52 protein-coding genes and 7 pseudogenes (1 of these 59 running past the window's edge) are annotated in these 56768 nt (G+C 68.3%); 27 read left to right on the forward strand and 32 right to left on the reverse strand.

What is annotated here, in order from left to right:
* Positions 1-195: pseudogene (locus ACIPWY_RS37415) on the forward strand (aldehyde dehydrogenase); the annotation flags it as partial.
* 221 nt (positions 196-416) lie between these two features.
* On the opposite strand, the gene ACIPWY_RS37420 reads toward ACIPWY_RS37415, so the two are convergent.
* Both ACIPWY_RS37420 and ACIPWY_RS37425 read right to left on the reverse strand, forming a co-directional pair.
* Positions 417-737 carry a hypothetical protein gene (locus tag ACIPWY_RS37420; protein WP_362909579.1) on the reverse strand — a complete coding sequence of 107 codons (321 nt, stop codon included), beginning with the start codon at positions 735-737 and terminating at the stop codon, positions 417-419.
* Positions 738-804: 67 nt separating this feature from the next.
* The gene (locus ACIPWY_RS37425) at positions 805-1938 is read right to left on the reverse strand and encodes a hypothetical protein (protein WP_393706169.1); all 1134 of its coding nucleotides are present in this window, start codon (positions 1936-1938) and stop codon (positions 805-807) included.
* 798 nt (positions 1939-2736) lie between these two features.
* On the opposite strand from ACIPWY_RS37425, the gene uvrA reads away from it, so the two are divergent.
* Positions 2737-5205 (forward strand): excinuclease ABC subunit UvrA, encoded by a 2469-nt coding sequence (gene uvrA / locus ACIPWY_RS37430; RefSeq protein ID WP_393706168.1) that lies wholly within the window; start codon positions 2737-2739, stop codon positions 5203-5205.
* A gap of 27 nt (positions 5206-5232) precedes the next feature.
* Here uvrA and ACIPWY_RS37435 read toward each other — a convergent pair whose 3' ends face one another.
* Positions 5233-5499, reverse strand: a complete 267-nt coding sequence (locus ACIPWY_RS37435; RefSeq protein WP_362909584.1) for an ANTAR domain-containing protein — start codon at positions 5497-5499, stop codon at positions 5233-5235.
* A gap of 100 nt (positions 5500-5599) precedes the next feature.
* On the opposite strand from ACIPWY_RS37435, the gene ACIPWY_RS37440 reads away from it, so the two are divergent.
* Positions 5600-5758, forward strand: coding sequence for a hypothetical protein (locus ACIPWY_RS37440; RefSeq protein WP_362909586.1), 159 nt, complete (start codon positions 5600-5602; stop codon positions 5756-5758).
* A gap of 43 nt (positions 5759-5801) precedes the next feature.
* Here the strand turns inward: ACIPWY_RS37440 and ACIPWY_RS37445 are convergent, their stop codons facing one another.
* The 3 genes from ACIPWY_RS37445 to ACIPWY_RS37455 form a co-directional block, all read right to left on the reverse strand.
* Positions 5802-7193 carry an MFS transporter gene (locus tag ACIPWY_RS37445; RefSeq protein WP_393706167.1) on the reverse strand — a complete coding sequence of 464 codons (1392 nt, stop codon included), beginning with the start codon at positions 7191-7193 and terminating at the stop codon, positions 5802-5804.
* Positions 7194-7395: 202 nt separating this feature from the next.
* Positions 7396-7851, reverse strand: a complete 456-nt coding sequence (locus tag ACIPWY_RS37450) for an RpiB/LacA/LacB family sugar-phosphate isomerase (RefSeq protein ID WP_393706166.1) — start codon at positions 7849-7851, stop codon at positions 7396-7398.
* Between the two features lie 286 nt (positions 7852-8137).
* Positions 8138-9133 carry a LacI family DNA-binding transcriptional regulator gene (locus tag ACIPWY_RS37455; protein ID WP_362909592.1) on the reverse strand — a complete coding sequence of 332 codons (996 nt, stop codon included), beginning with the start codon at positions 9131-9133 and terminating at the stop codon, positions 8138-8140.
* A 468-nt stretch (positions 9134-9601) separates the two neighbouring features.
* Between ACIPWY_RS37455 and ACIPWY_RS37460 the strand changes: the two are divergent.
* The 3 genes and pseudogenes from ACIPWY_RS37460 to ACIPWY_RS37470 all read left to right on the forward strand — a co-directional run.
* Positions 9602-9848: pseudogene (locus ACIPWY_RS37460) on the forward strand (IS1380 family transposase); the annotation flags it as partial.
* A gap of 237 nt (positions 9849-10085) precedes the next feature.
* Positions 10086-11660 carry a VCBS repeat-containing protein gene (locus ACIPWY_RS37465; RefSeq protein WP_393706165.1) on the forward strand — a complete coding sequence of 525 codons (1575 nt, stop codon included), beginning with the start codon at positions 10086-10088 and terminating at the stop codon, positions 11658-11660.
* 220 nt (positions 11661-11880) lie between these two features.
* A complete protein-coding gene (locus tag ACIPWY_RS37470; protein ID WP_401536792.1) occupies positions 11881-12519 on the forward strand; it encodes an SMI1/KNR4 family protein in 639 nt (212 codons plus the stop codon).
* A gap of 339 nt (positions 12520-12858) precedes the next feature.
* Here ACIPWY_RS37470 and ACIPWY_RS37475 read toward each other — a convergent pair whose 3' ends face one another.
* Positions 12859-13098 carry a transposase gene (locus ACIPWY_RS37475; RefSeq protein ID WP_401536794.1) on the reverse strand — a complete coding sequence of 80 codons (240 nt, stop codon included), beginning with the start codon at positions 13096-13098 and terminating at the stop codon, positions 12859-12861.
* Positions 13099-13220: 122 nt separating this feature from the next.
* On the opposite strand from ACIPWY_RS37475, the gene ACIPWY_RS37480 reads away from it, so the two are divergent.
* The 6 genes from ACIPWY_RS37480 to ACIPWY_RS37505 all read left to right on the forward strand — a co-directional run bounded on the left by ACIPWY_RS37480 (position 13221) and on the right by ACIPWY_RS37505 (position 19593).
* Positions 13221-14024 carry a FadR/GntR family transcriptional regulator gene (locus ACIPWY_RS37480; protein WP_393706163.1) on the forward strand — a complete coding sequence of 268 codons (804 nt, stop codon included), beginning with the start codon at positions 13221-13223 and terminating at the stop codon, positions 14022-14024.
* A 235-nt stretch (positions 14025-14259) separates the two neighbouring features.
* Positions 14260-15585, forward strand: a complete 1326-nt coding sequence (locus tag ACIPWY_RS37485) for an ABC transporter substrate-binding protein (RefSeq protein ID WP_401536796.1) — start codon at positions 14260-14262, stop codon at positions 15583-15585.
* Positions 15585-16547 (forward strand): carbohydrate ABC transporter permease, encoded by a 963-nt coding sequence (locus ACIPWY_RS37490; protein ID WP_401536798.1) that lies wholly within the window; start codon positions 15585-15587, stop codon positions 16545-16547. The genes ACIPWY_RS37485 and ACIPWY_RS37490 overlap by 1 nt, the downstream gene beginning before the upstream one ends.
* A complete protein-coding gene (locus ACIPWY_RS37495) occupies positions 16544-17404 on the forward strand; it encodes a carbohydrate ABC transporter permease (RefSeq protein ID WP_362909603.1) in 861 nt (286 codons plus the stop codon). Before ACIPWY_RS37490 ends, ACIPWY_RS37495 begins: the two co-directional genes overlap by 4 nt.
* A 35-nt stretch (positions 17405-17439) precedes the next feature.
* A complete protein-coding gene (manD, locus tag ACIPWY_RS37500) occupies positions 17440-18654 on the forward strand; it encodes a D-mannonate dehydratase ManD (RefSeq protein WP_393706160.1) in 1215 nt (404 codons plus the stop codon).
* A 558-nt stretch (positions 18655-19212) separates the two neighbouring features.
* Positions 19213-19593 (forward strand): HNH endonuclease family protein, encoded by a 381-nt coding sequence (locus ACIPWY_RS37505; RefSeq protein WP_401536801.1) that lies wholly within the window; start codon positions 19213-19215, stop codon positions 19591-19593.
* Between the two features lie 180 nt (positions 19594-19773).
* Here ACIPWY_RS37505 and ACIPWY_RS37510 read toward each other — a convergent pair whose 3' ends face one another.
* Positions 19774-20436: a hypothetical protein gene (locus tag ACIPWY_RS37510; RefSeq protein WP_401536803.1), complete on the reverse strand. Its 663-nt coding sequence runs from the start codon at positions 20434-20436 to the stop codon at positions 19774-19776.
* A 196-nt stretch (positions 20437-20632) separates the two neighbouring features.
* Here ACIPWY_RS37510 and ACIPWY_RS37515 point away from each other — a divergent pair.
* Positions 20633-20830 (forward strand): annotated as a pseudogene (locus ACIPWY_RS37515) (transcriptional regulator); the annotation flags it as partial.
* Positions 20831-21073: 243 nt separating this feature from the next.
* Positions 21074-21268, forward strand: a complete 195-nt coding sequence (locus tag ACIPWY_RS37520) for a DUF6417 family protein (RefSeq protein WP_393706157.1) — start codon at positions 21074-21076, stop codon at positions 21266-21268.
* Between the two features lie 659 nt (positions 21269-21927).
* On the opposite strand, the gene ACIPWY_RS37525 is transcribed toward ACIPWY_RS37520, so the two are convergent.
* The 8 genes and pseudogenes from ACIPWY_RS37525 to ACIPWY_RS37560 form a co-directional block, all read right to left on the reverse strand.
* Entirely contained in the window at positions 21928-22371 is a 444-nt protein-coding gene (locus tag ACIPWY_RS37525; protein WP_362909612.1) for a PaaI family thioesterase, read from the reverse strand.
* Entirely contained in the window at positions 22368-23060 is a 693-nt protein-coding gene (locus ACIPWY_RS37530) for a hypothetical protein (protein ID WP_393706156.1), read from the reverse strand. Before ACIPWY_RS37530 ends, ACIPWY_RS37525 begins: the two co-directional genes overlap by 4 nt.
* A gap of 96 nt (positions 23061-23156) precedes the next feature.
* Positions 23157-23828 (reverse strand): enoyl-CoA hydratase-related protein, encoded by a 672-nt coding sequence (locus tag ACIPWY_RS37535; protein WP_393706155.1) that lies wholly within the window; start codon positions 23826-23828, stop codon positions 23157-23159.
* Between the two features lie 47 nt (positions 23829-23875).
* Positions 23876-24454, reverse strand: coding sequence for a TetR/AcrR family transcriptional regulator (locus ACIPWY_RS37540; RefSeq protein WP_362909626.1), 579 nt, complete (start codon positions 24452-24454; stop codon positions 23876-23878).
* 91 nt (positions 24455-24545) lie between these two features.
* Positions 24546-25472, reverse strand: a pseudogene (locus ACIPWY_RS37545) (MFS transporter); the annotation flags it as partial.
* A 7-nt stretch (positions 25473-25479) separates the two neighbouring features.
* Positions 25480-26288 (reverse strand): annotated as a pseudogene (locus ACIPWY_RS37550) (IS5 family transposase).
* A gap of 55 nt (positions 26289-26343) precedes the next feature.
* Positions 26344-26790: a hypothetical protein gene (locus tag ACIPWY_RS37555; protein ID WP_401536806.1), complete on the reverse strand. Its 447-nt coding sequence runs from the start codon at positions 26788-26790 to the stop codon at positions 26344-26346.
* A 121-nt stretch (positions 26791-26911) separates the two neighbouring features.
* The gene (locus tag ACIPWY_RS37560; RefSeq protein WP_100595233.1) at positions 26912-27091 is read right to left on the reverse strand and encodes a hypothetical protein; all 180 of its coding nucleotides are present in this window, start codon (positions 27089-27091) and stop codon (positions 26912-26914) included.
* An 892-nt stretch (positions 27092-27983) separates the two neighbouring features.
* Here ACIPWY_RS37560 and ACIPWY_RS37565 point away from each other — a divergent pair.
* Entirely contained in the window at positions 27984-28694 is a 711-nt protein-coding gene (locus ACIPWY_RS37565; RefSeq protein ID WP_401536808.1) for a VanZ family protein, read from the forward strand.
* Positions 28695-28949: 255 nt separating this feature from the next.
* Here ACIPWY_RS37565 and ACIPWY_RS37570 read toward each other — a convergent pair whose 3' ends face one another.
* Positions 28950-29345, reverse strand: a complete 396-nt coding sequence (locus ACIPWY_RS37570; RefSeq protein ID WP_401536810.1) for a hypothetical protein — start codon at positions 29343-29345, stop codon at positions 28950-28952.
* A 114-nt stretch (positions 29346-29459) separates the two neighbouring features.
* Here ACIPWY_RS37570 and ACIPWY_RS37575 point away from each other — a divergent pair.
* A pseudogene (locus ACIPWY_RS37575) lies at positions 29460-30225 on the forward strand (transposase).
* Positions 30226-30553: 328 nt separating this feature from the next.
* On the opposite strand, the gene ACIPWY_RS37580 reads toward ACIPWY_RS37575, so the two are convergent.
* Entirely contained in the window at positions 30554-30727 is a 174-nt protein-coding gene (locus ACIPWY_RS37580) for a CsbD family protein (RefSeq protein ID WP_362909875.1), read from the reverse strand.
* Between the two features lie 684 nt (positions 30728-31411).
* On the opposite strand from ACIPWY_RS37580, the gene ACIPWY_RS37585 reads away from it, so the two are divergent.
* Both ACIPWY_RS37585 and ACIPWY_RS37590 read left to right on the forward strand, forming a co-directional pair.
* Positions 31412-31798 (forward strand): ATP-binding protein, encoded by a 387-nt coding sequence (locus ACIPWY_RS37585; RefSeq protein ID WP_362909873.1) that lies wholly within the window; start codon positions 31412-31414, stop codon positions 31796-31798.
* 134 nt (positions 31799-31932) lie between these two features.
* Positions 31933-32796 (forward strand): SigB/SigF/SigG family RNA polymerase sigma factor, encoded by an 864-nt coding sequence (locus ACIPWY_RS37590; protein WP_362909871.1) that lies wholly within the window; start codon positions 31933-31935, stop codon positions 32794-32796.
* 390 nt (positions 32797-33186) lie between these two features.
* On the opposite strand, the gene ACIPWY_RS37595 is transcribed toward ACIPWY_RS37590, so the two are convergent.
* Positions 33187-34524, reverse strand: coding sequence for a PLP-dependent aminotransferase family protein (locus tag ACIPWY_RS37595; RefSeq protein ID WP_362909869.1), 1338 nt, complete (start codon positions 34522-34524; stop codon positions 33187-33189).
* A gap of 189 nt (positions 34525-34713) precedes the next feature.
* Between ACIPWY_RS37595 and ACIPWY_RS37600 the strand changes: the two genes are divergently transcribed.
* The 5 genes from ACIPWY_RS37600 to ACIPWY_RS37620 all read left to right on the forward strand — a co-directional run bounded on the left by ACIPWY_RS37600 (position 34714) and on the right by ACIPWY_RS37620 (position 38278).
* Positions 34714-35337: a DJ-1/PfpI family protein gene (locus ACIPWY_RS37600; protein ID WP_401536813.1), complete on the forward strand. Its 624-nt coding sequence runs from the start codon at positions 34714-34716 to the stop codon at positions 35335-35337.
* A 265-nt stretch (positions 35338-35602) separates the two neighbouring features.
* Entirely contained in the window at positions 35603-35851 is a 249-nt protein-coding gene (locus tag ACIPWY_RS37605) for a hypothetical protein (protein ID WP_362909865.1), read from the forward strand.
* A gap of 329 nt (positions 35852-36180) precedes the next feature.
* Positions 36181-36639: a hypothetical protein gene (locus ACIPWY_RS37610; RefSeq protein WP_362909863.1), complete on the forward strand. Its 459-nt coding sequence runs from the start codon at positions 36181-36183 to the stop codon at positions 36637-36639.
* A gap of 2 nt (positions 36640-36641) precedes the next feature.
* A complete protein-coding gene (locus tag ACIPWY_RS37615) occupies positions 36642-37904 on the forward strand; it encodes an amidase domain-containing protein (protein ID WP_393705691.1) in 1263 nt (420 codons plus the stop codon).
* A gap of 8 nt (positions 37905-37912) precedes the next feature.
* Positions 37913-38278 (forward strand): hypothetical protein, encoded by a 366-nt coding sequence (locus ACIPWY_RS37620; protein WP_362909859.1) that lies wholly within the window; start codon positions 37913-37915, stop codon positions 38276-38278.
* A 382-nt stretch (positions 38279-38660) separates the two neighbouring features.
* On the opposite strand, the gene ACIPWY_RS37625 is transcribed toward ACIPWY_RS37620, so the two are convergent.
* The 10 genes from ACIPWY_RS37625 to ACIPWY_RS37670 form a co-directional block, all read right to left on the reverse strand.
* Positions 38661-40805, reverse strand: coding sequence for an alpha-galactosidase (locus ACIPWY_RS37625; protein WP_401536816.1), 2145 nt, complete (start codon positions 40803-40805; stop codon positions 38661-38663).
* A complete protein-coding gene (locus ACIPWY_RS37630; RefSeq protein ID WP_393705689.1) occupies positions 40802-41644 on the reverse strand; it encodes a carbohydrate ABC transporter permease in 843 nt (280 codons plus the stop codon). The genes ACIPWY_RS37625 and ACIPWY_RS37630 overlap by 4 nt, the downstream gene beginning before the upstream one ends.
* Complete coding sequence (locus tag ACIPWY_RS37635; RefSeq protein ID WP_393705688.1) at positions 41644-42588, reverse strand: carbohydrate ABC transporter permease; 945 nt, start codon at positions 42586-42588, stop codon at positions 41644-41646. Before ACIPWY_RS37635 ends, ACIPWY_RS37630 begins: the two co-directional genes overlap by 1 nt.
* Before the next feature lies 1 nt (position 42589).
* Positions 42590-43888, reverse strand: coding sequence for an ABC transporter substrate-binding protein (locus tag ACIPWY_RS37640; RefSeq protein WP_393705687.1), 1299 nt, complete (start codon positions 43886-43888; stop codon positions 42590-42592).
* A gap of 80 nt (positions 43889-43968) precedes the next feature.
* The gene (locus ACIPWY_RS37645) at positions 43969-46068 is read right to left on the reverse strand and encodes a glycoside hydrolase family 27 protein (RefSeq protein ID WP_393705686.1); all 2100 of its coding nucleotides are present in this window, start codon (positions 46066-46068) and stop codon (positions 43969-43971) included.
* Between the two features lie 278 nt (positions 46069-46346).
* Positions 46347-47204: an SMP-30/gluconolactonase/LRE family protein gene (locus ACIPWY_RS37650; protein ID WP_393705685.1), complete on the reverse strand. Its 858-nt coding sequence runs from the start codon at positions 47202-47204 to the stop codon at positions 46347-46349.
* Positions 47205-47215: 11 nt separating this feature from the next.
* Positions 47216-48361 carry a galactonate dehydratase gene (gene dgoD, locus ACIPWY_RS37655; protein WP_393705684.1) on the reverse strand — a complete coding sequence of 382 codons (1146 nt, stop codon included), beginning with the start codon at positions 48359-48361 and terminating at the stop codon, positions 47216-47218.
* A 57-nt stretch (positions 48362-48418) separates the two neighbouring features.
* Positions 48419-49177, reverse strand: coding sequence for an SDR family NAD(P)-dependent oxidoreductase (locus tag ACIPWY_RS37660; RefSeq protein ID WP_389550535.1), 759 nt, complete (start codon positions 49175-49177; stop codon positions 48419-48421).
* A complete protein-coding gene (locus tag ACIPWY_RS37665) occupies positions 49174-50589 on the reverse strand; it encodes a sugar porter family MFS transporter (RefSeq protein WP_393705683.1) in 1416 nt (471 codons plus the stop codon). The genes ACIPWY_RS37660 and ACIPWY_RS37665 overlap by 4 nt, the downstream gene beginning before the upstream one ends.
* A gap of 93 nt (positions 50590-50682) precedes the next feature.
* Positions 50683-51597, reverse strand: coding sequence for an aldose 1-epimerase family protein (locus tag ACIPWY_RS37670; protein WP_393705682.1), 915 nt, complete (start codon positions 51595-51597; stop codon positions 50683-50685).
* 204 nt (positions 51598-51801) lie between these two features.
* Between ACIPWY_RS37670 and ACIPWY_RS37675 the strand changes: the two genes are divergently transcribed.
* Positions 51802-52530 carry an FCD domain-containing protein gene (locus tag ACIPWY_RS37675; RefSeq protein WP_362909840.1) on the forward strand — a complete coding sequence of 243 codons (729 nt, stop codon included), beginning with the start codon at positions 51802-51804 and terminating at the stop codon, positions 52528-52530.
* A 613-nt stretch (positions 52531-53143) separates the two neighbouring features.
* Positions 53144-53548: a nuclear transport factor 2 family protein gene (locus tag ACIPWY_RS37680; RefSeq protein ID WP_362909837.1), complete on the forward strand. Its 405-nt coding sequence runs from the start codon at positions 53144-53146 to the stop codon at positions 53546-53548.
* 344 nt (positions 53549-53892) lie between these two features.
* On the opposite strand, the gene ACIPWY_RS37685 is transcribed toward ACIPWY_RS37680, so the two are convergent.
* Positions 53893-54237: a DUF6415 family natural product biosynthesis protein gene (locus tag ACIPWY_RS37685; protein ID WP_393705681.1), complete on the reverse strand. Its 345-nt coding sequence runs from the start codon at positions 54235-54237 to the stop codon at positions 53893-53895.
* Between the two features lie 192 nt (positions 54238-54429).
* On the opposite strand from ACIPWY_RS37685, the pseudogene ACIPWY_RS37690 reads away from it, so the two are divergent.
* Positions 54430-55059 (forward strand): annotated as a pseudogene (locus ACIPWY_RS37690) (DUF5753 domain-containing protein); the annotation flags it as partial.
* Positions 55060-55433: 374 nt separating this feature from the next.
* Here the strand turns inward: ACIPWY_RS37690 and ACIPWY_RS37695 are convergent.
* Positions 55434-55739 (reverse strand): hypothetical protein, encoded by a 306-nt coding sequence (locus ACIPWY_RS37695; protein WP_393705680.1) that lies wholly within the window; start codon positions 55737-55739, stop codon positions 55434-55436.
* 483 nt (positions 55740-56222) lie between these two features.
* Here ACIPWY_RS37695 and ACIPWY_RS37700 point away from each other — a divergent pair, with 483 nt between their 5' ends.
* Positions 56223-56756: a CbrC family protein gene (locus ACIPWY_RS37700; protein ID WP_393705679.1), complete on the forward strand. Its 534-nt coding sequence runs from the start codon at positions 56223-56225 to the stop codon at positions 56754-56756.
* Here the strand turns inward: ACIPWY_RS37700 and ACIPWY_RS37705 are convergent.
* The gene (locus ACIPWY_RS37705) for an IS5 family transposase (RefSeq protein WP_393705696.1) occupies positions 56738-56768 on the reverse strand; it runs 796 nt beyond the window's last position. Within the gene, positions 56738-56768 belong to an annotated coding region that runs on past the window's edge; the region does not span the whole gene. The two genes, ACIPWY_RS37700 and ACIPWY_RS37705, sit on opposite strands and share 19 nt — an antisense overlap.

Below are 56768 nucleotides of genomic sequence, written 5' to 3' on the forward strand. Positions count from 1 at the left end.
ATGGGGACTGGCCAGGCCAACGTCAAGGCATACAACCGACAGCTGTGCGCCCTGATAGAGCAGGGCAAGGCCAAGCCCTCATGGATCGTCTCCCACGAGCTGCCGCTGGACCAGGCCCCCGCCGGCTACCAGCACTTCGACGCCCGTGACGACGGCTGGACCAAGGTCGTCCTCCACCCCAACGGCTCTGGCTGACCGACGGGCGATCCCTGGCCAAGGCTCGCCCCAATGACACCGGGAACCTGGCTTTCGCGCGTTGGCCTTGTTCACTGGAACCAGAACCGACAGTGCCTGGACACGAGATTGAGCAGCACCCGAAGTGCTGCAGAAATCGAACAGTTCATGACTTCGGACAGCGCGGGAGTCGCGTACCTCGCTACGCCGCGGTACGTGAGCCGTCGATTCGCGGCGGACCTTTACAGCTGCGGCGGCTCAACGTGGGGTAGCGCGGGGACGGTACGGACCACCGCATTCAGCGCGAAGCCTTGGTCGCTGCTCAGGCAGTGCTGACGGCTCTCTGCACCGACAGTGACGGCGTGGCTGCTGACGAGCGTCTTCCGCGAGCCCTGTTGAATGACCACCAGGACGGCGAGGGGCGTGAACTGCCTCATGGTGGAGGGGCACGGCGCGTGATCCTCGAGTCCGCAGGCGATCTTGTCGAGGTGCTGGAGGACCTGGTCAGGGGCGAGGTCGAGGTCGGCGAAGGCGCAGGCTGGGCCCCCACGCTTAACGACCACGCACCGATCATTCAGCAGAATCTTCGGACCCGGACGACCTTAGCCAGCGACGCATCTCCGGCTCAGGTCACTGGGCTGAATAGTCGCCGTGGTCGTCCTGGAGCATGTGGCGACGTTCCTGTTCGCGCTTGGAGTAGGCGGCTGCCCGGATCGCCTCGTCGCTCTCCAAGCCCGATCCCAGTGCGCCGCCGACCGTTGCGACCGAAGCGACGAACCATGACAACGTCCAGTAGCCCGTTGCGTGCAGCGGGGTTCGTGTCATGGAAGCGAACACTTGGTCGTTGAGGATAAACAGCGCCCACACCAAGTTGATGACCATCAAGCCCACGTAGCAGACGAGCACCCCGATACCCACGGTCACGACCGTCGAGGCGTTGTAGAGTCTCGCCCTCTGCCTCGCCTCCAGCGAGCCCTCTGCTGAGCGATGCCATAGCTCCGCGTCTACGATCAGCCAGCCGATCATGACCCCGACGGACCCGACCATGGCGATCACGAGGCGCGGCGCGCTCAGGGCCTCGGACAGGCTCCAGACAGTGGAGTTCACGGTGGCGACTGCTCCCGTGGCAAGTGCGGCCGCCAGGGCTTTCGACAGACCCGGCACCAACCGCCACGGTCGGTTGGCGCGGACCATACCGACGAGCACCCGCAGGTATCCGCGCGGCCCGCTGACGACGTACCGAAGATCGGCGGTCTCCTCCCCACCGACCGGGACCGGGTGGATGGGTGCGAGTCGACCGGCAAAGGGCCCCAGTAGCTGCTGACTCTGCGGAGGTCCTTCAGCCCCAATGGCCTTCGGGCCTGCCAAGCCCAGCACGGCTTCTTCCACGGCCCGCCGAGCCCTCGTATACAGCCGAAAGCCCCCCAGAGAGGGAAGGGACAACAGTGCCAAGCCGTGTTCGTGACTCAGATTCACAACGAGCTTGCGCCCGTGCGTGTGCAGCGGAAGGTCGGTGAGGGCCACGACAATGTCCCAGTTCTCAGCTCTTCCGCGGTGCATGATCCGGCGCATCAAGGTGGACAAGTCCTCGGTCCCTGCGGTGAAGGGCTCACTGACCACCTCGACGTCGAACCGTCGCCCTTGGCCCGACTTGTCGGCGAGCCGAGCAGTAAGTGTCCGGGCCATGCGCTGCGCGATCTCCGTCGGCGCATCCGGATCCGCCAGGAGAGCCACGACCGTAACGCCCTGGGACGACACCCGCATGACTGGACCCTTCTCGTCGGCTGCCCCCCGACCGCCCGTGCCCACAGGATGCCCGCGAGGTATCGCCGACGCCGCGTGACACGCTGGCCCCTGCCAGCAGGTGCAGGCGGTACGGTCAGATCTCCTCGTCCCCCCCGTGCAGGGCCTGCCCCACCACCGGGCCACGGTTGCGTGCGCCACCGCGAACACCCGCTCCGCGCCACCCCGGGCACCGCGACGAGATCGATGGGCAGCAGGCCCGCCTCCTGTTCAACCTCGTCACCGTGATCACCTTGTTCATGGGCATCACTGCCTCTACGCCGCGCGTCCCCTGCTCGTCCATGTCACTGCGGCGTTCCTGCTCACACCGCAGTCGTTGCGTCCCCTTGTCCTACACCAGCACGATGCCGAGTGCCTCTCTACGGCCCGCCACCGGCCGGGGCCATCGAGGCCCGCGGTGCGGACCAGGTTGCCCGTCTTTTCCCGGTGCTCGTGCACGAGGCGGATAGCCATGGCACCCTCACCGGCCGCCGACGCCACCCGTTTGAAAGCGTGTTGCAGAAGGCTTTGGGCTGCCGGCAGCGCGGCGACAGTCTCCACCACGCTGTACAGGCCATCGCCCGCATGCACAACCTCGCCCTCACGGCATGACCAGCAAGGCCCCGAACCGCAGCTCAACCTGCCTACCCACACCCTTGTGCAACACGCTTTTAGGCCGTGTATCGAAAATGGGTCCGGGATACCCCGGACCCTCGTGTGAGCGGGGCCCATGGCGGCGCCTGTCGCGCGGTTCCCGGTGCGATCAGGTAATCAGGAACGGTGGACAAGGACGCGACCGACCCCTTCGTGCATGTCCGGGGCGCCAGTGAGAACAACCTGCGGAACGTCGATGTCGACGTTCCGCGGGACGCGATGGTCGCCTTCACCGGCGTCTCCGGTTCGGGCAAGTCCTCGCTCGCGTTCGGCACGCTCTACGCGGAGGCCCAACGGCGCTACTTCGAGTCCGTGGCACCGTACGCCCGAAGGCTGTTGCAGCAGGTCGGCGCACCACACGTGCAGGAAATCACCGGACTGCCACCCGCCGTGGCCCTGCAGCAGCGGCGCGGGTCGCCCAGCTCGCGCTCGACGGTCGGCACCATCACCACGCTGTCCAATCTGCTGCGCATTCTGTACTCCCGCGCCGGCACCTATCCGCCCCGGGCCGCACGGCTGGAGGCCGAGTCGTTCTCACCCAACACCGCGGCCGGCGCCTGCCCGGAGTGCCACGGACTGGGCGTCGTGCACGACGTCGCCGAGGACCTGCTCGTCCCGGACCCCTCGCTGAGCATCCGCGAGGGGGCGATCGCCGCCTGGCCGGGCGCCTGGCAGGGCGCCAACCTGCGCAGTGTCGTGAGCGGCCTGGGGATCGACATCGACCGACCGTGGCGCAGGCTCAGGAAGAAGGACCGGGACTGGCTGCTGTACACGGACGAGCAGCCCTCCGTGTACATCGAGCCGGAGGAGGACCGCGTCGACTACGGCTACCAGGGCAAGTTCTGGAGCGCCCGCAAGCACGTCATGCACGTCCTCGCCGACTCCAAGAGCGAGAAGATGCGCGAACGGGCGCTCCGGTTCGTCAGGAGTGTGCCCTGCCCCGAGTGTCACGGCAGCGGACTGCGGCCCGAGGCTCTCGCCGTGACCTTCGCCGGACGTTCCATCGCCGAGATCAACGCGATGCCGCTCACCGAGGTCGTGGCGCTGCTGCGGCCCGTCGCGGCGCGGTCCGAGGCCGAGGCCACCACGTCGACCGCCCGATCCGGGGAGACGACCGAGGTCGCGGTCCGGATCTGCGGCGATCTGGTCGCGCGGGTCGACGTACTGCTCGACCTGGGCCTCGGATATCTCAGCCTCGGACGCCGCTCGACGACCCTGTCGCCCGGCGAGGCGCAGCGCCTGCGGATCGCCACCCAGCTGCGCTCGGGGCTGTTCGGCGTCGTCTACGTCCTCGACGAACCCTCCGCGGGGCTGCACCCGGCTGACGCGGAACCGCTGCTGGACGTGCTGGACCGCCTCAAGGCGGCGGGCAACTCACTGTTCGTCGTGGAGCACGACATGGACGTCGTACGGCGGGCGGACTGGGTGGTCGACATCGGCCCCGGCGCGGGTGAGGGCGGCGGGCGCGTGCTGTACAGCGGCCCGGTCGCCGGTCTTGAGCGGGTCGGGGAGTCGGCCACGAGCCAGTACCTGTTCGGGCGTGCCCAGCCGCTCGATCACCGCCCGCGCACACCGCACGGCTGGCTGCACCTGAGCGGCGTCTCCCGCCACAATCTGCACGACGTGTCCGTCGACGTACCGCTCTGTGTACTGACGGCGGTGACGGGTGTCTCCGGTTCCGGAAAGTCGACGCTGGTGACGCAGGTGCTCGCCGAGGTCGTCCGCGGCCACCTCGGACTCGTACCCGAGGAGCCCGACGAGGCGCAGCTGGAGGTCGACGTCCAGGACGCGTCGGGGGTCGAGTCGTTCGACCGGCTGGTCCGGGTCGACCAACGGCCCATCGGCCGAACTCCCCGGTCCAACCTGGCCACGTACACGGGGATGTTCGACGCGGTGCGCAAGCTGTACGCGGCGACGGACGAGGCCAGGGCGCGCGGCTACTCGGCCGGGCGGTTCTCCTTCAACGTGCCCGAAGGGCGGTGCGAGACCTGCCAGGGCGAAGGATTCGTCGCGGTGGAACTGCTGTTCCTGCCCGGCACCTACGCGCCGTGCCCGGCCTGCCAGGGCGCCCGGTACAACGCCGAAACGCTGGAAGTCACCTATCGCGGCAAGAACATCGCTGAAGTGCTGGCGCTGTCCGTCGACGCCGCCGCCAAGTTCCTGTCCGCCGTCCCGGCCGCCTCCCGCAGTCTGGAGACGTTGCGCGAGGTGGGACTGGGGTACCTGCGGCTGGGCCAGCCCGCGACGGAACTCAGCGGCGGTGAGGCGCAACGCATCAAACTGGCCACCGAACTGCAGCGAGCCCGCCGCGGGCACGCGCTGTACCTGCTCGACGAGCCGACGGCGGGGCTGCACCCCTCGGACATCGCGCTGCTGCTGCGACAGCTGCACCGGCTCGTCGACGCCGGGAACACGGTCGTCCTCGTCGAGCACGACCTGGACACGATCGCCACCGCCGACTGGGTCATCGACCTCGGGCCGGGCGGCGGCGACGCGGGCGGGCGGGTGGTCGCGGCGGGCCCGCCGGCCAAGGTGGCGAGGGCCCGCCGCAGCGCCACCGCGCCCTATCTCGCGGCCCGGCTAGCGCGCTCCTGACGACGGCGCGAGAGGGCTGAGCACCAGTCAGCCGGGTTCGGGGCGCAGGGGCGCGCGTGTCGCCATGCTGCGTTCCAGCTTGTGGCGGACCTCGCTCGCAAGGTGTCCCGCCTGGGCCCACGGCACGATGGGTTCGGAGACGTGGCGCATCTTGATGTCGGTGTGCTGGGAGATCTCCCGTAGGACGTCCCGGCTGTCCTCCGCGCGCAGGCCGGCCAGCGTGACGATGATGCCGATCGCCCTGCAGATCGCCCTGATTGCGGGGCCCGGCCGCATGCTGGTGTGCGCGGGCATGTCCAGTACCTCAGCGTCCGTGCAGCCAACCACATGCACCCCACGGTGGCGGCAGTTGAATACGAACGTACCCGTGCAGCGGCTCCCTGGGACCCAGAAGATGGGTCGAAGCCGTCGGCGTGTGCTGCGGATCTACCCGCAGCTGAACCAGGCCACCGCGATCCAGTTCCTCGACTACGTCATCCAACGCCTGCCGTTCCAGGTCGAGGTGATCCAGACCGACAACGGCGCCGAGCTCCAGTCCGCGCAGGGTGGGTGAGCGCAGGGGATCACACCACGATGCAGCGTGAGGGCGACCAAGTTCACCGAAACTCTGACGACGACGGCAAGTCGGCATTCGCCGACACGCCAGATACGGTCTGGCCATGGCCATGGCCTTGTTCCGCGACGAGGCGGAGCACGCGCTCCCGCTCATGGCGGCCCCAGGTTTCCTTGGTTGCGAGGATGCCGACGAGCCCGATCACGGCCGCGCCGAGGTAGAGCAGGGCCGCGCCTGGCCAGCCGAAGGCCCCTACCAGGGCGGCCGCGAGCAGTGGGGCGAAGCCGCCGATGGCCGCGGCGATCTGGTAGCCGAGCGAGGCTCCCGAGGTACGGGTCGCGGTGCGGAACTGCTCGGTGAGTAGAGAGCCCTGGGTTCCTGTAAGTGATGCGTGGATGAGGCCGATTCCGATGATGAATACCGTTGCTACGAGGGCGGGTTGGGCAGAGTTGGTGAGCAGATACATCGGGAAGGCGAAGAGGATCGCCGCGACGCAGGCAGCGATATATATCGGGCGGCGTCCGATGCGGTCCGTGAGTGCGCCGGCGAGAAAGGTGACTGCAATGGCGAGAAGGCTGGCGACGGTGATGGAGCCCAGGGCGACGGGCCTGAGACCGGGGTGGCGTTCGGTGATGTAGTTGAGAAGGTAGGTGGCGGTCGAGTAGTAGGCAAAGGATTCGACGACGCGCAAGGCTATGACGCGCAGGATGCCCTGCCAGTCGTCAGTCAGGGTGGCTCGGAGCGGGTTCTTCCTGGTCTCGCCGCTGGCCTGGGCTTCCTGGAACTCAGGGGATTCGGAGAGCCGGGAGCGAACGATCAGTGCGACGATCACGAGGATGGCGCTGAGCAGGAAGGGGGTCCTCCACTGCCAGTTGCCGTCGAGGGTGTCGCTCCACGCGAACACACCGCTGGCCAGGGCTATGCCCAGCGGGTTGCCTGACTGGGGTATCGCGGCAAACATGCCCCGGCGGTGCCACGGTGCGTGTTCGTAAGCCATGGTGATCGCTCCGCCCCATTCGGCTCCGAACGCGAGGCCCTGGATCATGCGGATGGCCACGAGCAGGATCGGCGCGAGCACACCGACTTGTTCGTAGGTGGGCAGGGCGCCGATGAGGAACGTTGCCGCGCCCATGACGGTCATCGCTGCGACGAGGACGGGTTTGCGGCCGAACTTGTCGGCGAAGTATCCGCCGATGGCGCCTCCCAGCGGGCGCATGACGAAGCCGACAGCGAGAGTCGCGAAGGAGAGAAGAGTGCCGACGAACCGGTCGCTCCCGGGGAAGAAGACCGCTCCGAAATAGAGAGCGGAGGCCGTGCCGTACGCGATGAAGTCGTAGTTCTCGACGCTGGTGCCGAAGGCAGCAGCGATCGCTGTCTTGAAGCGGTCCTTGGAACCCAGCGCGCTTTGCCGTCCGGCGGGGGTACTGGTGGACATGAGGTTCTCCTTGATCGGTCGCCGGATCGTTGCCGGCGTCTACGCAGCGAGGAGGATGGGGCCGCACGAGGGCAGGCCGGTCCATTGAGTGAGTGTTTTCGGGCATGCCGAGGAGCCGCCCGGCGTAGTCGTCTGTGGGTAGGGCGAGTTCGGTGTCAGCGAAAGAGCGGGTGCACTCGCTTTGGGGGGTGTGGGCGGTCGGTCAGGGAGCCGACGTGAGGGCGTCGAGCGCGTTGAGTTTTGCGACGCGACGGCGGGTGTCTTCGTCGTCGTCGAAGACGGCCCCGAGGAACTCACGGATGATGTCGGGCACGAGTGCGTGCGGGACGAGCCAGGCCCCCATCGCGATGGTGTTGGCGTCGTCGTGCTCGACTGCCTGGTGGGCGGAGTAGGGCTCGTGGGCGAGGCCACAGCGGATGCCGGGAAGTTTGTTGGCGGCCATGACGGCGCCCTGGCCGGTGCCGCATACGAGCACGGCCCGATCGGCGGAACCGGAGAGCACAACTTGGCAGGTGGTGCGGGTGATGTCCGGGAAGTCGACGGGGTCGCAGCTGTGGGTGCCGCAGTCGATCACTTCGTGGCCGAGAGCCTCAATGGCTTCGTGGACGGCGGCCTTGAGCGCATATCCGGCGTGGTCTGCGCCGAGGGCGACCTGCATCGTTGGTCCTTTCAAGATGGGTGCACTGCCTCCCGCCTGATGGGTGACGGGCGTTGCAGTGCTGGGGCGTGTGTACCGGCGATAAGCACAGTCGACTGTCATGCGGGGCATTGCCTGCTCGGCCGCGGGCGCCATCAGGGTGCGCACCCATTCGCTTGGGTGGGGTGCTCTCCGATCGGCCGACTGCGTGTCGGCCGATCGGGTTGCGACACGTTGGCTGGGACGAGGCGAGGGGTTGAGGTGGTCACTGTCTTCGTGACGGCGGTGCCGAGGGTGCTTCGGATCCTCATCGGATGTCCTGCACGGACCGGTCGACGAAGGTGGTGGGAATTCGTTGTCCGGGTGCGGTGCGGTCTGCGATGAGGTCGACGAGCCCGCGTACACCGAGCCGGCCGATCGACGAGGCGTCGTTGCGGACCGCGCTGATGGGCGGCGAGGTGAACTCGAACCAGTCCAGGTCGTCGAAGGAGACGACCTCGATACGGGCTGCCTGCTCTGCGCCGAGCCGCTCGCGTAGCGCGCGCACGGCTCCCAAGGTCGTCTGGCCGTTTGCGCCGAACACGGCGGTGAACGTGACCCCGCGGTCGAGGATGCGGCACATGGCCTCTGCCGCACCGCCGGCCAGGAAGTCACCGGCGTCGAGCAACCTGTCGTCGGTACTGATGCCGTGCGCCTGGCGCCCGGCGAGGTAGGCGGCGCGGCGCTCGGCTCCAGTCGAGAGCGTGTCCGGGCCGCCGATGAACGCGACGTCGTGATGGCCCCGTCGCTGCAGCCAGATGAGTACCTGCTGGACGCCTTGAGCGTTGTCGGTGCCGTACAGCGGGGCGTCGACGCCTTCGATCGTGCGATTGAGGAACACGAGTGGCAGCCCGGAGGCGAGCGTGGCCGCGACCTGCGGCGAGACGGTGCCCTGCGGCGAGAAGAGCAGGCCGTCGATGCGTTGGGCGGCGAAGGTCCGAAGGTAGGCGTCGGCCTGCTCCGCGTCCTCGTTCGCGTTGGCCAGCAGCACGGTGTAGCCGTGGTGGCGTGCCTCCTGTTCGGCGGCGTGGGCCAGTTCGGAGAAGAACGGGTTGCGGATGTCCGAGACGAGCAGTCCCAGTACGTCGGTTCGGGCCCGCCGCAGGGAACGGGCGGGTCCGTTGGCGATGTATCCGAGCTCAGCTGCGGCCGCGAGCACGCGGGACCGTGAGTCGGCCGAGGTCTGGCTGCTGCCGCTGAGTACCCGGGATGCGGTACCGAGTGCGACCCCGGCCCGTGCGGCGACGTCCTTGATCGTGGCCACCCGCCCCACCTCCTTGTGGAAACGTTTCCATGAACGGAACAAACCTAAGATCGCACATCGACCGTGAGATGAGCAAGGTTCCAAGAGGAAACGCAGGAGCGCAGGACCGACGCCGAAATGCCAGACGGCCGGGCCTACTTCGCCGCTACGTGCAGGCTCCGTGGCAGAGGATGGGCGCCTCGCCGTCCGTGCGGTGCCCGGCTCGGCGAGGCCCAATTCCCGCTGCCTCGCTGGGACACCGGCATGCTGCTCGCCCAGGTCGAGGCAGTGGCCCGACGGGCCGGGCGCGCCGCGGTGCTGGACGCATGGGGTGAGGACTTGGACCTGATGCGACCGCAGTAGGAGCGCACCGTGGGAGCTCCCGCACGGCCACTTTGGCGGTCTGAGGCTCTCGCAACAGGCCCTAGTCCTGGCCGGGATGAGCCCGCCGGCAGCGCAGTTGCCGTCTCAGCCGAAGAACAGCGGGGCGCCGAGCCCACCGGCAACCTCCTGAACGACCCGCCCAAGCATGCAACTGATCGTCCAAAGGGAACAGCCCCATCCCGGAGCCCAGTTGAGGATCACGGACGTGTACGGCATGCACGTCACGTGCCTCGCGACCGACCTCCCTGACCGGCCGATCGGCGAGCTCGAGCTCCGTCACCGGCTGCGGGCCAGGGCCGAGGACCGGATCCTCGCCGCCCTGGCCACCGGCCTGCGCATCCTGCCCCTCCACGGTCAGAGGCGTCGTTGTGAGTGAAGTGCGGTGCTGTCGGGTCGGGCCGCCCCAGGGGTCGTATGGCGGCCCGGTTCACCCGGGACGGCGTGCAGCAGCACCTCCTGAACCCCGCCACATGGGATGCCGACGTGGTCCGCGACGACGTGCGGGCGCGGGCTACGGTGCTGAAGTCGGTGATCCGTCCGCAACCGGGCGTCCGGAACCGCTGGGTACCGGCGGGACGTGCTTGATCACATGGACGTCGAAGATGAAGAGCAGGCGGCCGTGCAGAAGCGTGGCGGCAAACGCCGGTGGGTGATCGCGGGCGGTGCGGCTGTCATCGGGGTCGTTGTCGCGGTCGGAGGGGTTCTGGCTCAGTCCGGGCCCCAGGGCATCGCCGGACCCCGCACCTGCCACACCGTGGTTCACGGCACCGCGCCCTCCGGCGCTCCGGCGAATGGCGCCCAGGCGCCGGCTGGTCACGCGCCCGCCGCGGACTTCGACGGTGACGGTCACCCCGACCTGGCCATTGGGGCACTGGGCGACGTGGAGAACGGCAGTGGCGGCGGCAGCATCGCGCTGGCGTACGGATCGGGCAACGGGACCGGTCTCGCACGCTGCCAGTACCTCACGCAGAACGACGCCGGGATACCGGGACAGGCCCGGGACGAGGCGTTCTTCGGGACCGATGTGGTGGCCCGCGACTTCGACGAGGACGGGTACACCGATCTCGCCACCGCCGTCTTCGACTGGAAACCGAGCGTGATCATCATGTGGGGTTCCCCAGACGGGCTGAAGAGTGCCGTCCGGGTGCCGGGGACGGACGGCAGCCACGTCTCCTGGGCGCTGGACCCGATCCTGGAGGAGCAACTCGTCGCTGGTGACTTCGACGGGGACGGGCATGCCGATCTGGTCTTCGGGCTCGGTTCCGACAAGGGCCTGCTCAAGGGGCCTTTCAAACGCGACGGAACCCCGGCGGGCACCGGCCCGGTGTCCGCACCGCGCCGGCCCGCAAAAGACATCGACACCGTGAACTACCGGGGCCTCGTCGCCGGGGACCTGGACGGCGACGGTGCCGACGAGTTGATGGCCTTCCACCACGACCAGCCCCTCGGCACAGCCCGGTTCGAGGAGCGCTGGCCGGTCAGTTACTTCCACGCACGCGGCGACGGCCTCGCCCAGCCAGATGACATCGACCTCCCCGACGCGGCGGCAGGGGCGGTCGGCGACGTGGACGGCGACGGCGTCGCGGACCTCGTGCTCGGTCCCCGGCGCGGCAAGGTGAGCCATAGCTCGGTGAGCGTCGTGTACGGCTCCAAGGCCGGGCCGGGGAAGGGGATACGGTCGACGACCATCGACCGCGACACCCCGGGCGTACCCGGCGAGGAACCCCAGGACGAGGACGCCGCCTTCACCTCCCTGGACACCGGTGACGTCAACGGTGACGGCTACGCGGACGTGGTGGCCGGCTCACCCCGGAGCAAGGAGTACGCGAAGACGGGCCCGGAACAGGTGCTGCTCCTGCTGGGTGGTCCAAACGGCCTGACCGGTAAGGGAGCCCGGGTCATCGATGCGGGCGACATCGGCGGCAAGAAGAGCGCGCGGGCCACATTCGGTATGTCGGTGCGCCTCGTCGACATGGACGGCGACCAGCGGGCCGACCTGACGGTGGCCGCGCCGGGCGACGACAAGATTCGCAGCTCCGCATGGCTGCTGCCCGGCACGGACCAGGGGCTGTCGACCGGCGGCGTCACCCGGCTGTACGGCGACAGTTTCGAGCGCACCGGGAAGCTGGACCTGTATATGGGAGGCGGCGGGATCGCCCGCTAGGCGCGCAGCAGATGAGTGGAGACTGCCCAGAGGCGCTCGGCGATGGTGGGATCGAGCGCCCGGGCGACGATCCCATCCGGTGCCCACAGATGGGTGTGCCCCGACGGCGAACAGGGAGGTAGCCGTCTTCGACTGAGTAGGTGTTTTCGAACTCCTCGCGGTCAGACCGGGCAACCTGGTCCGCAGACTGGCTGTCAGTGCGACCGTCTAGGTTCAGCGCATGACACAGATGGATCTTTCTGCGTTCGAGCGTGAGTGGACTCGCTTTGAGTCGTGGCTCCATGCGAACTCGCCCGCCGATCACGCCATGTTGCGAAGGCCGGCGGACCCCGAGCGGCTCATCGAGTTGGAGTCGCGGCTCGGCTTCGACCTGCATCCGGAGCTCAGGGCACTGCTGCAGCAGCATGATGGAGCTGCTGAGCCTGTTGGCGCTCCTGGTTCCCGCAGTGGCCTTCCCGCTGGTGCATTTCTTCCGTCGGGGCACCGGCTTAGCGGTGTGGACGACATCGTGATGATGTATGACGTGCTCGTGGACGTCGGCAACGACAACGTCGATGCCGATTTGTGGGAGGGCGATGCCCTGGCTGTGAATCTGCGTCGCTGCGTGCCGTTCGCACTTCCCAACGATGGCGGGGTTGCCTTTGTCGATCATCGCCCCGGACCCTCATACGGTCACGTGTATGAGATGGGCATCGGGTCCGGGGACCTGGACGGAACCCTCTGGGCAACCAGTCTGACGCAGTTCTTTCGAGTCTTGGCCGATGCCTTGGAATCTGACGGTCCGTTCCTCTACTACTGGCCCACGCCTTTCGAAGACGCATCAGGCCACCGTTGCCTGGAGTGGCATATCCGAACCTGACGTGGTCGGCTACGACTTCCTCTCCCAGCGGTCGGTACGGGGGCCTTTACGTGCCGGGCGACGGGTCATGAGGGTGATGAATGCCCAGTTCAGCTGGGCTTCGGAGTGGTGCGGGAGACATTCGTAGTCGCGTGCGTCGCGGCGGGCGTTCATGCACCAGCCATTGTCCGCTCGACTTTCCAACGCCGGGGCAGGACGACGAAGCCCTTGGTTGCTCTTGGGCCGGGAGACGATGCGTAGGGTGAGCCAGAGGCGTTCGCGGGCCCAGTTGGCGAGGTCGCCGGCGTAGCCACGGTCGGCCCAGATCTGGGTGATCTGCGGCTGGGTGAGGCGCAGGCGTCAGAAGACGTCGCGGGCGGCGTCGCGGTCCTGGATGTCGGCGGGCGTCACCGTGATCATCACGGCCAGGCCGAGCGTGTCCGCGGTGATATGTCGCTTACGGCCGTTGATCTTCTTCGCGGCGTCGTAGCCGCCGCTGTCCTTGCCGACGATGGAGGCGCCCTTGACCTGGCGAAACCGGGGACACTCGCTCTCACCAGGGCGGATGAGATATTCGGCAAGCGCAGGGGTGACGAGCACTGCGGGCGAGTTCCGCCGCCGCAGTCGATGACCTGACCTCGGCCGTAGCCGACCGTGCCGCAGCGGAGACGAGCAAGATCGCTACCCCGGCCGAGGCCCGGACGTCGCTGTACGCTGCGTCCATGCAGTCGTCCGCCCCTTCCTCACCTCACAGTTCCGCGCCCACGGGTCCTCCCGCCGACCCCGCGCAGCGCGGGCTTTTGACTGAGCGCATCGCTCGCCAGTTGGAGCACGACATCCGGTCCGGTGAGATCGCGGTGGGAGCGAAGCTGCCTTCGGAGCGTGAGCTGGCCGCTCAGTTCGGCTCCAGCCGGAACGTCGTCCGGGAGGTGCTGCGGCGGCTCGAGGCCCAGCATCTGATCGAGGTCGCGCCTGGACGAGGTTCCTTCGTGCGTGAGCAGAGCTCCGGGCAGGCGAGGGGATACGACGCGCTGTACAGAGCGGGTCGGCCCACGGTCCGTCAGCTCATCGAGGCCCGTCTCCCGTTGGAGGTGGAGATGGTGCGACTCGCGACCCAGCACGCCACTGACGAAGACCTGGCGACGATGCGTCACGCGTGCGACGCCCTGGAGTCGGCGACCGATGTCGTGGTCAAGGCGCAGGCCGACATGGACTTCCACGACGCCGTCGCGGTGGCGAGCAAGAACCCCGTGCTGCGGATCATGCTGTCGTCGATCAGCGGAATGATGTTCGAGATGATGCTGCGTTCGAACTCGGACCCCTCGATCGGCGAGGAAGGAGTGCCGCACCATCCGGAGATCTTCGAGGCGATCGAGGCACGAGACGTGGAACTCGCCGGCGCACGCATGAGGGAGCATCTGATGCTCGGGCTGCGTACCTATGGGCCGGACCTCGATGTGCAGGTGGACACCATGGCGCGTAACCACATCGAGACTCTGCTGGAACGGGCGTCGCGGGGACGCTGAGTAGTCGGCGGGGGTCGGGTGCCGCCGGCACCCGGTCCGGGCCGGGCCCTGGCGGGCCGACCTGGCAAAGGCGGTCGGCGCGTGAGCAGTTGAGATTTGTGGATCTTTTCTCTCGGGGGTGTTCCGGATCTGCGGAGCCTGCTACGGTCCTGTCCGGTCCAACTGGTACTACCAGTTGGACCGGACAGGACCGTAGGACTTTGAGAGCGTCCACAGCAGAAAGACGAGGACAACGATGTCCACGAGCAGTCGGCTCCTGAGCCGCCGCTCCTTCGGCAGGCTGGCCGCAGGGATCGCTGGAGCTGCGGGGACAGCGGCGCTCGGCGCCTGTTCGCCAAGGACCGGAAAGCCGTCGGCCAGTGCTCCGTTGCGGATCATGGCGATCAACCACGTGTGGTCGCAGGCGATCAAGCGTCGGACGAAGGAGTTCGAGGAACGCATCGGGCGCCGGGTCTCGCTGACCCTGCTCACCGCCGACCAGCTGACCAGCAGTTTCAACGTCAAACTCAACGCGTCGGGCACCGACGTCGACGTCATGATGGTGCGCGCGCTCCAGGACCAACTCCTCTTCGCACACAACGACTGGCTCGCCGATCTCACCGACCGGGTGGAGGGCGACAGCGAGTTCGCCTGGACGGACTTCCAGAAGGCGCCGCGCGAGATCTCCGTGACGGCAGGCAAAGTACTGAGCGTTCCCGTGGTGACCGAGCGACCCACGCTGTACTACCGCAAGGACCTGGTCCAGGACGCCGGCGGACCCCCGCGCACCCTCGACGCGCTGATGTCCTCCGCCCTGGAACTCAGCCGACGCAAGCAGGGGTTCTACGGATACGTGGGCCGCGGACAGCGCAATGGCGCCGTCTCCCAGTGGTCCAGCTTCCTCTACTCACACGGCGGCGACTTCGTCATCGACGGCCGGTCCGGCATCGGGACCCCGCAGGCACTGGCCGCTTACGACTACTACGGAAGCCTTCTGGGGAAGGCGGGGCCGCCCGGGGCCACCAATATGAGCCTCGAACAGGCCATGCCGATCTTCGCGCAGGGCAAGGCGGCGTTCTACATCGACGCCGACGCGATCTACAGCAACTTCCTCGACCCGAAGATCGCGAGCCGGACGGTACGGGACACCGTCGGATTCGCCCCCTTCCCCGCGGGACCGGCCGGTGCCAGGCCGCACAACATCGCGTCCTGGAGCCTCGGCATCAACAAGTTCTCCCTGCTGCGTGACGACGCCTGGCAGTTCATCAAGTGGGCCGCGGGCCCCGACATGTCGGCGACTCTCCAGGCGGACGGCATCCCTGGCGCTCGCACCTCCGTGTGGGCCGACTCCAAGACGCTCAGGTCCTTCCCGCCCGACCTCGCCGAGGCCATGAGCCTCAACGCAAAGCGAGGCCTGGGCTACGACCGCCCCCGTGTTCTCCAGGTCGGCCGCGCCCGGGACATCGTCGGCCGCCCGCTGGTCGCGGGGATTCTCGGCGAGTCCGTTCGGCCCGTCGTACGGGACGCGGACGCGGAGTTCGCCGATTTCCTCGTCCGCGACAACCGACACAGGGAGTCCTGATGACCGCCACCGAGATCTCCGCACCCCGGGCCGACGCCCGACCGCCCCATAGCCGCACGCGACGCACCCGCCCGCCGCGCACCTTCGAACAGGCCAACCGTCGCCTGAAGTGGGCGATGCTGGCCCCCGCCCTGCTCTTCGTCGGCCTGATGATCATCTTCCCGCTGGCCTTCACGCTCGACCTCAGTCTCACCGACGCGTTCGGAGCAGTGAACGCCGACAAGAGCCACATCGGTCTGCGGAACTTCGCCGACGCGCTGGGCGACGCCCGCAGGTTCTGGCCCGCGGTCCGCCGCACGATCGTCTTCACCCTCGGCGCTGTGGTCCTGGAGACGGTGTTCGGCCTCGCCCTCGCGATGCTCATGCGCAAGCCGTTCCGCGGCATGCGCTGGGTGCGCACCGTCCTGATCATCCCTCTGCTGGCTACACCGGTCGCGATCGGCATCCTCTGGCTGCTGATCCTCGATCCCACCAACGGCATCGCCAACCACCTCCTCGCGGGTCTCGGACTGCCTCGCCAGGAGTTCCTCGGCTCGGTGGGCCAGTCCCTGCCGACGCTGATGCTCATCGACGTGTGGCAGTGGACACCGATGATGACCCTGCTCCTGCTGGCCGGCCTGACCACACTGCCCGAGGAGCCCGAGGAGGCCGCCCTCGTCGACGGAGCCAACGCCTGGCAGCGCTTCCGCTTCGTCGTCCTGCCCATGCTCGGCCCCACCCTCGCGACCGCACTCGTACTCCGTGCCGTCGACGCCCTCAAGACCTTCGACATCCTCTACGCCACCAAGGGTGCAGGCGGCGGCTCGGACTTCGAGGTGGAGACGCTCAACGTCTACGCCTACGGGCTGACCTTCGACTACCAGGAATACGGCCTGGCCGCCGCCGTCCTGGTGCTGTTCACGCTGTTCATCATCGGTGTCGTGGTCCTGCTGCGCCGCCGCGGCGGAAGGAAGAACGCATGAGTGCCACCCTCACCCCCGCCCGGCCCTCGCTCGCCCCGCCGTTCCGCCGACGCCGCCGGCTGGCCTGGCTGCGCGGTACCGCGATCGGGCTCGTCACCCTGGTCTTCGCGCTGCCGCTCGTGTGGATGTTCGCCGCCGCATTCAAAACCAACCTTCAGGTGACCGACCCCTCCGTGGGCCTGTGGTTCACGCCCACTCTCGACAACTTCCGCAGCGTCGTCGAGGCCGGGCAGATCGTCCGCTCCATGGGCAACTCCCTTCTGGTGGGCGCGGTCTCCACCGCCCTGTCCGCCGTCATCGCGGTGCCCGCCGCCTGGGCCGTGGGCCGATTCGGCATGCGTCGCACCGGGTCTGTCATCCTCATCGCGCGCATCGTCCCGGCGATCTCCCTGCTGGTGCCGTGGTACTACCTGTTCGCGCAGATGGGGCTGGTCGGCTCCTACACCGTGCTGATCCTCAGCCACATGTTCGTATCCGTCCCGCTCATCATGTGGATCATGATCAGCTTCTTCGCAGGACTCCCGGTCGAACTCGAAGAAGCCGCCCGCACCGACGGGTTGAGCGCCTTCGGCGCCTTCTGGCGGATCTCCCTCCCGCTCGCCGCGCCGGGCACGGCGACCGCCTCCCTCTTGGCCTTCGTCTTCAGCTGGAACAACTTCATGTTCGCGCTGGTCTTCGCCGACGACCGCACACAGACCGTGCCGGTGACCCTCTTCAACTTCATCTCGTACGCGAGCACCGACTGGGGCGGCCTCATGGCCGCCTCCACCCTGATCACTGTCCCCGTGGTCATCGCCGCCGTCCTCGGCCAGAAGTACCTGGTGGCCGGCCTGACCTCGGGCGCCACCAAGGGCTAGGCACTGCCTCCCACGACACCGGAAAGAGCACACGTATGAAGATCGTCGACGCGAAGGTCGTCGTCACGAACCCCGGACGCAACTTCGTCACCCTGAAGCTGACGACCGACGACGGCCTCACCGGCCTCGGCGACGCCACTCTCAACGGCCGCGAACTCGCCGTCGTCAGCTACCTCACCGACCACGTCGCGCCCCTCCTCCTCGGCCTCGATCCACACCGGATCGAGGACACCTGGCAGTACCTGTACCGCGGGGCGTACTGGCGGCGGGGTCCCGTCACGATGGCCGCGATCGCCGCGGTCGACGTCGCCCTGTGGGACATCAAGGCCAAGGCCGCCGGCCTCCCGCTCTACCAACTCCTGGGCGGCGCCAGCCGGGACCGCGTACGCACCTACGGGCACGCGAACGGGCGCGACATCCCCGAACTCATCGACTCGGTGCGGGCCCGGCTCGCCGAGGGCTACCAGGCCGTCCGCATCCAGTCGGGCATCCCCGGCCTCAAAGCCGTGTACGGCGTGCACAGCACCGACGACGACGGCTCGGCCGTCCTGCATCAGCAGGCCCGCCCCCTGGTGGAGGACTGGGACACCGACGCCTACCTGCGCCACATCCCGGCCGTGTTCGACGCGGTACGCAGCGAGTTCGGCGCCGAACTGCCCCTGCTGCACGACGCGCACCACCGGCTCACCCCCGTCCAGGCGGGCCGCCTCGGCAAGGACCTGGAGCCCTACCGGCCCTTCTGGCTCGAGGACTGCACCCCCGCCGAGAACCAGGAGGCGCTGCGCCTGGTGCGGGCCAACACCACCACGCCGCTGGCGATCGGCGAGGTGTTCAACACCGTGTACGACTACCAGACCCTGATCACCGAGCAACTCATCGACTACGTACGGTCCGCGGTCACCCACTTCGGAGGCGTCACACCGCTGCGCAAGCTGTTCGACTTCGCGGCCCAGTACCAGATCAAGAGCGCCATCCACGGCCCGGAGGACATCTCACCCGTCGGCATGGCGGCGGCCGTCCACCTCGACCTGGCAGTCCACAACTTCGGTATCCAGGAGTACTCGGGCCACACCGCACTCACCGAGGAGGTGTTCCGCCACGCCTACACCTTCACCGACGGACACCTGCACCCGGGCGAGGCCCCCGGCATCGGCGTGGAACTGGACGAGGACATGGCCGCTGCTCACCCCTACGAGGCGGCCTATCTGCCCGTCAACCGCCTGCAGGACGGAACCATCCACGATTGGTGAGCCACCGTCCGCCAGCTCACAGCACAGTCTGACCCTCCGGTTCCGGTGGGTCGCCGTGCTCCAGAGCAAGGCGAGGGAAGGAGGACGGCTCACTTCCCTCGCCGCAGTCCGTACTCTGCATCACCCCGGCCTTCCGCGGGCTAAGCGGGAGAGGGTCAGGTAAGTCGATGTCCCATCTTCGCCGACTGGCGGTTGTGTGCCTTCGTGTCCCACCACTCTTCCAAGTGGGCGTGCACGAGGTGTACGAGCTGACGCAGTCGGTCCGGAGGGGGCGCGGGCGCGGTGAGTACACCCGTCCAGGACCTGTCGCCCCAGGGCAGAGTGACTTCCCAACGCTCAGCTGGGCGGCCTTGGCGGCCCACAGTCAGCCAGTACGTCAACGTCGAGCTGCGGTCTTGATGGTGCTCGACCGACAACTTGAGGATGCCGAAACGGAGTCCGTCAGCGGTGACGTACGAGCGGCTCAGGGCCTGCTCGGCAGGCGTCTGTTCCTCCATGGGAGCAATTGCCCTTTCCCTCGGTCCACGCCCCGACGCGGCGTCTAGCAGGCTGGAGACGTTGGCCAGGTCGTGCGCGACTTCCAAACGTCGACGCCCTCGGCAAGCTGGATGTGATCACCGCGTCCCCCTCGCCGGAGCCTGGGACTCCGGCGCCGAGGAGTGGACCGCGAAGGACGCGAAGGAGCGGGAGGAGTACGCCAACGATCTCGGCGATGGCCGCTCGCTGATTGAGGTCTCCGCGAAGACGAACCGGTCGAAGGCAGACCAGGACCGTCCATGTGGATGCCACTTCGAAGGCGACCGCTGCGAGTACATCGCCGACTGGATCGCCGTGAAGGTCCGCTGGCAGCTCGCCGTCGACCCGTCCGAAGAAGCGGCTCCCGCCGAGAACGCGACCCGCTGCCCCAACGCACCGGTCAAGGTCACGTTCGCACTCTGACGTTGCTCCTGGGCCACGCCCGTCGGATCGCCCTGCTCATCCAGAGCAGGGCGTGACTTCCATTCGGCCTAGGAGCGACGTCTTACGAGGTTGGTGGGTGTCAGGGCCGTGCAGCAGGCCCTCTCATATGGGAAGAAGCTCAGTGGGGGAGCTGGTGTGAGTGCGGAGCTGCGGGCATCGTCATACCCGGGCTCGGGGCCCGTCTGTGGTGCTGTACACGTACTGAGCGATCCACATGTCCCGGCCGTCAGTGCCCGCTTTGGCGGCGAAGTACGCGCACTGAAACCCGGACTTCCCACCTAGCGGGACCTTCTTGACCCTGGGCATCGTGTCGCAGCGCAGGTCCGTTCCTGCATCGTGGTTATTGCCCCAGAAGTACTTGAGGACGCCCTCACGGGTGAGGATGCCGGTGCTGGGCTCTGCTTCGTATCCGTCGCCCATGCCGCCGAATCCTGGCTTGCCCGTGAACTTCACCGGCCAGGTCACATCGATGCCCTCATACGTGACCGTGCAGGTGACGCTGGCACCTTTGGCCGGCTTGACGGAGTCTTTGTCGCATCTGGCGCTGGTCTTGCCCTGGGCGCCGGCCATGTCCACCGTGCGTGTGCGCAGCTCGTACTTGACCTGTTCGATGAACGGAGCATCCGGCTCTGGCTCCGGTACGCCCTCACCTTCTCTGGGTGGAGTCACCGTCGGCGACGAAATCGGCTTGCCCACCGGCGAGCCGATGACCGAAGGCTCAGCCGTACCGCCGCTCTTCTCGTCCGTGGCGCTGCTGCAACTCGTGAGCAGTAGGCAGGAAAGGGCGGCGGCAGCTATCAATGATCCCCGTGTGCGGTGCATGACGATCACAGTAGCTTCCGGTAGCGGCACCCCTACGGTGGGGCCACCCTGCGATGGCTCACTCACGAGACCGACGAACTGCCGAGCCGCCCGCCCAGATCCACGAACAACGTCAAGGACAGGGACACAACGCGGCAGACATCACGGACGAAAGGGCTTTGCAGGCGGGGGAGGGGGAGTAGCGCCCGAGAGGAATGTGGAGTTCGGCAAGTTCGGCGCCCGCGGCATCAAGGGCTATGAGGCCGCGGCCCGTCAGCCCCTCGCCCACTTCATCGCCACACCCGTCACCCAGCGCCGCGGCATGATGGCCCGCCCGCACTACCTCATGCGCTCCGAGCACGCGAAAGCGGCCGCCCGCGAGGCGGGCCTGACGGTCAACGAGCGCACGCTGAAGTGCTGAAGTGCTGAAGTGCTGAAGTGCTGAAGTGCTGGAGCGCTGGAGCGCTGGAGCGACCGAACGTGCACATAGGTGACGGCGCTACGCCCGCCCACCAAGCTTGCCGCGCGCAACCCCTCGTAGACAGCAGGCGCCCGTTCACGGCTCGGCCCAGCAGTCGCACGGATATGAGTAGGTCCGTGTGGGTGCTCTGCCAGCTCTTCCAGATGCTCTTGAACTCTGGTGGTCGTTACCCAGGACATGAACTCGGATGCCATCAGCATGGTCCCGGCGCAGGACACGACAGCGCGCCGTCTGGAATTGCTCACCCTCGACGAAGCCCATGACCTGCTACGTCTTCTTCAACTGATCGCTGCGGAAGGCCTGGACGAGCTGGGCGAGGAAGCCGAGTGGTTCGCTCGGGAGCTTGCCGCGCGGATCCCTTCGGAGAACTGAAGCGCCTGCACCTACTCCTCCGCAAGAGGCCGACGAGGACGTTCGGCCTGCCGAGTGCTGCTGCCGCCTGATGCCACGGCACCTCCCTGGTCAGGGACTTCCTCAAAGCCGTCTCCGGTGGCGGGGTCTGGCGATACACCTGCGCGTGCGTAAGCTGTGCGCTCTGGGAGGCCGTCACCGTCTGGTGGCGGCCTTTCGCATGTGTTGTCGCACGCCTCTGTGGTGACGTCCCCACCGGGCGCGCATCATCGCCGGTGAACGTGTGCCGCCACGTGCACTGATGGCGTGGGGAGGATCCCCTCCGTTCCCCAACGCACCCAGCGGTGCTGTCCCAAGCGGCCGGACGATTCGATGCCGCGGCGGTCAATGCGCGGCACGAACTACCGACGGCGCAACCATCCTCGCAGGTGGTCAAACATGTCCCGGGACCCCACTGGCAAGGGACAAGCCCGCTGGACCAGCCGGTGGAAGACCGCTCTCAACGCCTTCGACATCACATTCGACGGCCGACTCGGCGCAGCCCGTCACTAACCTCAACAACCCCAATTACACCGTTGATTGGACGGTCCCGGCGGCCACGAACTCGGTCACGGTGTCAGTCACTTGATGTCTCTTCCATGATCATCAATTGCACCGCTGGGCGTACAGACCCGGGTCGACTAAAGGATCATGCAGGTGGTGGTGGCGTGGGCGATCAGTTTGCCCTGGTCGTCCAGCACCTTGCCCTCGGCGGTGGCGGTGCGGCGACCGGCGTGGATGACGTTGCCCTCCGCGGTGAGCATCTGTCCGTCGGTGCGGGCGGCGCGGATGTAGTTGACCTTGAGTTCGAGGGTGGTGTAGCCGGTACCGGCGGGGAGGGTTGTGTGGACGGCGCAGCCCATGACGGAGTCGAGGAGGGTGGCGGCGATGCCGCCGTGGACGGTGCCGAGGGGGTTGGCGAAGTCGGGGCGGGTGTCGAGGGAGATGACGATGCGGCCGTGATCGACCTCGTCGAAGCGCATGCCGAGCAGGCGGCCGATGGAGGGGATGTCGGTGGGGCGTTCGGTCTGCATCAAGCGCATCAGTTCAAGGCCGGTCATGGCGGTGAGGTCGGTGGTGGTCACGGTCGTTCTCCTTGCATGGTGCTGGTGTTGCCGTTGCACGGGGCTGGGTGTTCGTCAGGTGGGAAGGGGCTGGATGCCGGCGGGCACGTGTTTGTGCCAGGGGGTGCCGGCGATGGGGTCCTTGGCGATGTCCTTGAGCACGATTCGGGCGCGCGGGACGCCGTGGGACTGCCAGGGGATCTTGCTGAGGGAAAGCGAGATCTCGGCGCGGGCGAAATCTCCGGTCGTGTGGCCGCCGGTGAGGTGGGCGTCGACGAAACCCTCGCCGGTCTTCTCCTGGGGAGGGCGTTGGAACGGTAGTGGGTACCGAGGGCGCGTAGCAGGGCTCCGCTGTAGGCGCCGCCGAGGTGGTGGCCCTGTCCGCCGCCGTGGAAGAAGATCGATGCGCCGCCGTGGGTGTCGCGCACGGTCTTCGAGCGGGCGGCGATCTCGCGTATGGCGGTGACCCGGTCGATGGGGGCGGAGCTGCCGTCCGGCTCCCGGCGCAGCGGTGTCGTAGGCCGGGCTCCGCCGTTTTGGCAGTGGTCCAGGCGCAGGGCCTTGTTGCAGGTGTATCCGGCGGTGGCGACATGCTCCTCGTCGCCGCGGATCTTGGTGAAGCGGCGGCCGTCGGTCTGGACCTGGATACCGCAGTCGTTCTCGCACAGGATGCACGCGTTCTTGCGCCAGACGGCGGTGTCGGCGGTCATCGGCGCTGTCTCCTCATGCGGTGGGCGGCTGGGGCAACCCGCGCCCCGGGCTGGCAGCGGCCGGGGCGCGGGGTGGTGCGGTCGGTGAGGTGCTGGTCAGCCGAGCGGGTTGGTGGCGTCGCGGAGGGCGGCCAGGGCGGGGGCGTACATGCGGGCCTTGATGGTGCCGAGGGTGTCCCCGGCCTTGTTCACCTGCGCCTGGGCGATCTCGATGGCGGTGGAGCGCACGGCGTCCTCGGCGATTCCCTGGTCGACGATGCCGGCGGCCGCGGCGTCGGCACCGCCGTAGCGGCGGGCGGTGAGCATGGCCTCGTGCGCGGTCTGCGGCGCCAGCCGGGACTGGATGAGGGCGGCCATGCCGGGGGTGAAGGGAATGTTGATGTCCGCCTCGGGCAGGCACCAGTAGCCACGGTCGGCCCGCATGACGCGGAAGTCGTGGGCGAGGGAGAACATCGCGCCGGCGGCGAAGGTGTGCCCTTGCAGTGCGGCCACCGTGATGACCGGCAGCGACAGAATCCGCGCGAACAGTTCATGGACGGAGCCGACGTAGTCCTGGTGCTGGTCGGCGTGGGCGGACAGCCAGTCCAGGTCGAGCCCGTTGGAGTAGAACTTGCCGGTGGCGGCGGTGACCAGGGCTCGGGGGCCCTCCGCCTTCTCCACCTCGTCGAGCGCGGCGCCGACGGAGGTGAGCCAGTCGGGGTGGAAGCGGTTCTCTCCGTCTCCGAGGTCGAGGACGAAGACGTTGTCCTGACGGTCGAGCGAGGGCATGGCGACTCCTTCGAACTATGTAGGTGAAGCGGCTGTGCGCCTGTGGGCTACGGACGGGGCCCAGGTTCGGCACCGGGGCGGTCGCGCAGGGCGTACAGGAGCAGGTCGTGGATCTCGGCGGCAGCTGCCTCGATCGGAGCGGTGCTCTGCTCGGCCCGGCACATGATCAACGCGCCTTCGACCGCAGCGATGATGAAGGCAGCGAGTCTGCGGCTGCGTTCCTCGGTCAGGCCGTGCCGCAGGAAGAGGGCCGCGAAGGCCTCCTGCCACCGGGCGAAGACGGCGCCGGCGGAACGGGCCAGCTGAGGTGCGTCGTCGTTGGTTTCGACGGCCACCGCGACGATCGGACAGCCGGCCCGGAAGTCGCTCTCCACGAGCCGGTCGCGCCACAGCATGACGAATGCGTCGACGGCCTCCACCGGATCGTCCGCCTGCATGGCGACATCGATCAGGCCCGCGACGTAGTCCCCCGCCAGTGCCACCGCTTCGTCGATGAGCTGCGCCCGCCCGCTGGGGAAGTGGTGATACACCGAGCCCCGAGGGGCTCCGCTGTGCGCCAGCACTCGGTCGATGCTCGTCGCGCTTGCCCCGTACTCACGTAGCAGAACAGCAGCACTGAGGATCATTCGGTCACGGCTTTCACTCCTGCGCGGGCTCACCGGCACACCACCTTTCCCATGACAGTGCAGCCCACCAAACGGGCTACCTGTAGGTAACTTATGGGGTATGCCATAGAACATGCAAGAGGGGCTGCTGGGACTCGTCACCGCCGGCGGCCACGGCGGCGTCGTTGCCCGGCAGGAAGACCAGTACGACGACCGCGCCGACCGGGGCGACGGCCGCCGACCTCAGAGCGGTGATGTGCATGGCATGGATGAAGGCGTCGCTCGCGGGCCGCACCAGCGCCCTGCCGGCCGGTCCCAGCTTTTCAGCGACGGTCAGGGTCGCCTGGACGGATTCACGTGCGGCGTGCAGGTCGGAGGCGGGCAGTACGCGCAGGTGGCCGACAATGCCGTTGCGGTAGGTGGTGGACAGCAGGGACCCCAGTACGGCGACCCCCATGGCCCCGCCGACCTGCCGGAAGGTGTTGTTGACCGCGGATCCGGAGCCGGCCTTCTCCCGCGGCAGGACGACATGATCATGACGGTGGCGGGCGGCATCACATGGACCATGCCCGTGCCCATCAGGAAGAACAGCACCTCCAGCACCCAGATGGGGGTTTCCTGGCCGAGCAGCAGGAAGCCCGCGAAGGCCAGGCGGTCAAGACCGGGCCGATGGAGGCGACGGACGCGGAGAACCGTCTGTTGCGGAAGTAGGCGACGTCGAGGGCCGGATGGTCGCTGCGGGCCTCGTACGTCACGAAGCCGGCGAGGACCGCCAGGCCGCCGAGGATCGTCGCCCAGGACTCTGGCCGGGTGAAGTCGCCCAGCTGGCCGCCCTGTATGATGCCGTAGGCCAGCAGAGCCAGACCGACGATCGACAGCAGCACGCCGAACGGGTCGAGCGCCTGCGGGGCCTGGGGTCCTTGGAGTCGGGGACGATCGCCACCATCGCGGCCATCGCGGCGACCACGATCGGCACATTGACCAGGAAAACCGAGCCCCACCAGAAGTGCCGCAGCAGGATGCCGCCGGTGATGGGGCCGGCGGTCTCAATTGGCTAGCCTGCAGTAGCAGATGAGGGTGCAGGCGATGCTGGTGAGGCGAGGAAGTGCTCGCCTTTGCGTTCGTAGCGTCGGTGGAGGCGGCGGCAGCCGGCGAGCCAGGCCATGGTGCGCCCAACGGTCCAGCGGTGGCGGCCCAGTCGCTGTGAGGACTCGACTCCCTTCCTCGCGATGCGGTGCTGGATGCCGCGCCGGCGTAACCATCGGCGCAGGTGGGAGTAGTCGTAGCCTTTGTCGGCGTGGAGCTTGTCCGGCTTGCGTCGTCGGCGTCCGCGGCGGGAGCGGATCGGCGGTATCCCTTGCACGAGGGGGATTCAGGGCCCGACTGTCGTGCAGGTTCGCCCCCGAGATTGCGACGGAGAGTGGCAGACCGGTCCGCTCGGTGATCAAGTGGATCTTCGACCCGTACGTGCCCCGGTCGACAGGGTTCGGACCTGTCAGGTCCCCTTTTTCAGGGCCCGCATGTTCACCGAGTCGACCGCGCACCGGGACCAGTCCAACTCGCCGCGGGCGCCGAGTTCGTCGAGGACCAGGCGATGGAGTTTGGCCCACACCCTGGCCTTCGACCACTCGGAGAAACGTCGATGAGCCGTCGCCCCCGATGGCCCGAACGAAGCCATGGGCAATTGCTGCCACGTGCAGCCTGACGTGGCCACGAACACGATCGCGGCCAACACCTCACGATCGCCACGCCGGCGTCGCCCACCACCTTGAGGGCGCGAAGGAGCCTCCGGCACCACCCGCTGAAACAACTCGCACAACTCATCCGGCACCAGCCGCTCAACGATCCCCACCATGACCGCCAGCCTAGCGACTCCACCAAATGAGATGACTTCTATGCCGGCGGTCCTGCTACCCGAAGTCGGCGCGACGATGCTGGAGTTCGACTGTCAGCCCGTCGTGCACCGCATCCGGGGCCCGCAGGCCGGGTGTGGACGCGTCGTCCGGCTCGACTGCTCGCACCGCGCCCGACGCACCGGCTGGACACACCCCCAACTCGCGGTCGGCCTGGGCCATTCCGGCGCGGGCGGCCTGGCGCAGCTCGCGTGTCCGGGGCATCGCCCGCAGCGCCACGTAGAGCACCGGAACAGCAAGCACGATGAGGAGGGTTCCCGCGAACGGATGTGCCCCGGCCCAGTGGGCGAAGCGCACGAAGAGCAGCAGGCCGGCGCAGAACACAGCCCCGATCAGTGCGAGGGCGACCACCAGCACACTCAGGCGATCGCCCCCACCACGGGTGGGGGCGCGCAACTGGTCTTGGGGCGCGCACCTGTTCACGCTGTCGGGCTCGCGTGTCACCACAGCATCTCCTCGTCCGTCAGTAGATGTCGTGGGGAGACAGGTACCCCGGGAAGCCCCGACCATGATCGACTACTTGCGAGTGCACCACGCCGGGCAGGACCGGGGTGTGAGCACGTGTTCAGCGTCGACGCGACGTTCTGGTACGCGCCCAGCCACCGGCTCCCGCCAGATGGAGAGCCAGAGCGGTGAGTCCGAGGAGCATGACGTTCACGGACGAGAAGACGTCGTTCGTCGCGATGTCGGCGGCATTGATCAGGAATGCCAGGAAGAACAGCACGGCGGAGGCGATGGCAAACATGGGGACTCCTGTTCCTAGTCGTTGTCGCCCGTGTGCCCGCTTTCGTGTTCCGTACCGCTTCCCGGGTAGTCGCAACGTGAGCGGCGACGCGATGTGGCTGCTCTTGGCGAACGACACCTTGGAGGCGTCATGCCCGGCATTCTCGCCCGCATCAAGCAGTACAGCCGCAGTCCGCAAGGCCAGCGGGCCATCGCGACGGCGCGCCGGACGGCCGCGGACCCCCGCAAGCAGGCTCAGGCTCGCGCGTGGCTCGACCGACTGCGACGTCGCTGAGCGACGACGATGTCGCGCTTCAGGAACGGCAGCCGCACATGACGAAACAGCGCAGATGACTCCCGGTGCCCGAGTCGCCTGCGCTGTTGCTGCGCCGCGTGCGCCACAGCGAGCGGTCCGGGTGTAGCCGGTCAGGTGTGGACGTGCGTCATCGGTCTGTACTCGGCCTCGTTCCTGGCACGGTGCGTCGTCCGGGCCCGGGGCCGGCATCGTCGCATCCCGGGCCGGCAAGCACGCCCACCCGGGCGGCTCTTGGCCAACCCTTTCCCTCGCCGAGGAGATGCCGGTGCCGGCCACCAGCCGCTCGGTGCCACCAAGCAGGGCAGCGCAGCGGTCTGGGTGAAGAACTCCCTGCCTCCGGCTTCGCCGCAGGACAGCGACGCGTAGCCGAGGGCCTCGATCTCGCGGGCGCGAGTCATCACGTCACTGATCGACCACCGGTCGCACTTCCACCACGCGCCGCCAGGAGAGCTGAAGTTGATGTCGGCGCCATGCTTCGATGCTGTCGGCGCCGACAAGGGGAACCGACGCCCCCAGAATCGCGTTGAGGCGCACGGGGTGCCGCACACATCAGGCCGTACGACGTGTGCGGCACCAGCTTCCGGGTAGTTGGCGCCGCATGGAACCCGAACCTCGCCTGCGGCAGCACTCATGGGGCTGGAATCTGGTACGCGCCTTTGTCATGGCGGTTGGTTTCGTCTGCATGGTGGCCTTCGCCGTCGCGCTGGCGAAGGTCACACTCGTCCCGTCACCTGCGTCAGTACCGTTGACCCACACCAACCTGCACCCCGGCAGCTCGATTCGCCTGTACTTCAACCAGCCTGACTGGCAAGACACGATCAAGCAGGTGGGAGGAAACGTCGTTCTGGGAGTGCCGTTCGGATTCCTGCTGCCGGTGATCTTCCCGCGCACACGGGGCTTCGTCCGAGTGGTACTCATGACGGCGTTCGTGATGCTCACCGTAGAGATCGCTCAAGGACTGCTGGTCGCCGGCCGGGCATTCGACATCGACGATGTGATCCTCAACGCGGCGGGCGCCTTCCTCGGGTATCTCGTCCTCGGCCGCAGGCTCGGCCGAGCGTTGCATCCGCGCCGCGTCCACTGGTGGCGCCCGCGCAGGGGATCGGCCGACGAACCAGCTCGGGACGCGGCCGTCAAGAAGAGCCGGAACCGCTGGATGTGGGCGGCCTGGCGTAAAAGCGATGCTCGCCCCACGGCGGGCACCAAGACAAAGGCCAAGACAAAGACCAAGAAAACGACCAGGAAGCAAACTGCGCCGAAGCGTCTCCGCGAGAGGATTCCCGCGTTGCTGCGGGCCAAGCGCCCCTGATCTGCTACGCCGCCCGCCGCGATAGGAGCCCCGGCCCAGTTGCTGGACTGGGCCCATCGCTTCGCGGGCTGTCGGCGCCACGAACGAAAACCCGGAAGGGACCACATAGCGTTCCCCCCGACTAAGGCTTGTCCCGTAACACCTGACCGCAGTTGAGATTTCTTCGGCATGCCTGCCTCCACGACCTGCTCCTCGAAGCTGAGGTTCTGCAGGTAGAGGCGGCTGCGGTCAGGCAGAGGGCGGATGCAGATCAACTCAGGGCTCGAACGAGTCCTTCGTGCTGGGCCTCCGAAAGCGTTTGACACCGCTGCACGCCAACAGCTCGGTCCCGGTGGCGTTGAAGTACATATTGAAGAACCAGACCCGGTCTGCTGCGAGGATGGTCCCGGTACGCAGTTGCTCGCCGCGGTGCCGTGCGAGGATCTCAACGGTCTCGTCGAGGCCGATGATTTCTTGCAGGCCGCGCTTCAACGTCCGTCTCAACCTCGTTGCGGCGATGCCGGCGACCATCCACTGGGGCACCTCGTCGTCCCAGACCTTTACCTCGGCGCCGGCGGCTATGGCCTCGCGTGCTGGCTTGCACGCGCTCGTCTGGTCGGTGAGCATCGCGGCGATGTCGGGGTGCCATGGGGGCTCGTCTTCGGTGGCCATGCGGTGACTGTAGAGACTGAGCGCGGGCGTTGCTACAGGATGCGGCGCGGCCGGCGCTGTGCGGGGAGACAGCGGATCGCGATGTTGTGCCGAGCATCATGGAACGATCTTGTGGTGGCTGGTGTGATCACGGCTCGGAGTCGTCTTGGATAGCCCCGTTCAGCGGGCTGAGCCCGCGTTCCTTCAGGAAGCTGGTGACCGCGCTGCGCCGCGAAGGTGCGGATCCGGTCCGCAAGGGCCGGCCGTGGTCCCTTCCGCTGGAGGACCGGGTACTGCTTGTGTCGGCCTACTGGCGCACGAATTTGACGATGCGCCAACTCGCGCCGCTCTTCGGCATCTCGAAGTCCGCGGCCGACCGGATTATCGACCACCTCGGCCCCGCGCTTGCCCTGCGGCCCCGCAGGCGGTTCGGCAAGGGCACCGTGCTCATTGTGGACGGCACCCTGGTCCCCACCCGGGATCACACCATCGCCGAGCGGTCGAAGAATTATCGGTACTCCACCAACCATCAGGTCGTCATCGACGCCGACACCCGCATGGTCGTCGTGGTCGGCCGACCGCTGGCCGGCAACCGCAACGACTGCAAGGGGAGGAGTCCGGCGCCAAGGCCGCTGTCGGCAAGACCCTCACGATCGCCGACGGCGGCTACCCGGGCACCGGACTCGTCATCCCGCACCGTCGTGAGCGGGGCCAGGCCGAACTCCCGCGTTGGAAAGAGGAACACAACAAGTCCCACAAGCAGGTCCGCGCCCGTGTCGAGCACGTTTTCGCCCGCATGAAGACCTGGAAGATCCTCCGCGACTGCCGCCTCAAAGGCGACGGCGTCCACCACGCCATGCTCGGCATCGCCCGGATGCACAACCTCGCCCTGGCCGGCTAGATCGAGAGCCGCGCGGCGGCCAACCCTGCCCGCGCCGATCCGGAGATCATTTACGGGACAAGCCTTAGGGATCCGGTCAAAGCCTTGCAGAATTCGCCCACAAGGGCGCCGAGGTCCCGCGGCGCCACAGCCTGTTGGTCCCCGAGAGCGAGCGTTGCACCAACACCGTCCGAGGTGAGATGTGCGAGGACTTTGTCCTCCTGGCCGAGAGGAATTCCTCGTTCTCAAAGGCACCCCGCAGCGAGTGGCGGGGAGGAGAATGACGTGACAGCGGTGGGGCGGACTCCTTGGAAGAGTCCGCCCCACCGCTGTCACGTCATTCGGTCGGCTAGTGCTTGCCGACATCCTTGATCTTCTCCTTGGCCTCCCGGGCGTCGCCCTTCTTGCGCTCTGCGCGGCCCTCGACGGTCAGACGTTCGTTGCCGACAGTGCGTCCCGCGATCTCCTCGGCGGCGCCCGTGACCTGCTCGGTCTTGGCCTTGGCCTTCTCGTTGGCAGTCAAGCCTGCTCACACTCCCTTGGTTTGGACATCATGTGCTGTCAGTTCGTGTGGCCACGGATCAACAGCGCAAACATGAGTGGCAGCGAATTTCCGGGATGGATGACCACGGCATCCGATGCATGACCAGTGCGGGCAAGGGAATTCAGCGAGCGGCCGTGCGAGCAAATACCCGACGTGTCTTTCAGGCGTTTGCGTGAGTGAGACGTCGACACGTGGCGGTCAGGAGGCCGATAGCGATGGTCCCCCTGATTCTCGTTCGGGGACTGAGGGGTGGGCCCCGACCTGGGACGGTCGGGGCCCACCCCTCTTCTGCGCAACTACGAAGGATCAGCCGTCCGCCAGGCCGACGTGCTCGAGCAGCACATCAAAATCCCGCGGAGAGCGCGCTGCATCGATCGCGTGCAGAAGTGCTGTGCGCGGAAGGCGGTGCTGTGCGCGGAAGGCGGGACGCAGTCCATGGGGACCGGCCCATGGGGACCAGTATCGGCAGAGTGCCCGAGGTGCCGTCCTTGTGCTGGATAACGTTGACGCTCTTCCTTTGGGTGGGTAGGGGGAGTGTTGTGCGACGGGTCGGGCAGGTGCGATAACGCGGCGGTGCGCACCTTCCGATTGACGAGTTCGCAGAACGACACAGAGGCAGAACGACACAGAGGCAGAACGACACAGAGAGGGGCTGAGATCTTCATGGCCACTCACACGGCGCCCGAGATCCAGGAGATGGGCTGTCACGACGCGCGCGCCGAGGTCAGGGCAGTTGTGGAAACCGCCTGCCGGCTGCGCTCAGGCCAGGCCAGACGTTTTCGTGAGGATGCCCTGCTGGTGGCCGGCGAGTTGACCTCCAACGCGATCCTGCACGGCGGCGGGCTCACCGGGTTCAACGCCCGCATAGAAGACGGATCCCTGTTGGTGCAGGTGAGCGACCACAGCACGACCGCACCTCACCTCGTACGCCACAACCCCGGGCTGCCCGGCGGCTTCGGCTGGATGATCACCCAGCGCCTCGCCTCGCACGTCTCCGTCGACATCCAGCCCGACGGCAAGACCGTCACAGCCGTCCTCGCCCTGCCGTAGAGCACGGGTCGCCCATCATCGGACGCCCGGAAGGATCTTCCGGCCTCCGCATGCATGTTCGTCGCCATGCCGGGTAGTCGCGCCAGAACGGGGAGCGGCAGGCAAGCTCGGAACAACCGAAAGGGGCGGGGCGCATGATCACCGTAACGACGCAGGAGAAGATCCAGGCCACTCAGGCTCAGGAGGACCTCGTCGAGCGGGCTTACGCCGACCCCTCTTCCATCACGCCGACGGATGCGCGAGAGATCGGCAAGCGGTTCTTCGGCCGGCTCGGGCAGCTGGAGGAAGGCACCCACGACTATCAGTACGTGCGCAACTGCCTGATCGAGATGAACCTCTCCCTGGTGCGGTACGCGGCTTCCCGTTTCCGTCACCGTGGCCAGGAGGAGATGGAAGACATCGTTCAGGTCGGCACGATCGGCCTGATCAAGGCGATCGACCGGTTCGAACTGACCCGTGAGGTCGAGTTCGCGACGTTCGCCGTGCCTTACATCACCGGTGAGATCAAGCGGTTCTTCCGCGACACCAGCTGGGCCGTGCACGTGCCGCGCCGCCTCCAGGAAGCCCGCATCGAACTGGCCAAGGCCACCGAGGAGCTGCGCACCCGTCTGGGCCGCAACCCCTCCACGGCCGAGCTGGCGGAGCTGATGCAGCTGGAGCCGTCCGAGGTCGCCCAGGCGCAGATGGCCTCCAACGGCTACAGCGCCTCCTCCCTGGACGCCTCGGTGACGAGCGCAGGTGAGGAGTCCGACACCGCGCTGGCCGATTTCATCGGCTTCGAAGAGGACTCCTACGAGCTCATCGACAACTTCCACTCTCTGGCTCCGCTCATCGCCGGACTCGACGAGCGTGAACGCACGCTGATCCATCTCCGCTTCGTCGAGGAGCAGACCCAGTCGCAGATCGGCGAAGCACTCGGTGTCTCGCAGATGCACGTCTCCCGCCTGATCACCCGCGTGGTGGCGAAGCTCCGCACCGGCCTGATGACCACCGACTAGTCCAGCCCCGTTCCTCGTGAACGCACCCGGCCCTCCTCCACCACAAGGACCGGAGGGCGGGGTGCGTGCGGGGCACGCTGTGAATACGGAGTAGGCGTACGCCTTCAAGGTCTTCGCATCCGTCGAGTCGGTGTGTTTGTTCGCTTTCGGGGCCTGAGGCGGGCTTTTGAGGACGCGCAGGCCGGCGTCGGTGATAACTGCGTCGAATGCGTCGCACGGAGGCGGCCATCTTGTGGCCGAGGCGGGTGAGTTCGCCGTGGATGCGCCGACGTCCCCGTCCCGGGTTCTCGGCCGCCACGCGCAGGCCGGCCGGGTTTCCCTGGCCTCCATCGCCGGCGACCGTTCGTACGCGGATGCCGGTGGGGGAGGAATCGGCTGATGGAGGGGAGTTCAGGCGTAGGCGTCCTCGTCAGCGACTCGTCGCACTGTACGCAGCGTCGACTGGAGACTGTCCATGTCGGTCGAGCCCAGCGCGAGGCGGATCGCCTGCGGTGTGTGGATCGTGGTGGTGAACGGCTCGGCTGTGGATACCGAGATGTGCTGACGCGCGAGGGTGGCGGTCAGGCGATCGGCGCGTGCGTCGTCGGGCAGCGGCAGCCATGTGAAGTAGGACGAGGGGTGGCTGATGAGTGGTAGGCCTGCCAGCTCTTGTCTCGCGAGTGCTTGGCGGGCGTTGGCGTCGTCTCGTTTCTGCGCTTCCAAGTGGTCCACCGTGCCGTCATCGAGCCAGCGGCAGGCGATCGCGGTGGTGAGGGCCGGGGTGTTCCAGGTGGTCGCCCGAATCGCGCGTTCGAGCGACGGCACTGCGGATGGCGGCGCGACGACGAAGCCGACCCGGAGGCCGGTGGCCACGCTCTTGGACAGTCCGGAGACGTAGACGGTGATGTCCGGCGCGGTTGCAGCCAGAGGCGGTGGGGGGTCCTCCACCAGGTAGGCGTAGGAGGCGTCTTCGATGATGAGCGAACCGTGCCGTCGGGCGATCTTGATGAGGCGGGTTCTGTCAGCTGCCGGCATGACCCAGCCCAGTGGGTTGTGCAAGGTGGGCATGGTGTAGATCGCGCGCACCGGGCGGGTCGCGCACAGCTTCTCGAGGACCTCGAGATCCGGCCCGTGAGCCGTTGCGGGTATGGGCTCCAGGTCGAGATGAAAGGCATGCGCGAGCACCTTGAATCCCGGGTAGGTGAGTGCGTCGACCGCGACGACGTCGCCGGCGCTGAGCGCGGCCATGACGGTGATGGCCAGGCCGTGCTGCGCACCGTTGACGATGAGGACCTGGTCCGCGTCAGTGGTGATTCCCCGACGCCTCAGGTGCCGTGCGATCGAGGCCCTGTCCTGGGAACGTCCTCGATGCGGTTGGTAGCGCAGCAGCGAGTCGATGTCACCAGAGGTGGCTACCTCTCGCAGGGCCTGCCGAAGGAGATCGGCTTGCCCAGGCAGGGACGGATAGTTGAAGTTGAGGTCGACTGCGTCCGTAGCGACGACCTGCTGATCGATGCCGTGACCGGCGGGAACCGCGATGTCACGCACGAACGTGCCGCGGCCTTGTTCCCGGCTGACCAGACCCATCGTTTCCAGCTCGGCGTACACCCGGGTCGCGGTCACCACGGCGATGCCCTCGCGGGCGGCGAGCCCGCGGTGTGTCGGCAGGCGCACGCCTGCGGCGAGCCGCCCGGTCCGGATGTCGGATGCGAGCGCGTCGACCAGCATTTTGTACCGCGGGGCTGCCATGGAGCGGATTGTACGCATGACAATTCTTTGACTGTCCTGTTCGTGGGTCCATACCGTCAAGATCCACCCACCGACCCCACCCACCGACCCACCCACCGACCCACCCACCGACCCACCCACCGACCCACCCACCGACCCACCCACCCACCCACCGACCCACCCATCGACCCACTCGGAAGGGCAGTCGCCGTGCACATCGCCATCCTCACCTTCGAGGGCTACAACGAGCTCGACTCCCTGATCGCACTCGGTGTGCTCAACCGGATCAAGTCTGACGACTGGCGCGTCACCATCGCCACCCCCAACCCCAAGGTGACGTCGATGAACGGGGTGGTCATCGAGCAGATGTCCACTCTCGAGGAGGCGTGCGCCGCTGACGCCGTCATCGTCGGCAGTGGCATCGCCACCCGCGAGGTCGTGGAAGACCCAGGGATCATGAACATCCTGCGCAGCCTGGACCCCTCGCGCCAACTCATTGCGGCACAGTGCTCCGGCGCGCTTGTGCTGGCCAAGTTGGGCCTGCTCAACGACATCCCCGCCTGCACCGACCTGACCACCAAGCCCTGGGTTGTCGCCGCCGGCGTCGAGGTACTCGACCAGCCCTTCTACGCCAAGGGAAACATCGCCACGGCCGGCGGCTGCCTGGCCTCGTACTACCTCGCCGCCTGGATCATCGCCCGCCTCAAGGGTAACGACGCCGCCGAAGGCGCGCTGCACTATGTCGCCCCGGTCGGTGAGAAGGAGGAGTACATCGAGCGCGCCTGGCACAACATCGCGCCCTACCTGCCCGCTCGCGCCCCTGCGCTCGCCTGAACAACCGGTCGCAAGCAGTGACCTTGGCCAGGAGGCCCCGCCCCCCGACAGCCTGGCCGGTCGTTCGCGGCCCTGACGCCTGCCGGACTCCTGGGCGGTGTCCTGTGCGGTGAGTCGGATGAGGCGCCTGCAGCAGCAGAGGGCGGTGGCGAGGTTGAGGAATGCCAGGTCGTTGCGGTACCGATGCGGCTGTGGCCTCCTCCGTGTGAGGTCCGCCGTCGTCGGCTGATCGGCAGGGCGATGTTGCCCCGGGGAGGGAGTGCCGATGCGGTTGAAGACCGTAGAGGTCGACGTGTTCGCCTTCGCGGGCTTCATCAACCCCGACGCCGCCCCCTCCCCGCCCTGCCGGCTCACAGGCGGGGGCAACAGCTCCGGTCTCATGTCCACAGCTCGAATGATGTCCATCGGTGCCGACACGCCCCAGCCAAGCTCGCTGGGTGCTGCCAGTGCTCGGTTCTGGCACGGGTCTTGGAGGCTCGGAGTGCTACTGGAGCAGGATCATCTTGCGGAGTAGTTCAAATCCGGCTCGGCCGTCGAGCTGCCGCTTGATCTTCTTGATGCGGTTGACAGTGCCCTCGAGGCTGACACGGCGGACCGGGGGCTGCGCGTACAGCCTGCGGGGCGGAACCGAGCTGCGACCGGATCCTTTCGCTGGTCGCCCGAAAACCTTCACAGCGGGGGCATATCGCCCGCCGATGGATTTGGCGTGTTCATTACTATGAGCTGCTAGCTTTATTCGTTGCGGGTTACTCGGTGAGGCACGGTGCTGCGGACTTGAGTAGTCGATCGTGTCGCCGCGAACGTGCAGGTTAGCCAGTGCGTACACGGGGGACGGGGGCGTTCATGGCGTGGGACGAGTGGGAACAGCTGAAAGCCGAGGTGGCGGAGCGGCACCGGAACGCGGACGGCGCATCCGGTCGGCCGTCAGCGCAGATGCGGCTCAATCAGCTGGCCGCCCCTGACGGCGGTGGCGGGGGCCGCCCGGACATCGACATCAAGCACAAGGGCGTGCACGGCGCCGCTGACGACACCGAGACCCTGTCGCGCGATGCCATGAAGCGCCTGAACCACGCACTCGACACCAGCGACGAGGTGTACGCGGCCCACTACGGCAACGGCTGGCTGAGCCCCGTCCAGCTCCAGGTATGTGCCCTGAACTGGGAGGAACACATGGTGGCCCTCGCCAGGCAAATGGGCGATCTGAGCGCAAAGTTGAGGGATTCGGCCAACGGCCACCGGGGCGCGGACCTCGAGGCTGAGGCCCGGCTGCGTGCCGCCGTCGAGGATCTGCGGAAGGCGTGACCGTGGTTTCGTATGAAGGCATCAACAACGCGCGTCCGAGCAAGTGGAAGACGGCTTCGGGCGAATGGCACTCCCTGGCCGGGTACGCGATGGCCGCCGCGAAGGACCTTCGTGACTACGGGGTCAAACCTCTCGCCGAGAATTGGACCGACGAGGTCGGCAGGGCCGCCGCGGGCAAGTTCGAGAAGCTGGCCAACCAGTTCGAGGTGGCTTACGACATCCTGCTCGCCGTCAACATGGTCGCCGACTCCATGACCACCGCCATCGAGACCGCCCACAGCACCATGCGCGAGGCTCAGCAGCTCGCCGACCAGTACGGTCTGACCATCGGCGTCGATGGCACGATCACCGGCCCGCCGGTGCACAACCGCACCGAGGCCGAGGAGTTGGGCCCGTACCGCTCGCAGGTGCAGGACCTCATCGACCAGGCCGTCGAGCAGGTGACGACCGCCGACAAGCTGGCCGCCGCCGAGTTCACCAAGCTCGCGAACCAGACGGGTCTGACCGACCCGGACAAGGCGCTCAACGAACTGCAGACCCATGCCTCACACGTGCAGATGGAGATGCTGGCCGCCGACATCCCCGTCGACCAGGATCCGACGACGGTCCGTCAATGGTGGGGCGGTCTGACCGCTCAGCAGCGCAAGGACATGATGCTGGCCGAGCCGGTCCTCATCGCCAATCTCAACGGCATCCCGGAGGACGTGCGCACAGACCTGCGCGGCAACGGCAAGTACGACCGCGTGAAGCTGGTCCAGTACGCCCTGGACAACTGGGACAAGGGCGACCCCACCGATTTCGGCAATAACTGCACCAACTTCGTCTCCAACGCACTGCACGCCGCGGGGATGAAGGAGAAGACGTCGTTCTGGGAGGGCACGACCGACGACGACAGCTGGATGATCGGCAACCCGAGCGGCATCGACTGGGTCGACAAGAAACTGGCCTACTCGGACAACTGGACCGCTGCCGAGAACAACCAGAACTTCATGCTGAGGCACGGTGGCCAGGAGGTCTCGCGCGCCGAGGTGAAGCCGGGTGACATCCTCTACTACGAACAGGCCGGCCCCAACGACTCCATCGAGAAGGGCACCACGCACCACGCGGCGATCGTCACGGCGGTCATGCCGGACGGTGAGATCAAGTACACCCAGCACACCGACTCGTACCAGAATGTCAGTCTCGAAGGCCGGATCAACGCCACAGAGAAGCACGAAGGTGCGCAGAACATCCGCATTGTTCGACCCAACCCCGACTGGTACTGATGTCAACGATGAACCCCACCACGACTCCGTCCCGCAGCCGCAACGGCCTCCTCGTCGCCGCCGCCGTGCTGGCCGTCATATCGGCCGGGCTGCTCGCCGCACACATCTCCTTCGACGGGGACACGTTCCAGAACTGCCAGTATCTGGGGCCTTCGACGAGGATGTACGTCACCGCGTGGGCGGGGCCCCTGTGCAGCGGCGCCGCGCTGGTGCTCACGTGCCGCCGCACTCACCGCTTCACCGGCGCCCAGGTCACCCTCGTCTGCGTGGTGGCGCTGCTGCTGTTCGTCCAGCTCTTCGCTCTGTACTGGGTGTACGCGCCGGACCCGAGCGGTGGCACGGGCTGCTCGGGCCTCAGTCTCCTCATGCCGTAACTGAGGGACTACGTCGAGGGCCCGGTGCTTATTGACAACTGTCGTCCGTCCAATCGCTTCATCCTGTGCATACCGCTTACGGGTTGATAGGTGGCAGAAGCAGAAACTCCCGACAGCGAACTGGGGTTGGGGTTGGACGCAGGCCGGCTCCCTGTGCCGCTCGAAAATACGATTCGGTGCTGTGAGCTGCGGCGAGGCCGTTGGGTCGGGCGGTTCTCTCGTACTGGTCGATCAGGCCTCCGGGGATGGGTTGTCGCCGGATCCGGTGGGCCTGGAGGTCGGCGACAGGTGGCCGGGGTGGCTGGTTCGCCAGTCTTCGGGCCTGAAACGATACGGCCATCGGTCCTCGGGTCCGGCCGGAGGCCCGCCCTTTCGACGTGCGTCACAGGCGGCGCAGCACCGTGAGTTCGGCGTCGTGCTCGGCGCTCCAGCAGAACGGCAGGCCGACGTGGCGCAGGTACGTGCCGCCGTACTCCTGGCCATCGGTCTCGTCGCGGTACCGCGCCCCGGCATCAACTCCCTTGAGACGCAGGCGATCGGGGCGGCCCGGGACCAGTGGCGATCCGTCGAGCCGGCCCGTGCTCAGGGCGGCGACCACGACACGGGCCCCGTCGGGCGCGACGGACTCGACGCCGAATGTCGGCTCGTCCGGCGAGCCCAGGACGTAGGTGTCGCCCTGGTGGACGACGTCCCGGACGTCCTTGTAGCGAGCGATCCACCGTGCGGCCGACGTCAGTTGTTCCTCGCTCCACGTGCCGAGGTCGGCACCGATGCCGAGGACGCCCGTCATAGCGCTGACGAAACGGAACGCGAGAGAGCGCGGACGTGGGTCGAACAACCCCTGCGCGTCGGTGACCCAGGAGCTCATGGTGTGCGGCGCGTGTGCGTGGAGGTAGCCGTACTGGATCCGGAGCCGGTCGAGCGGGGAGGTGTTGTCGCTCGGCCACACCACGTCGGTGCGGGCGAGCGTCGTGTGGTCGATCCGGCCGCCGCCGCCCGCACAGCCCTCGACGGTGACGTGCGGGTGGTGGGCGCGGAGGTGGTCCAGGACGCGGAGGTAGCCCGCCACGTGCGCGGCGTCGAGGTCGAGCTGCTGCGCCGACTCCGGTCCGGGGCGGCCGCGTTCGGTGGGCGGACGGTTCATGTCCCACTTCAGGTACGAGATGTCGTAGCGCCCAAGGAGTCGGTCGAGGGTGCCGAGGACGAAGTCCTGGACGTCCTCGCGGCCGAGGTCCAGGAGGAGCTGGTTGCGGATGCGGCGGCCTGTGCGGTGCGGCAACTGGTAGATCCAGTCCGGGCGTTCGGCGTAGAGCTTCGACGCAGGGCTGACCGCCTCGGGCTCCACCCACAGTCCGAAGTCGAGGCCGAGGGCGCGTACGTCGTCGATGAAGCGGTCGAAGCCCTGGGGGAACAGTGCGGGATCGGGGTGCCAGTCGCCCAGTCCGCCCGTGTCGTCGAGTCGGCCGGTGAACCAGCCGTCGTCGACCACGAACAGCTCCGCGCCCAGGTCCGCGGCCCGGCGGGCGAGCGTGAGCTGGTGGTCGGCCCGCACGTCGAACTCGGTCGCCTCCCACGAGTTGTAGAGGACGGGGCGGCGGCGGGTGAGCCGGTCGCCCGCCAGATGGCGTTCGTAGCGGTGCCAGACGCGGGACAGGCCGTCCAGGCCGTCCGGGCTGAACGCGCAGGCCAGCTTGGGCGTCACCAGTATCTCGCCGGGGGCCAGCAGCACGGCACCCTCGTGCGGGACCCGACCCGCGCGCACCCGCACTGCGCCACCGGGCTCCGCGTCGACGGCCATGTGCCAGTTGCCCGCCCATTCCAGGGCGATGCCGTACGTGGGGGAGTCGGGGCCACGGTCCGGGTGCGCCGCGTCCTGTACCGCGAGCCAGGGTGCGTAGGCGTGACCCGGTACGCCCTGGGTGCTGCCGAACTCCAGTGTGCCGCGCGTCAGTTGCGTCTGCGTGAAGCTGGACTCCTGCGACCACTGGCCGGTCAGGTACGTGACGCGGGTGCCCTGCGCCGACACGGGCACGTTGACGGCCGCCGAGTCGATCCGCTCCAGGCGTAGCGTCTCGTCGCCCGTGCAGGTCAGTTCGGACCAGCGGCGGATGACGTCGGTGCCGGGGACGATGGCGTAGCGGACCGTGACGCGCAGGCCGAGGACGTCGTCGTCGAAGGTGAGGTCGAGGGCGGTGTCGTTCTCCTGGCACGCCTCGGTGAAGCGCCACCAGACTCCGCGTTCGCGACCGGGGCGGCTCGCGGTCAGGTCGGCGCCGTTGAACGGGCGAAGGCCGTGCGGGATGTACTCGGCGGGCGCCAGGTCGGCGGGCGTGACGAAGTGCGTGCGGCGCGACCACTCCAGTGGGGCCGGGCCGTCCTCCGCGCCCTTCGGCCCCCACACCGCCAGCTCGGGCCAGATCCCCGCGCCGGGACCGTCGCCCTCGCCGTCCCCGCCCAGTGTGACGGCGTAGACGGTGGTGGCCGTGCGCAGGACCCAGCGGTCCGACGGGCGGTCGGTGGTGCTCACTTGACTGCTCCAAGATTGAGGCCGGCCACGAAGTGGCGCTGGAAGCGGAGGAAGACGAGGACGGTCGGGGCCGCGGCGATGACGGAGCCCGCCGCGATCACGTTCCACTGCGAGACGTACTGGCCCTGCAGATTGATCAGCGACGCCGTGATCGGCATGTGTGTCTCCGTACGGAGCACGCTGATCGCCCACAGCAGGTCGTTGAAGATCCAGGTGAAGGACAGGGCGCTGAGGGCGGCGAGGGCGGGGCGGGCCAGCGGCAGCACGATCCGCCAGTAGATCGTCGCGGGCCCGGCCCCGTCGATCACCGCCGCCTGCTGCACCTCCGGCGGGATCGACCGCATGAAGCCGTGCAGCACGAAGACGTAGAAGCCGATGCCGAAACCGACCTGCACGCCGATGAGAGCCCACAACGAGTCGTAGATGCCGACGAGTTCGCTCATCTTGGCGACGGGGATGAGCAGGATCTGCGGGGGCAGGAGGTTGCCTGCCAGCATGACGAGCAGCAGGGTGCGCCGACCCGGCAGGGAGTAGCGGCTGAGCGCGAACGCGGCCATCGACGCGAGCAGCAGGGAGATCAGGACGCTGGGTACGGTGACGAGCAGGCTGTTGATCAGGGCCTGCTTCTGTCCGCCCTCGGTCCAGGCCTGACGGAAACCGTCGACGCTGAAGGAGTGCGGTGCCGAGCCGAGGCCGTTGGCGGCGATGTCGTCGAAGGTGCGGGTCGCGGTGATCACGACGAGGACGATCGGAACGAGCCACAGCACGGCGAGGGCTCCCGCGCCGAGGTGGAAACCGGCCGTGGCGGCGCGGCGGCGCAGCAGGGTGGGGCTGTTCATCAGTCGGCCTCCCGGAAGGCGCGGACGAGATAGGAGGCGATGACGCCGAAGGCCAGCAGGAAGATGACGACGGCGAGCGCGGAGCCGTAGCCGAGGCGCAGCGACTGGAACGCCGTCGAGTACATGTAGGTGCTCAGGAGCTCGGAGGAGTGGTACGGGCCGCCGCGGGTCAGCGACCAGACCACGTCGAAGGAGCGCAGCGAGTCGATGACGATGACCGAGAGGACGACCGCGTTGACGCTCTTGAGCTGGGGGAGTGTGACGTGCCGGAACTGCTGGAGACGACTGGCGCCGTCGACCTTGGCGGCCTCGTACAGCATCGGGTCGATGCCCTTGAGACCGGCCAGGTAGAGGACCATCACGTACCCGATCTGCCGCCACAGCGCGGGCAGCAGGACCGCGTACAGGGCGGTGTCGCGGTCGGCGAGCCAGGAGCGGGTGAGGTTGTCGAGGCCGACGCCTTCCAGGACCTGGTTGATGAGTCCGTCCGGCTGGTACATCGCCTGCCAGACGAGGGCGGTGGCGACGAGCGAGAAGACGACGGGCAGGAAGAGCGCGGCGCGGTAGAAGCCGACGCCGCGGCGCTCCTGCTGGAGCAGCAGGGCGGCGCCGAGCCCGAGTACCGCGGACAGACCGCCGAACAGCACCAGCCACTTCGCCGTGTTGGCCAGGGCGTGCCAGAAGACCGTGTCGTGCGCCATCTCGCGGAAGTTGCCGAGGCCGATCAGGTGGGCGGCGGAGATGCCGTCCCAGTCGGTGATCGCGAGATAGAAGCCCTGGAGGGCGGGCCAGAACACCCAGAAGCCCTCGGCGAGCAGGGGGACGAGGACGAAGGCGACGACGAGGGGCGGTACGCGGGTGGCGGCGCCCCGGCGCGGGCGGCGGGTGGACGACGTCTTGCGCGGGCCCGCGGCCGGGCGGGTATCGGTGTCGAGGAGGGCCATGTCACTTCCCCCAGATCTTCTCGGCGTCCCGCTGCCACGTGGTCAGGGTCGACGCGATGCGGTCCGGCTCGGACAGATAGCGGATGAGGGCGGTGTCGGCGGTGGGGGAGAGCTCGTCGCTGGAGTCACGGTTGAAGAACTGGGTGACCTCGGCGGCCGACTCGACGAGGGCGCGGCCCTTCTTCACCAGGGCGGTCCCGCTGTCCTTGGCGTCGGGATGCGTCGGCAGCGCGGTGCCGGAGGAGCTCTTGAGGTAGGTCTCCTGCGCCTCTGCGGTGGCGAGGTAGCGCAGGAACTCCTTGGTCTGGCGCCCGCGCGGGGTGCGCGCGCCGGCGAAGTAGCCGTCGGTGGGCGCCTCTTCGGCCATCGGCACCTTCGGGTCGATCTCGGGGAACCGGAAGAAGTCGATGTCGTCGAGCTGGTCCTTGGGCACGGAGTCGGCGAAGAACGTGCCGATGAGCATCATGCCCGTACGTCCCTGGAGCAGTTCGGTGGTGGCGTCCTGGAAGGCGAGGGCGGTGCCGCGCTTGTCGATGAAGGGGCGTGCCTCGTCCCAGCGGTCGAAGACGCGCCGCACTTCCGTGTCGTCGAAGCGGTGCCCGCCCGCGAGCAGGTCGCGGTGGTACTGGGCGCCGTTGATGCGGATGTTGAGGTAGTCGAACCAGGAGGACGCGACCCACGCGGTGCCGCTGCCCGCGCCGAGCCCGATGGGGGTGACCTTCTTGCGCTGCAGGGTCTCGCACAGGTCGAGGAAGTCGTCCCAGGTGTGCGGCTCGTCCACGCCCCACTTCCTGAAGTTGGACTTCCGGTAGAAGAAGCCCCACCAGTAGTAGCTCGTCGGCACGAACACCTTGTGGCCCGCGCGCGACGTGCACAGGCTCTTGAGCGCCTTGCTGTAGCGGGACAGGTCCGGGCTCTGCCACACGTCGTCGAGGTTGAGCAGGAGGTCGCGGCGCGCGTACGAGTCGGCCACCGAACCCGGGTACCAGGTGTACAGATCGGGCGGGTTGGCCGAGGTCAGGTAGGTGGGCAGCTGAGTGCGGAAGGTCTCCGAGGCCACGGTGTTCAGGGAGGCCGAGGCGCCGCCGCGCTGGTTGAAGCCGTCGACGACCTTCTGCAGCGCGGTCTTCGCCTGTGGTGCCGAGAGGTTGGACTGCAGGGTGACGTCGCCGCCGGAGGAGACGTTGGAGCGTACGGACGTGACGCAGCCGCTCAGTGCGGCACCGGCGCCGAGGGCTCCGACGCCGGTGAGCAGGCGCCGTCTGCTGGGACGTGAACTACAGGTGGGCAAGGGGGACATGGTGACTCCTGGAAGGCCCGGGACCGGACCGTGCGGTGGCGGTCCCGGGCGGTGTGCGAGTGGGGGAGAAGGTCTGCCGGTCAGTCGGACGCGGGCAGCGGGGCCTGCCACAGCTGCCCGTCGACACCCCGGAACGTGGCGGTCAGCGGCGTGCCGGTGAGGGAGGCCGTGCCCGCGAGGGCCGCGCTGGCGAACTCGGTGCGCTTGGACCAGCCGCTCCACGCGTCGTCGCCCTGGCCCGCGGTGAGCGAGCGCTGCCACACGGTGTAGTCGCCGGCCCGGGACACGAGTCGTACGGTGTCGCCGTCGAGGGCGAGGGCGGGCGAGGCGCTGGTGGCTCCGCCGAGCGAGGCCCAGGGGGACCAGGAGCCGTCGGTGTCGCGGACGCGGGTCCACACGGCGCTGTCGGTGGCGCGCACCGCGACATGCACGCGCCCGTCGGCATCGGTCACGGCCGCCGGGTCGTCGTACAGGCCGAGACCGTCGGGGGTGCCGAGCCGCTGCCAGTCGCCCGCGGCCGAGCGGACGAGGAGGCCGCCGTCCTCGCCGCGCACGGTGAGAGCGTCGGGGGCCGTGCCGGTTCCGGCCGTCGCGGGAGCGGAGGAGACGGCCGGGCCCGCGACGCGCCGCCAGTCGCCGACGGCCCGGCCGTCGGTGATCTGCCTGCGGTACAGGTGGCCGTCGGTGGCGCGTACGTACACCTCGGTACGTCCCTTGCCGTTGGCGCGAGCCACCGGCCTGCCCATGACACGACCGTCGCCGGGACGTCCCAGCGAGGTCCCGTTCTCAACCACCGTTCCGGAGGCGGTGGTGGAGAACACGTCGTCGCCGACGGCGGCCGGATCGGCTGGCGAGCGCACACCCAGACGCGTGCCCGGCGCGGTGTCCTCGCCGTCCAGCTTCAGGAAGGCCGTGCCGTGGGCGGGGACCTCGACCGTGTACGAGCCGTCGTGGACGCCGCGGTCCGTGCGGGCCCGCAGATCGCGCACCCGCACAGGACCGGTCAGACCCGCGTCGGCGAAGCCGACGGTGAGGCGCGCCGCCGTGTCGGAGCGGTTGAGCAGGGCGACGGCCCGGTGGCCCGCCCCCTGGAGGACCTTGCTGTAGACGTCGCCGGTCGCGTCGCTCGCCACGCGCACGCCCTGGACGGCGAGCGGGTCCTGGTCGACGTCGATGATCTCCGGGTTGCGCAGCGTGTCGATCATGTCCCGCGGCAGGGTGCGGGGATCGGAGCCGATGACCAGCGGCGAACCCATCAGTGCCCACATGACGAGCTGAGTCGTGGACTCCTCGGTGGTGAGCTCGGGTGTGCCGTCCTCCAGCTTGCGCAGCGGGATGAGGTAGTCCGGGTCGTTGTAGTGACCGGGGGTCTGCGCCTCAGGGTGCGCCATGTTGGCGTCCATGTTGCGCAGGATGTTCGGCCACTGGTTCTCGTGCGGCGTGCCCCAGGCGACGTCGGTGCCGGTGCGCCAGGAGTCCGCCAACCGGGGCCCGAACTGGTACGAGTTGTGCGCGTCCTGCGCCGGGGTGTGCGGCACGCCCCAGTCGTCCGTGAGCGGGTTGCACAGGTTGAGCAGCATGGGCCGGCCCGTCTTGCGGACGGCCGCGCTGAACTCCTTGAATGCCGGCTCCGGATCGGCCTTCTCGGTGATGCCGCACAGGAAGTCGACCTTGATCGCGTCGACCTTCCAGTCGGCGAACTGCCGGGCGTCGTCGGTGTAGTGGCCGCGGCTGCCGAGCCCGCAGCTCTTGCCGCCGTCGTACGTCCCGGCGTCCGTGTAGATCCCGGCCTTGAGGCCGCGGCGGTGCAAGTAGTCCACGAGGGACGGGATGCCGGACGGGAAGCGCTCGCGGTTCGCGGCGAGGTGGCCCTCGGCGTCGCGTGGGGTGTCGGCCTGCCAGCCGCCGTCCAGCCACACGATGTCGTAGCCGCTCTTCTTGAGTCCGCTGCTCAGGAGGAAGTCGGCGACGCTCTTGACGTCTTTCTCGGTGGGCGCGCCCAGGCCGAAGTAGGTGTTCCAGCCCATGTACGGGGTCGGGGCGAGGGATGTGGGGGTGGGCTCGTGGGGTGCCGGAGGGCGGTCGGCCGCGGCGGCCGGGACCGCCGGCGACAGCACGGCCGCGACGAGGAGGGCGGCGAGGGTGGCCGTCCCGGTCGTCGCTGCGCGGGGTGAAGTCACAGAGCTCTCCTGAGGTGATGACCGACGTGGGTGGCGCCGTCCGCCGGTGTGGGAGCCGGTTGGGAAGCGCTCGGACGACTGTTGCCGCAGGGGCCGACCCTGTCAATAACAATTCCTAATTAACGAAAAATCGAGAGAGGGATGTGACCGTCGCGATCGTTCGTGCGGCCCGGCGCCCGTGGCGCGGTCCCACCGTCCGCGGGCATGCCGACGAGCCGGCCGGACTCGCCGCCCGCGCAGGGGCGTTCCGGTCGGCTCGTCGGCCGTGTGGTCTCGTCCTAGCCGAGCAGCCCGGAGCCGGGCCGGAACGCGCAGGCGGACGCGCCCGGGACAGCGACCCGCAAGCGCAGCAGCGCGCCGTCCAGCGGGCCGGGTTCGTCGAGGCCGATGTGCGCGCTCGTCACGAACAGGGTCCGACCGTCCGCGCCGCCCAGGCACAGACCGGCCGGCTGTCGTACGGGAACGGGGACGACCTCGTCCAACCGCCCGTCAGCGCGGTAGTGGTGGAGCACTCCCGCTCCCCAGACGGCGCTCCACAGCCCGCCGTCCTGGTCCACCGCCATGCCGTCCGGGCTGCCGGTTCCCACGGTCGCGAAGACCTCGCCCTCGTCGACGTCGCCCGTCTCCGGGTCCACACGGTGGCGCAGGATGCGCCCAAGTGGGCTGTCCGCGAGGTACATGGTCCGGCCGTCCGCCGTGAACGCCGGCCCGTTGGGCACGCTCAGCCCGTCGAGCGCCTGGGTGACGGTCCCGTCGCGGTCCACGCGGAGCAGCCCGCCCCGGCCGGGAGCCGCGTCGTACGCCATGAAGCCGGCCCAGAAGCGCCCCGACGGGTCGGCCACCGCGTCGTTCATCCGGAACGGCCCCGCCGGGTCCTGTTCCGGGCGCAGCAGCCAGTGAGGCGACTCGCCGGCCCGCAGCAGGCAGATGCCGGTGTCGGCCGCGGCGATCCATGTGTCCGGCGCTCCGGCCACGGGCGCGACCGCACCCAGCGGGAACGGCAGACGCAGTTCTTCCCGCAAGGTGGCGCCGGTGAGGTCGGCGGACAGCAGCCGGCCGGTGAGGATGTCCGTGAGGACGAGACCGCGCTCCGTCCAGCGCACGCCCTCGCCGAGTTCCAGTCGTTCCGTGCCCACAGGGCTTGGGGTCACCATTCCGCGAAGCTCCCGTCGTCGTGCCGCCACACAGGATTGCGCCACCGGTGCGCGGAGCTGTCGGCCTTGCGCACCGCGGCCTCGTCCACCCGTACTCCGAGGCCCGGCAGCGTCGTGCGGTGCGCGTGGCCGTCGGTGAAGCGGAACGGTTCCGGATCGAGGACGTACGAGAGCAGGTCGGCCGAGCGGTTGTAGTGGATGCCCCGGCTCTGTTCCTGGATGAGGAAGTTGGGCGTGGCGAAGGCGACTTGGAGGCTGGAGGCGAGGGCGATCGGGCCCAGCGGGCAGTGCGGCGCGAGGAGCACCCCGAACGTGTCGGCCAGCGAAGCGATGCGGTGCACCTCCGAGATGCCGCCCGCGTGCGACAGATCAGGCTGCGCCACGGCGATGCCGGCCTGCAGTGCGGGCAGGAACTCCTCTCTGCCGTACAGGCGTTCACCGGTCGCGACGGGCACACTCGTGCCCTGCACCAGACGCGGCAGCAGATGCCCGTGCTCGGGCAGCAGGGGTTCCTCGGCGAACAGCGGGCGCAGCGGCGCGATCCCGTCGAGGACTTGGCGCGCCCCGGCCGGGGTGAACCGGCCGTGGAAGTCGACGGCGACGTCACGGCCGGGGCCGAGCACCTCGCGCGCGGTGGCGACGCGCTGGACCACCTCCTCGATCTCCGCGGGGCCCGGCATCGGGGAGACCCGGCCCGAGGCGTTCATCTTGACCGCGGTGAAGCCGTGCTCGATCTGGGCACTGATCTCCTCGGCCACCTGGGCCGGTTCGTCGCCGCCCACCCACGCGTACACCCTGACCGAGTCGCGCACGGGCCCGCCGAGCAGCGCGTGCACGGGCGCGCCGTAGGCCTGGCCCGCGATGTCCCACAACGCCTGGTCGATCCCGGCCACCGCGCTGGAGAGCACCGGACCGCCCCGGTAGAAGCCGCCCTTGGTGAGGACCTGCCAGTGGTCCTGGATGCGCAACGGGTCCTGGCCGACGAGGTATTCGGCGAGGGTGTCGACGGCGGTGCGCACCACCTCGGCCCGGCCCTCGACAACGGGCTCGCCCCACCCGACGATGCCGTCATCCGTCTCGATACGACAGAACAGCCAGCGCGGGGGTAGCTGGAACGTTTCGATGCGAGCGATCTTCACGGGGCGTGTGCACCTTTCGGCGGGTTGAGATCGGAGGGGCGGGAGTCCGTCAGGTCGTCAGGAGGAGGCCTTGACGACGCTCCAGCCGCCGTCGACGAGCAGGCTGGTGCCGGTCACGAAGCCGGCCTCGGCGGAGGCGAGGAAGGCGATGGCCGCCGCGACGTCTTCCGGTGTGCCGAAGCGCCGGGCTGCCGTCTCGGCGACACTCCGCGCCCGGCTCTCCTCATCGATGCCGTCCCAGGCGCCGGTCAGGATCGGTCCGGGCAGCACGGCGTTCACGCGGATCGACGGGCCGTACTCCACGGCCAGTTGACTGCACAGTGAGAGCACGGCGCCCTTGGTCGCGGCGTACGCCGGCCGACCCGGGAGCCCCATGTGCGCGTGCACGGACGAGGTGTAGACGACTGAGCCGCCATGCTCCGACATGTCGGGCTGCACAGCCTTGAAGCCGAGGAACCCACCGGTGAGGTTGACGGCGACCTGCCGCTCCCAGGAGGCCTGGGTCATCTCGCCGGCCGGGGCCAGCTCCACGGTGTACGCGTTGGAGACGAGGACCCGCACCGGGCCGTAGGCGTGGGCCGCGTCCAGCACGCGTTCCCAGTCAGCCGCGTCGGCCACATCGGCCCGTACGAACGAGGCGCGGGCGCCCTGTTCACGCAACTCGGCGGCCGTCCGTTCGCCGCGCTCGGCATCGATGTCGCTGAGCACGACGGCCGCGCCCTCGGAGGCGAGCCGGGCCGCCGTGGCCGCGCCGATGCCGACGGCGGCCCCGGTCACCACAGCGACCTGATCGGTGAAGCGTTGCATGCCGGTCATCCCATCTCCTCGAGAGTCCTGCCCCGGGTCTCGCGCACGCACTTCGCTGCGAAGGGCAGGGAGAGCAGCGCGAAGGCTGCGTAGATCAGATACGTCCCGCCCAGGCTCCAGTCGGAGAGGCTCGGGAACGACGCGGTGATCACCCAGTTGGCCACCCATACGACGGACGAGGACACACCGAGTGCGGCGGCGCGGATCGAGGCCGGGAACATCTCGCCGAGCACGACCCACAGCACGACACCCCACGACGAGGCGAAGCACAGCACGAAGACATGGGCCGCGACCAGCGCCACGAGTCCTTGGGTGTGCGGGAGCCGGCCGTCGACGAGGTCCGCGGAGAACGCCCACGCCTCACAACCGAGCGCGAGCGTCATCCCGGCCGAGCCCGCCAGGATCAGCGGCTTGCGTCCCACCCGGTCCACCAGCAGCATCGCGACGACCGTGCCGACGATGTTGATGAGCGACGTCGTGAACGAGTACAGGAACGAGCTGCTCGGGTCGATGCCCACCGACTGCCACAGCGTCGCCGAGTAGTAGAACGCCACGTTGATGCCGACGAGTTGCTGGAACAGTGCCAGGCCGATGCCGACCCATACGATGCCGCGCAGCCCCGCCGCCTTGCCGCGCAGATCGCGGAAGGTCGAGCGGCGGTCGCGGCTCATGTGCTCACGGATCTCGGTGATACGTACGTCGAGCGCGGGACCCTCGCCCTCGAGACGGGCGAGCACCCGGCGCGCCTCGTCCATGGCGCCGCGGGCGATCAGGTGCCGGGGAGACTCGGGAATGGCGAAGGAGAGGATTCCGTAGACGAGCGCGGGCACCACCATCACACCGAGCATCCACTGCCAGGCTTCAAGGCCGGCCAGGCGGCCACGCTGGTCGTCGTCGGCGAGTGTGAGGATCAGCCAGTTGACGAGCTGGGACACGGCGATACCCAGGACGATGGCCGCCTGCTGGAACGCGGCGAGACGTCCCCGGTACGCGGGAGGGGCGACCTCCGCTATGTAGGCGGGACCGATCACGGAGGCCATACCGATGCCGAAGCCGCCGATCACCCGCCACAACGACAGGTCCCACAGGCCGAACGGCACGGGGGAGCCGATGGAGCTGACGGTGAACAACGCAGCCGCGATGCGCATGCAGCGGATGCGCCCGACGCGGTCGGCGAGGCGCCCGGCTACCGCCGCTCCGGCGGCCGAGCCGATCAGGGCGATGGCGATGACCTGGGCGAGCGCCGCGGGCCCGACGTCGTAGCGGTCGCGGACGGCCTCCACGGCGCCGTTGATCACCGAACTGTCGTAGCCGAAGAGGAAGCCGCCCATCGCGGCCGCGGCGGCGACGAAGACGACGTGGGTGAGGTGGGGCGGGCGTCCGGTGGCGTAGGTGGGGGGAAGCGTTCGAAGGTGCGTCATGTTCTTTCCCGGATGGTTCTTCCCGGAGAGGGCTTTCCGGATGGGCGGCCCGCTTCGCAGGGCGGGCCGGGACGGGACGTGTGGTGGGGGTGGTCAAGGCACGCGGATGCCCCAAGCGGCGGACCACTGTTCGCCGGGGGCGAGGACGATCACGTCATGGCCGCTGTTGAACGCGTCGGGCGGGCAGGTCATCGGTTCCACGGCGAGACCGGTCCGCCCGAAGTGGTCGGCGGTGTAGAGCTGGAGCCAGCCGAAGGACGCGTCGGCCCAGAGGTCGACGGCGTCGCCTTCGGGGGCGAGGAGGCGGGCCCACGCCAGGCCGTCGCTGTCGCGGTGCAGCCCGGTGTAGGCGTGATTGAGCACCGTGCCGGTCAACTGCCTTGGGCTGCGCAGGTCGTGAGGGGTTCCTTCGACCGGGCGCGGTTTCCCGTCGGGCAGCATGCGGGCATCGGGGTGCAGACACTGATCGGCGGACAGCTGCACGGAGCACCGGTCGATGGAGCCGCCGAAGGTCAGGTACGGATGGGCGCCGAGGCCGAAGGGGGTCGGCCGCGACGACCGGTTGACCACGGTGACGCGGGCGGTGAGCCCGCTGTCCGCGGCCAGGCGGTACTCGGCGAGCAGCCGCAGCGCGAAGGGATAGCCGGGGCGGGCTGCCAGGTCGAGGGCGAGACGGACCCCGTGGGCGTCGTCACGCGGCTGCGGTGTCCAGGTCTGCCACGCGACGAGGCCGTGCAGTGCGGCCGGGGGTTCCCGTTCGTCCAGGGGGAGTTGGTGCTCGGCGCCGTCGAATGCGTAGCGTCCCTGCGCCAGTCGGTTGGGCCAGGGCGCGAGGAGCTGTCCGTGGGCGGCGGGCGCCGGTTCGTCGGCGTCGAAGCGGAGGATCAACGGCCGTCCGTCATGGGCCAGTTCGCGCAGTGTGGCGCCGACGCCCGCGACGGTCGCGGTGTACGGCCCGGCGGAAAGCGGGAGCTGGGTGCCGGACAGCGGCAGCGGGGTGTGGGGCAACGGTCGTTCCTCGGGGCGTACGGAAGGGCTACGACCAGGACTGCACCACTCGGCACCGGTCCCCGTCAAGGATTATTCATAATTAATTCTCCAGGTGGGTCCGCGTGGGATCCCCCGGTTGAGCTTCGAAAAATTATGAATTAAATTGGCCGCCGGAGGTGGCGCGACCGGCAGTCGGCCCGTCGCACCGGAGGGGAGCGGAGCATGGTGTCCTACGCCGGGCGCGGAGTGCACGGAGGCGTCGTCGAATCGCTCGGCTCCCGGGTGGTCGGGGGCGAGGTGGCTGCCGGCGCCACCCTCGATCCGCGCACCCTGGTCGACAGCATGGGCGTCAGCCTCACCGTCATCCGCGAGGCGCTCAAGGTCCTCGCGGGCAAGGGCCTGGTCGCCTCCCGTCAGAAGCGCGGCACCTTCGTCCGGCCGCGCACCGAGTGGAACGTCCTCGACGCGGATGTGATCCGCTGGCGCATCGCGGGCGGTGAGGCGGACGCGGTCCTGCGCGACCTCGCGGAGATGCGCTCCATCGTCGAACCTGCCGCTGTGCGCCGGGCCGCCGAGCGCCGCACCGAACAACAACTGGGCGACCTCGAAGCGGCACTTGACCGCATGGCGCGGGCCGGCGACGACGCGGCCGAGGCGGTGGCCGCCGACTCCGACTTCCATCACGCACTCCTCGTCGCGTCCGGCAACGAGATGCTGGCCATGCTGCACGACCTGATGGCCCCCGCACTGCGGGCGCGCGACAGCATCGTGCACGGTGAGCACGGCTGCGCCGACGACCCGGTGCCCAGTCACCGCGCCGTCCTGGACGCGATCCGGGACCGCGACGCCGCGCGCTCGGGTGCGGCCATGACGGACCTGCTGGTGAAGGCGGACCGCGACCTCGACCTGGCCGTGCGCGGCCAGGCTCGTGCGGCGTCCGGCCAGGGCTGAGGCGGCGGGCCGCCCGCGCGGCGGCCTCAACTCGGTTTTCCGCGGGGCGCTACGGGCCTCTTGGCGCGGGAGTGATCAGGCCCGGAATCTACAGCGCGGCGCTCGTCGCCGTCGCCGCGGTCATCGTCGTGATGGCCGCGACGCAGGAGCAGCCCGCCCCCACGACGCGTCCCGTCTATGCCTGCGCGCCGGAGACGGGGCGCTTCTGGTCGTTGCCCGCACCGGTACTTATCCTGCTGCATCACCGAACAGGCTCCTGAGCTGCATGGACGACATTCTCGGCAGGCGCACAGCTCGCGGAAGGCGTTGCGGATGTCTGTCAAGGGCTGGCGGCCGCGGGTGGAGCAGAGCCCGTTGGTCGCGAGTGCCAGCCACTGCCGCTGACGAGGCGAGATCCACACGTCGGTGAAGCTGTGGCGGACCCAGACGTGTCGGTGGGGACAGTGCCGGGCGCGAGATGCCAGAAGAGGTCGTGCGAAGCGAGTCGGCTGTTCAGACCGGTCCGGGTGCTCCGATCCGGCCAAAGGGAGGACCTGGCTGCCCAGGCCCGGCCGGCCCCGGGTCGGCTGTGGCCGGACCGCCTAGGCTGTCACCGCTACGGAAGGGCGGTGCCATGGATGCTGACTCCCGGACCAGGGCTGCGGTCGAGGAGCATTGGCGGGCCTCGGAACGCGGGGACACCGGAGCCGAGCACGCCATCTACGCCACGGACGCGATCCTGGACTACCCGCAGTCGGGCGAGCGGTTCCGAGGCCGAGCGGCGATCTCGGAGCAACGCGGCGGGCACCCGGCGGACCGACACTTCGCCGTCCAGCGGATCACCGGCCATGCGAATCTGTGGGTGAGCGAATGCCTCATCACCTACGACGGTGTGCCTTCGTACGCGGTGAGCATCATGGAATTTGCTGACCAGCAAGTGGTGCACGAGACGCAGTACTTCGCCGACCCCTTCGGCGTGCCGGCCTGGCGGGCCGCGCTCGCGGAGTCGATGCCCGGCCGGACCATCGCCGGAGCCTGATTCTTGGGCTTGCTCGGGTCAGCCGGGTGACGAGCCTGTCACTTTGTCGAAGTTGGGACTACGGGGTAGGCGGTTCATGTTGGGCGGGCCGCTCCCACTGCTCGGCCGACGAGCGGGCCGCCCCGTCCCACCGCCGATCAAACTTCGGCACCCGGTGGCGGGGGTCTAGTGGCGGCGCAAGACGGGCGCCCGCTGGTACGGGGGCGGAGCGACCGGGCATAGCGGGGCGTGGAACTCCACAGTGGCGCCAGGCCCGGACGCGCTGAACACGTCGGTCTTCCGTGTCTTCTCGCCGGGCCGGATCGGCTTCTGACACGTCCAGCAGAACCGCACGCCCTCGCGGCTCACGACTCGCCTCCGGCGAACTCGTCCAGGGCGCGGAGCCTGCGTCCGAGTTCGGTGATGGTGAGGCACGCGGCGAGGCTGCTGGGGCTGAGTCCCTTGGTGAGCTCCTCGCGTGCCGCGTCGATGGCCGTGTCCCTGGCGTACCAGGCGCGCGTGCGCGGGGTGATGGCGTCCATCTGGGCCTGGACCTTGGGCAGCAACCGCCGGATCTCGGACCGCAGTTCCAGGCTGAGCCGCTCCCTGGACTGAGGGTCCGGGCGGTCCTGGTTCGCCGAGAAGGCGTCCGCGAGGAGGGCGGGGATTCTGTCCGGAGCATTGAGAGCACGAGGTTGAGTGCTGGGCACGGCGCCTCCGCAGGGCTATCCCGCTCGTCATCGAGCGGTGGTCGTTGCCGCGTGCATCGACGCTAGGACTGCGTCGTGTGCCACCTCCAGGAATGTTCACCGATGTACACGGATTCACACTGTGCAGGCCAGTGGCCAGTTCGAGCCCTTGACCTGATAACCCGCGGGGCCGATGTTGGTGTTCATCCATGCCTCGTCGAGCAGTCCATCGACGCGGAGGCCATGTACACCGAGTGGCGACAGCACGTCCGCCACGGGCTCAAGCAGCTCCAGATCACAACCGGCCGCCTGTTCACCAACTCGCACCTCTTCCGCGTGTACTCGGCGACGCTCGTCCCCGGGCTCCTGCAGACCGTCGGCTACGCGGCCGGCATCCTGCACATCTCCGCGCGGTCACACGCCCTGGAAGTCGACGACAGCCCGGCGGCAGCGCAGGCCCGGATCGACCGGTCGAAGATTCTGCACGAGCAGGGCCGCCGCTTCCTGTTCGTCGTCGAGGAAGCAAGCCTCCACTACCAGCTCGGCGACGCCGCGGCGATGGCCGCACAGCTTGGCCATCTGCTGACGGCCGGAGCCCTGCCCGGGGTCTCGCTCGGCATCATTCCCTCAGACACCGTCGAGCGGCGCCAGTGGCCGCGCGAGACGTTCCACGTGTATGACGACAAGCTCGTGTCCGTGGAGCTGGTGACGGCTCAGGTGCGGATCAAACAGCAGTCGGAGACCGACCAGTACCTGAGCGCGTTCTCCGAGCTGCGCAGCATGGCCGTGTACGGGGCAGACGCACGAGCGCTGATCGTGAAGGCCATCGACGCGCTGCGCTGAGGCGGGCGAGAGGATCCGCCCAACCGCATAACGGATGCGGCGCACTGGCTATGACCTGCAGATTTGGGGTGATGGGACCTTTGGCCGGGCTCCTATGAGGTCACAGGCGCTCGACCGGCCGCGTGCAGAGCGGCACCGCCGGACCGCCGACGATTCCTGGAAAAGGCAGCCCGAAGCGTCAATCGTTCGGTGGGTCAGGCCGCCGAGCGGCGCCATGACCAATCCTCACAGTCGTTCGTACAGTGGCGCGCCCCACCTGGACGCCATGAACCACGCCCGCTCCACGGTGTGTGGGTCGACGGCGGACGGGATGGGAGCTGGGGTGAGTGGTGGGATGAGGAGGTAGATGCGGGACCCACGGGCTCTGTCCGCCCCTACTCGCCGCGAACAGCCAAATAAGCGAAGAGGATCGCGCCGATGCCCAAGATCGACACCTGAACGGCACCTGGGATGTGCCAGCGAAGGACAAAGAGGCCTACTCCTGTCACCATCGCTCCCCCAGCCAAGATCCAGACTGCCCGCCATGCGATCCTCGGCGCCTCAGGTGCATTGACCGGGTCCCAGTTATCCGCCCACCCGGTCCACCCGTAGCTCCAGACCAACCAAGCGATCATTGCCAGATCGACGACGAAAAGAAGTACGGCGACCGCGACTTGTCGAAGAGTAGAAGGCTCACTCATGTGCTTAGCGTCCTTCTCCAGTCCGCGTTTTACATGAGCGCTCGTACTCAGTTTGAACCACGACAGCGCAAGCTCACCGGGCCGTCTCTGGGCCGTGGGAGGACAATCAGCGGTGACCAATGGTGACAACTGCCCACAGGTCGAAGGCAGGTCACATCGCTGATCAACTAAGCACCCGCTGGCAGAAGTGCCGCCACGCAAGTTGAGGAACTTCAGGTGTTCCCCGTGCCACACCCGTGCCAGATCCAGCGGGGAGCCCCGGGGAACGGCAGTGGCTGGCGGGTGACTGCCCCTCGATCCGCCCATGTGGACAGTGTGCAGGTCAGAGCAGCAGTCGCCCCACCTCGCTCCTAAGAAGCCATCTCAATTGGCTGGACCGACAGGAGTCCGACGTCGCCACTTGATCGCGAACCTCCCTACGGACAGACTGCCCACCATGGAATCAATAGGCATGGCCACCGAGGTGCAGATCGGGAAGCGGCGATGAGTGCCAGCCTGCCCTCTTTCCGGTATCACCCGGACCCCCTCGCTAGCGGGGCCATCCGCGCTGACGCCGGTGCTTGCGCCTGCTGCAGCCGCAGTACCGGCTGGATCTACACGGCGACCTTCTACTCTGCCCACGAGGTCAGCGGACGTTTCTGCCCGTGGTGCATCGCTGATGGGAGCGCGGCCGAACGCTTCGCTGGTGAATTCACCGACTCCTACGGGCTCGACGGTGTCAGCGAGGACGTCTTGCATGAGGTCACCCGTCGCACGCCTGGATTCCACGCCTGGCAGGATCCGCACTGGCTCGTTCACTGCCACGACGCGGCCGCCTTTGTGGGCGAAGTCGGGTACACCGGGTTGGTGGCTCATCCCGAAGCCCTCGAGCAGCTGCGGGCCGACATGCGTCTCGACGGCTGGCACGACGAAAACCAGCTTGAGCACTTCTTGACCCACCTGGGCGAGGGGGCGACCGCCATGCTCTTCCGCTGCACCGTATGCGGCGTCCACCTCGCCTACGCCGACGCATCCTGAAGACTGTCTGTC

Origin of the sequence: Streptomyces sp. NPDC090032 (genome assembly GCF_044748025.1) — a bacterium.
Lineage (GTDB): Bacteria > Actinomycetota > Actinomycetes > Streptomycetales > Streptomycetaceae > Streptomyces.

Coding starts and splice junctions, on each gene's coding strand:
- ACIPWY_RS37565 (WP_401536808.1), top strand. CDS start 27,984: ATGGAACCCGAACCTCGCCTGCGGCAGCACTCATGGGGCTGGAATCTG.
- ACIPWY_RS37440 (WP_362909586.1), top strand. CDS start 5,600: ATGGGTCGAAGCCGTCGGCGTGTGCTGCGGATCTACCCGCAGCTGAAC.
- ACIPWY_RS37450 (WP_393706166.1), bottom strand. CDS start 7,851: ATGCAGGTCGCCCTCGGCGCAGACCACGCCGGATATGCGCTCAAGGCC.
- ACIPWY_RS37660 (WP_389550535.1), bottom strand. CDS start 49,177: ATGACCGGCATGCAACGCTTCACCGATCAGGTCGCTGTGGTGACCGGG.
- manD (WP_393706160.1), top strand. CDS start 17,440: ATGAAGATCGTCGACGCGAAGGTCGTCGTCACGAACCCCGGACGCAAC.
- ACIPWY_RS37610 (WP_362909863.1), top strand. CDS start 36,181: ATGGCGTGGGACGAGTGGGAACAGCTGAAAGCCGAGGTGGCGGAGCGG.
- ACIPWY_RS37665 (WP_393705683.1), bottom strand. CDS start 50,589: ATGACGCACCTTCGAACGCTTCCCCCCACCTACGCCACCGGACGCCCG.
- ACIPWY_RS37675 (WP_362909840.1), top strand. CDS start 51,802: ATGGTGTCCTACGCCGGGCGCGGAGTGCACGGAGGCGTCGTCGAATCG.
- ACIPWY_RS37485 (WP_401536796.1), top strand. CDS start 14,260: ATGTCCACGAGCAGTCGGCTCCTGAGCCGCCGCTCCTTCGGCAGGCTG.
- ACIPWY_RS37445 (WP_393706167.1), bottom strand. CDS start 7,193: ATGTCCACCAGTACCCCCGCCGGACGGCAAAGCGCGCTGGGTTCCAAG.
- ACIPWY_RS37535 (WP_393706155.1), bottom strand. CDS start 23,828: ATGCCCTCGCTCGACCGTCAGGACAACGTCTTCGTCCTCGACCTCGGA.
- ACIPWY_RS37605 (WP_362909865.1), top strand. CDS start 35,603: ATGCGGTTGAAGACCGTAGAGGTCGACGTGTTCGCCTTCGCGGGCTTC.
- ACIPWY_RS37520 (WP_393706157.1), top strand. CDS start 21,074: ATGAACTCGGATGCCATCAGCATGGTCCCGGCGCAGGACACGACAGCG.
- ACIPWY_RS37585 (WP_362909873.1), top strand. CDS start 31,412: ATGGCCACTCACACGGCGCCCGAGATCCAGGAGATGGGCTGTCACGAC.
- ACIPWY_RS37490 (WP_401536798.1), top strand. CDS start 15,585: ATGACCGCCACCGAGATCTCCGCACCCCGGGCCGACGCCCGACCGCCC.
- ACIPWY_RS37530 (WP_393706156.1), bottom strand. CDS start 23,060: ATGACCGCCGACACCGCCGTCTGGCGCAAGAACGCGTGCATCCTGTGC.
- ACIPWY_RS37560 (WP_100595233.1), bottom strand. CDS start 27,091: ATGTTTGCCATCGCCTCCGCCGTGCTGTTCTTCCTGGCATTCCTGATC.
- ACIPWY_RS37640 (WP_393705687.1), bottom strand. CDS start 43,888: ATGTCCCCCTTGCCCACCTGTAGTTCACGTCCCAGCAGACGGCGCCTG.
- ACIPWY_RS37480 (WP_393706163.1), top strand. CDS start 13,221: ATGCAGTCGTCCGCCCCTTCCTCACCTCACAGTTCCGCGCCCACGGGT.
- ACIPWY_RS37700 (WP_393705679.1), top strand. CDS start 56,223: ATGAGTGCCAGCCTGCCCTCTTTCCGGTATCACCCGGACCCCCTCGCT.
- ACIPWY_RS37630 (WP_393705689.1), bottom strand. CDS start 41,644: ATGAACAGCCCCACCCTGCTGCGCCGCCGCGCCGCCACGGCCGGTTTC.
- ACIPWY_RS37680 (WP_362909837.1), top strand. CDS start 53,144: ATGGATGCTGACTCCCGGACCAGGGCTGCGGTCGAGGAGCATTGGCGG.
- ACIPWY_RS37590 (WP_362909871.1), top strand. CDS start 31,933: ATGATCACCGTAACGACGCAGGAGAAGATCCAGGCCACTCAGGCTCAG.
- ACIPWY_RS37495 (WP_362909603.1), top strand. CDS start 16,544: ATGAGTGCCACCCTCACCCCCGCCCGGCCCTCGCTCGCCCCGCCGTTC.
- ACIPWY_RS37620 (WP_362909859.1), top strand. CDS start 37,913: ATGAACCCCACCACGACTCCGTCCCGCAGCCGCAACGGCCTCCTCGTC.
- ACIPWY_RS37635 (WP_393705688.1), bottom strand. CDS start 42,588: ATGGCCCTCCTCGACACCGATACCCGCCCGGCCGCGGGCCCGCGCAAG.
- ACIPWY_RS37470 (WP_401536792.1), top strand. CDS start 11,881: ATGACACAGATGGATCTTTCTGCGTTCGAGCGTGAGTGGACTCGCTTT.
- ACIPWY_RS37510 (WP_401536803.1), bottom strand. CDS start 20,436: ATGCACCGCACACGGGGATCATTGATAGCTGCCGCCGCCCTTTCCTGC.
- ACIPWY_RS37435 (WP_362909584.1), bottom strand. CDS start 5,499: ATGCCCGCGCACACCAGCATGCGGCCGGGCCCCGCAATCAGGGCGATC.
- ACIPWY_RS37465 (WP_393706165.1), top strand. CDS start 10,086: ATGGACGTCGAAGATGAAGAGCAGGCGGCCGTGCAGAAGCGTGGCGGC.
- ACIPWY_RS37595 (WP_362909869.1), bottom strand. CDS start 34,524: ATGGCAGCCCCGCGGTACAAAATGCTGGTCGACGCGCTCGCATCCGAC.
- ACIPWY_RS37695 (WP_393705680.1), bottom strand. CDS start 55,739: ATGAGTGAGCCTTCTACTCTTCGACAAGTCGCGGTCGCCGTACTTCTT.
- ACIPWY_RS37570 (WP_401536810.1), bottom strand. CDS start 29,345: ATGGCCACCGAAGACGAGCCCCCATGGCACCCCGACATCGCCGCGATG.
- ACIPWY_RS37425 (WP_393706169.1), bottom strand. CDS start 1,938: ATGCGGGTGTCGTCCCAGGGCGTTACGGTCGTGGCTCTCCTGGCGGAT.
- ACIPWY_RS37540 (WP_362909626.1), bottom strand. CDS start 24,454: ATGATCCTCAGTGCTGCTGTTCTGCTACGTGAGTACGGGGCAAGCGCG.